This window comes from Brevibacterium mcbrellneri ATCC 49030, assembly GCF_000178455.1.
Classification (GTDB): Bacteria; Actinomycetota; Actinomycetes; order Actinomycetales; family Brevibacteriaceae; genus Brevibacterium; species Brevibacterium mcbrellneri.
In genome coordinates, this window is sequence record NZ_ADNU01000037.1 from 57672 (window position 1) to 109565 (window position 51894).

Consider the following 51894-nt stretch of genomic DNA (forward strand, 5'->3'; position numbering starts at 1 on the left):
GCGCACGCACCAACCCATCCAGCCGCCGCCCAGCTCGGACCGTGCACGCACCGCCTGGCCATAGGGGGTTGCAAAAGCTGCCGGGTGTTCAAGCGCCTCGACGACCTCAACATAGTGGCCACCCGTAAGAGGGAAAATCAGGTTGCGGGTTCCGAAGCGTGGATGCACTCCACCGTCGTAAAAGGACAAGCCGAGTTTCTCAGCCAGGCGTTCTGCTGTTGCCTGGTATCCATCTGGCTGTGCCGCAAACGAAAGATGATCCAAGTGCATGTGTGTACTGTGACACACGGCACTTGGATCATCTTGTTAGGTCAACCTAATTATGAGATTGCCCGTTGGCACTTCAGATCGCTGAAGCACAAACGATCAGCTCAGTGTCCTTCGGACTTGAAGCGCTCGATCGACTCGTTCACGATACGCTCGGCTTCTTCGCGGCCAGCCCATTCGGAACCCTTGACGTACTTGCCTGGCTCCAGGTCCTTATAGTGAACAAAGAAGTGCTCAATCGCATCGAGCTGGAACTTCGAAATGTCTTTCACATCAGTGATGTCGTCGAAGCGTGGGTCATCGGCGAGAACAGCCAGAACCTTGTCGTCACCACCAGCTTCGTCAACCATCTTGAAAACACCAATAGGGCGAGCGTCAAGCTGGCAACCAGGGAACACTGATTCGTGGAGCAGAACCAGAACGTCCAGTGGGTCACCGTCTTCACCCAAGGTGTCTTCGAAGTACCCGTAGTCGGTGGGGTAAGCCATCGAGGTGAACAGGTAGCGGTCCAGTTTGACGCGCCCGGTTTCGTGGTCCACTTCGTACTTGTTGCGCGAACCGGCAGGAATTTCGATTGTGGCCAAAAGCTCCATGAATGCTCCATTTCTGGCTAGTGCTGGCTAGTAGGCACGCGCGGAAAACGCGCCTGAGAGATACCTCCCTTAGCATAGAGAATAATAAGCGGAGTGCACTGGTGAAAGCACCACCCCTCACCCACAATCTCAATTGGAAGAGTATGACCAGTCGAAAAGCCCGTCGTCGTCAAGAACACAACCGAAAGAACGGTCTAGTGATCACCAGCGCAGGAGTGATCGTAGCGCTCGCAGGTTATGGAGCTCTTGACGTAGCGGACATCGCTCCTGGTTTCCTCACCACCAAGCCCCCCATCGAAGTGCAGGCACTTCCGCAGCCCGAGCCTGAATCGCACAGTTCTGTCGACATGCCCGCGCTGGCAGATGACGCGCCTGTGCCACACGATCTGAAACAGCGGCTCGACCCCATTTTTGACTCCGCAAAAGACCCTTCCGCGTTCTCTGCCGAAGTCCGGGACGCCAAAACAGGCGACACACTCTATGACAAGGACGCCAACCGAGCCCGGACACCCGCCTCGGTCACAAAAGTCCTCACCGCCACCGCAGCTCTGGATGCGCTGGGGCCTTCCAGCCGATTCACAACAGAAACCCTCCTTGACGGTGACACCCTGTTTCTTAAAGGTGGGGGAGACGTATTACTTGGCGCCGGCGAGTCCGACCCCAACTCAATCATTGGGCACGCAGGGCTGGGAACACTGGCAGAAACCACCTCGGCGTTCTTAAAGGACCGAGGTCGCACCTCCGTGACGTTGCGCGCGGACGTTTCCCGGTATGAGGGCGCCGACTTTCGCAAGAAATGGGACCGGGCAGACATTGGCAACGGCTATATCGCGCCCGTCAAACCGTTCATGGTGGACGCCGGGTTGGTGAAGCGCGCACGCTTTTCTTCGCGTGAACAAGACCCCGTGAACCGTGCCGTCAAAGACTTTGAAAAGGCGCTCAAAGACCGCGGGATCGACGTGAAGGTGGAAAAGCCCCAAGCGACGCCGGAGTCTGCTGAGAAAGCAGCTCAAGTGGAATCGGCCCCGGTCAGCAGCGTGATCCGATACATGCTCTTGCACTCCGACAACGTGGTCGCAGAAAACTTGGGTGTCGAAGTGGCCATCAAACGTGGCGACAAACCAGGGCTTGAGGCCTCCCCGCAAGCTGTGCTCAATCAGCTTAAGGACATGAAACTCGACACAGCGTCGATCACCTTGGGCGACACGTCAGGGCTTAACTACGACAACCGCATTTCGCCCAACGAACTTACCCAGATCATCACCAGTGTCGCCCAACGTGAAGAACTGGCTGAACTTCTCCCTAACATGCCGGTGGGAGGGCTGTCTGGCACGCTCGTCAAACGTTATGACGACCCAGAAACTGAGTCAGCTGCCGGAGTCGTCAGCGCCAAAACCGGAACCTTGGCAACTGTGACCAGCCTGTCCGGTGTAGTTACCACCAAGGACGGTCGCCTCCTCACCTTCACCATCATGGCCGACGGCCTAGAACGCGGCGGGGCAGGCGAAGCGCGTCAAATCGTAGACAAAGCAGTTACTGTGTTAGCAGAATGTGGGTGCTCAGGGTGACCGAACAACCTTTTCACGTGCCCACAGTTGTGCGCACCGGACGTGAACTCGTAGCCCCCGGACCCATTCCTGACGCGGACACTGCCCGCACCCTGGTGCAGGATCTGCGCGAAGCTGCGGACACCTCGGTCGATTTGGTCCTCCGCACCGTCAACCTGCCGCGGGAATGGGAAGACGCTGTTCGCAACACCGTCACCGGCGACACCGTGTTAGTGGTCGACCGGGTGGGGTGGCTCACCGCTAACGCCCAGACATTCGCAGAACTGGGCGCCAGTTTCATGACCCCGCCCAAACCCTCCATCTTCCGCATCAACCCAGTGGTTCGCGTGGGTTCCGCGCAACTGGGCACCGTGCTTGCCGTCCTGGCCGGGCGGGTCCTAGGGCAGTTCGATCCGCTGGGCTCCCACCGCAGGCTCATGCTGGTCGCACCCAATGTGTTAGAAACTGAGCGGCGGCTTGAAGTGAATCCCCGCGACTTCCGCCTGTGGGTGACCCTGCACGAAACAACCCACCGCGTGCAGTTCGCCATGGCCCCGTGGCTGCGGGACTACATGATTGAGCGGGTGAGCATCCTGGTACAAAAGTCCACGCAGGACGAAAACTGGATTGAAGCGCTCAAAGGTGGGTCCCTGCTCGACGCCATCACCACCCCCGACAAACGTCAAGCAGTCAACGAAATCACCGCGGTCATGAGCGTGCTCGAAGGCCACGCGGACGTCGTCATGGACTCGTGTGGGCCATCCGTGATCCCCACTGTTGCCAGAATCCGCAGGGCATTCGACCGCAGGCGAGCCACCAGCGTCAACGGGCTGGGGCGCCTGCTGGGGTTCCAAAACAAAATGGATCAGTACACCACTGGTGCCGCGTTCATCCGCGGAGTCGTGAAACACCGTGGCCACGCCGGACTGCACCCACTGTGGCAAGCGCCTGAAAACCTGCCAACTAAGGCGGAACTGGGCAACCCCGAACTCTGGCTGGAGCGCATCCGTGCCTAGACGACCCAGGCTGGATCCCGCCTCGGCGAAAATCCGCAAAGCTGTCGAAGACGCGCTGGAACCCGGTCACACCTACCTCATTGCGGTATCTGGGGGAGCGGACTCCATGAGCCTGGCCGCCGCGTGCGCGTTTCTCACCCGCAAGGACTATGAGTTTGTAGCGGTCACCGTTGACCACGGGTTACAGGAAGGAAGCGCCGAGGTCGCAGCCCGCACCCAGCGCGCGCTGACTGACCTGGGACTCACCGCAACTGTTGAAACAGCGGAGGTGACGGCGACCTCGGACGGCCTTGAAGCCGACGCACGCACTGCCCGGTACGCGGCCCTCGACCGGGTAGCCAAGGAGAGGGGAGCTGCGGGCGTTCTGCTGGCCCACACACAAAACGACCAGGCCGAAACCGTGCTGTTGGGGCTCCTACGGGGCTCCGGCGCGCGATCCCTTGCCGGCATGAGGCCCCGCGCCGGCCGGTACATCCGCCCACTGTTGGGCATTACCCGGGCCGAAACAGAATCCGCCACCACCGCGCAAAACATCCCCGTGTGGAACGACCCCATGAACTCAGACCCCAGCTTCACACGGGTCAAAGTGCGCACCCAGCTGATGCCCGCGCTCGCCGAGGTCGCAGGCTCCGGCGTTTACGCCAACCTGGCACGCACCGCCCACCTGCTAGCCATGGACTCCGACGAACTGGAATCCCAAACCGACGCCCAGGCGCACATCCGCGGCGACACACTTCTGCACACCGCCGCTGAGTTGCCCGCCGCGTTGCGCACGCGCGTGATCCGGGACTGGCTGTGGCAATTCTCGCCCACCAACGAAGCGGGCTTCCATCACGTCACCGCAATTGATGACCTGCTGACAGGAGCGCGGACAGGAGCGGTGTCATGCCCTCCCGCCGCCGAGGTGGTCCGCACCCGCGCAGGTGACGTCCAGTTCCGCAGGTGTGACGGGCAAGCACCCATTTACAGGTAAGCTAAAACGAGCAGCGAAAACAAGAAAGGACGCAACGTGGATCAGCGCGACCTGGGCGATGACATTGAAGAGATCTTGGTAACCGAAACACAGATCAAACACCGACTCACTGAACTCGCAGCCGACATCGACCGGGACTACGAAGGCAAAGACCTTCTGGTAGTGGGAGTCCTCAAGGGCGCTGTCATGGTGATGGCTGATCTGGCCCGTGCTCTGCACTCGCACGTTCGCATGGACTGGATGGCTGTATCTTCCTACGGCTCCGGCACCAAATCTTCTGGTGTTGTCCGTATTCTTAAAGACCTCGACACAGACCTCAAAGACCAACACGTCCTGATTGTGGAAGACATTATTGACTCCGGTCTGACTCTTTCGTGGCTCCTGTCTAACTTGAAGTCCCGTGGTGCAGCGTCAGTCGAAATTTGCACCATGTTGCGCAAACCCGAAGCTCTCAAAGTCGACATTGATGTGCGTTATGTAGGCTTTGACGTTCCTAACAAGTTTGTTGTGGGATACGGGCTAGACTACGCCGAGAAGTACCGTAACGTACCGTTTGTCGCGACGCTCGCGCCACACGTCTACAGTTAATAGACCTACACAACAGACCCGCAAGCACGTACAGAGAGAATTAATGGCCAACAACAACAACGATCTGAAACGTCGGGAACCTAAAGGGCCCGACAATAAGGATTCCAGCAAGTCCAGCGTGAAGAAGTTGACGCGTGGACCCGTCCTGTGGATCGTGCTCGCAATTGTCATCGTTTCTATTGGGATGATGTGGCTGTCCGGGGGTGGCTACCAGCGCATCGACACCAAACAGGGACTTGAACTGCTTAACGGCAAGACCGTGGAACAGATCAAGGTTGTTGACGGTGACCAGCGTGTAGACATGGTGTTGACCGAAGATTACAAGGTCGACGACCGGAACTACGGCAAGCGCGTGCAATTCTTCTACGTGGAGCCACGTGGAGATCAGGTCATTAAGGCAATCAACGACGCTGACATTAAAAAGGGCTACACGGACGAAGTTCCTAAGCGGTCGTTCCTCACCTCTCTGCTTCTCAACGTTATTCCGTTCGTCATCATCTTGGCTGTTTTCTGGTTCCTGCTCTCGCAGATGTCCGGGGGCGCCAAGGGGATCATGAACTTTGGTAAATCCAAAGCAAAAATGGTCAACAAAGAACACCCCGACGTCACGTTTAAAGACGTTGCGGGTGTAGACGAAGCGCTGGAAGAGCTCCAAGAAATTAAGGAGTTCTTGGCTGAACCAAAGAAGTTCACGGACTTGGGAGCCAAGATCCCTAAGGGTGTCATGCTCTACGGCCCTCCCGGAACCGGTAAAACCCTATTGGCCCGTGCTGTTGCTGGAGAAGCGGGCGTGCCGTTCTTCTCTATTTCTGGTTCCGACTTTGTTGAAATGTACGTGGGTGTGGGTGCTTCACGTGTCCGCGACCTGTTCGAACAGGCTAAGAACAACTCACCGGCCATCATCTTCATTGACGAAATCGACGCAGTTGGTCGTCAGCGCGGTGCCGGAATGGGGGGCGGTAACGACGAACGCGAACAGACACTCAACCAGTTGCTCGTTGAGATGGACGGTTTCGACGCCACCACCAACGTGATCCTCATCGCGGCAACCAACCGCCCCGATGTTCTGGACCCCGCTCTTTTGCGTCCTGGACGTTTCGACCGCCAGGTCAACGTGGAAGTCCCCGACATGAAGGGACGCCAACACATTCTGGGAGTCCACGCGCGCAACAAACCGCTTGCGCCTGAAGTGGACCTTGGGCAAATCGCTAAACGCACCCCAGGTTTCTCTGGTGCAGACTTGGCGAACGTCCTCAACGAAGCGGCCCTGCTCACGGCACGTTCGGGTCGCACGCAGATCGACAACCGAATCCTGGACGAAGCGATTGACCGCGTGATCGCCGGGCCACAGAAGCGTACTCGCCTCATGAACGACAAAGAACGTTTGGTCACCGCGTATCACGAAGGTGGGCACGCGCTTGTTGCCGCTGCCATGAACCACACCGACCCGGTGACAAAGGTGACCATCCTCCCGCGTGGTCGTGCACTGGGATACACCATGGTTCTTCCAAGCGAAGACAAGTACTCCACCACGCGCAATGAACTCTTAGACCAGCTTGCTTATGCGATGGGTGGGCGCGTTGCTGAAGAAATCGTGTTCCACGACCCCACAACAGGTGCCAGCAACGACATTGAAAAAGCCACCAGCACGGCCAAGAAGATGGTCACGCAGTACGGCATGACGCAAAGCGTTGGAATGGTCAAGATCGGTGACGTTTCCTCTGAACCGTTCGCCGGACGCGGACAAGGAGCAGAAGCCCACGCATCTGACGAAACCTACCGGCAGATCGACCTGGAGATTCGCGCACTCGTTGACGCGGCACACGCTGACGCCTACCGCGCGCTGAACGAAAACCGCGACATCCTGGACCGCCTGGCTCATGAACTCCTCGAAAAGGAAACCTTGGACCAGGCACAGTTGGCAGAAATTTTTGCCGAGGTTAAGAAGGCTCCGAAGCGTGATGTGTGGCTGGCTGACCCGTCGCGTCCTGTTTCCGACATTCCGCCTATCGCGGTTCCGGAACGTGTGCGTCCTGAAAACCCCGAGGTGTGGGAAGCGCCACTTGACGCGCCCCAAACACAACCGGGGGATTCGGGACAGCCGCCCATCGACACGCACCCAAACCCCGGTAACCAACCACCTCACACTGGTCCCGGCGCACCGGAGCCGGGCGCCGGTCCACAGCCTGGCCCAGGTGACCAACAACCACCGTGGACTGACCGCTAATGGTGGACCAGCCGCGCATTGAGGCAGCGGTCCGCGAAATCCTGTACGCGATTGGCGAAGACCCCAACCGCGACGGACTACAGGAAACACCCGGGCGAGTAGCCCGTGCGTATGCGGAACTGTTCGCCGGAATCGGACAAGACCCGGCAGAAGTGCTGTCAACCACGTTTGAGATTGGCCACGACGAAATGGTGTTGGTGCGCAACATCGAAATGTTCTCCACGTGTGAACATCACTTGTTGCCGTTCCACGGGGTTGCGCACGTGGGTTACATCCCCAACACCTCGGGACGTGTGACCGGGCTTTCGAAGCTGGCACGCTTAGTCGAACTGTACGCGCGCAGGCCACAGGTCCAGGAACGGCTCACTGGCCAGATCGCCGACGCACTCATGGAACACCTGGAACCTCGGGGCGCAATCGTGGTGATCGAAGCGGAACACCTGTGCATGTCCATGCGCGGTGTGGACAAGGCCGGCGCGTCAACAATTACGTCAGCTGTACGCGGTAGCCTGCGCAAACCAACATCGCGGGCTGAGGCCATGAGTCTGATCCGAGGCACAACATGAAAATCATGGGGATTTTGAACGTCACCCCAGATTCCTTTTCTGACGGTGGGCGCTACTTCGACACCACGAGTGCGCTCGACCACGCACACCAAATGGTTGAAGACGGTGCCCACATCATTGACGTGGGAGGCGAATCGACGCGCCCCGGTTCAGCCCGGGTGGGTGAAGAAGAGGAGCTACGCCGCGTGCTCCCCGTGGTCACAGAGCTTGCCAAACAGGGGATTGCGGTGAGCGTGGACTCCATGAACGCGTCCACCATGCGCGCGTGCCTAGAAGCAGGGGCACGCTACATCAATGACGTGTCAGCAGGGCAAATGGACCCCGACATGCTACGACTGGCGGCTGAAACACACAGCGAAATCATCCTCATGCACTGGCGCGGCCTGCTGTGTGACGCGGGCGCCGTATTCCACTACGAGAACGTAGTAGAAGAAGTGCGCGAAGAACTGAGCCAGCGAGTCGACGCCGCCGTAGACGCGGGTGTGAACCCCGGCCGCATCATCGTGGATCCTGGGCTGGGTTTTTCGAAGAACGCGCAACACAACTGGACACTCATGTCCCACCTGGACCGGCTGGCCAGTTTGGGTCCCCGGCTGCTGGTGGCAGGTTCGCGCAAAAGGTTCCTGTCCTCGCATCTGGAGGAAACCGGCGCCGAGGTGGACGAACGCAATTTGGATATTGCCACCTCGGCATTGACCGCCCTTGCCTGCCACGCGCGCGCCTGGGGCGTGCGCGTCCACGATGTGCGCACCTCGGCGGTGGTCGCCAGCGTCACCGAACGGGCCCTCCATGGGTGACGACCGGATCACTCTGACCGGGTTGAAAGCGCGTGGTTTTCACGGGGTTTTCGACTTTGAAAAGCGCGAGGGTCAAGATTTTGTGGTCGACGTGGTGCTCCACGCCGACCACGCGCAGGCTGGGGCGTCAGACCGGTTAGAAGACACCATCAACTATGCGGATGTCGCGCAGATTGTGGCGGACCGCGTCACGGGTGAGCCCTTTGACTTGATTGAAGCTCTGGCATGGGCAATTGCCGGTGACTTGTTGCGCGTGGCGGGTTCGGTGGAAGTCACAGTCCACAAGCCACAGGCGCCCATTGACCAGGACTTTCAGGATGTTTCGGTCACCGTGCGGAGGACTGGTGTTGAGCGCGAGCGGTTGCAACACGAGCGGCGGGCACGCGGCGGGCAAGCCGTGATCGGTGTGGGGGCCAACATGGGCAACCCCGCTGAAACGGTCCAGAGCGCCATGGACGCGCTTGACCTGCACCCGCATATCACGATTCTTCAGCGGTCCTCGCTGTATAGGTCCGCGCCTGTTGGTGGAGTCGAACAAGACGACTTCATCAACGCGGTGATGACGGTTGAGGCCACACTTTCTGCGTATGAACTGTTGGGCGTGTGCCAAGGTATTGAGCTGGCGCACGGTCGCACGCGCGACGTGCGGTGGGGGCCGCGCACGCTGGATCTGGACCTCATCCGGTTCACTCCGCATGAGGGGCTGGGCCGGGGCGAGGGCTTAGGAGATGCGGGCGCCGAACTGAAACTCACAGACCCGGTGCTTACTTTGCCTCACCCAGAAGCGGGTAACCGAGCGTTTGTGCTTACACCCTGGCATGAAATTGATCCCAGCGCGACAATAGACGTAGACGGCGCAACGCTGACGCTTCGTGAACGACTGGAAGAGCTTAGTGACCAGGGGGTTGAACGAGCATGAGCCAGACCAAACCCAAGACGCTTGCGATTGCAGGTTTACTTGGGCTGGCACTTGCCTACATGTTCAACTTCATGTGGGAAACTTACGGCCAAGTGTTGCCGGGAATCCCGTGGCTGGCAATCGTGGGAATGTTGATCCTTTCGGTTGTTCTTCTGGTGCTTGGCCTTCCCATCAAAAAGTGGAACGAAGGCGATCGCACCCGCGTCCTCGACCCACTTAAGGCTGCTCGCGTGGCCATCATGGCCAAAGCCGCCGCACTTGCCGGGTCAAGCCTCACAGGATGGTACGCGGGAAGTGCCGTGTATCTGCTCACAACGGCCGGTGGCGCGCGCAGTTCTACCGGTGCGGGCATGCTTTTGGCAGTAGCTGCCGCAGCGGTTTTGATGATCGTGGGCCTTATCGTAGAGTCATACTGCCAATTGCCGCCCGACGACCCAGAGGGGGCCGAGCCTGCATGAATGATCAGATCGTTCCAGTAAATAGCAAACTGTTCTACGTGTGGCTGGTGAACGGTCTGTGGTTTGTTGTCGTTGCTGTTGTGGCGTGCGTGATGGCAGCACTTTTTCTTCCCTGGTGGGCTCCAGTCACAGTTGGTGTTCTTGCTGTGATCGGAATTGTCTGGTGGGTTATCGTTGCCCACCGTCAGGTGAAGAATTTGGGGTACGCAATCCGGGAAAATGACTTGCTCATCCAGCGAGGGATCATGTTCCGCAGCACCACGGTCGTGCCCTTTGGACGCATGCAGTTCGTCGATGTTTCCTCCGGGCCTGTGAGCCGTTTCTTTGGGTTGGCAACAGTGGAACTGCACACTGCCTCGGCGTCCTCAGACGCAACCATTCCAGGGCTGCCCGCTCAAGACGCAGACCACCTGCGCGAACTTCTGGCGCAGCGCGGTGAAACTCACCTGGCCGGATTGTGAGGCCACCGGTGTCACAGGAAAACCCAGACGCGCAGAACACCCCGGAGGCAGAGCCAGACGCGCAGCCAGACCAGCTCGACTGGCACCGAGTCCATCCCGCCACCCCGTTCCTCGACGTGGGACTGGGGCTGATCGCGCTCGTCGTGGCGTTCGTGTCCTTCTCGTTCAACCAAGTCCAAGACCTTATTCAGCTTGTGGTCTTTGCCGTCGAACACGGAACGCTCGACTTTATTCTTAAGAACCTCGCCTGGTTGCTGGTAGGTGTGGCAGTTTTTGCTGGAGTTATTGCCCTCAACTGGTGGTCGTGGCGGGTGCGTGCATACGCGATTGACCACAACGCGGTGTACTCGCGCTGGGGGATCCTTAACAAACAGCTGCGTAAAGCGCGCTTGGACCGTGTGCAGTCGATCGACATCCGGCAGCGGTTCATGGCACGGATCTTCGGAATGGCGGAACTCACTTTCGACGTCGCCGGTGGCGAGGGCTCGGAAGTCACCATCAAGTTCCTCACCAAGAAACAGGCCGAAGACCTGCGCGAAGACATGCTCGCGCAAGTCCGTGCCGTGAAGAATGAGAAACGTGCGCCTGCGGAACCAACGGCCGAGGTCGCCCCGACTAGCCTCGCCCCTGAAGATATCCCCGCGCACAGTCCGCACACTGAGGCCCCGGGAACGACCTCGGCGGACCACGCAAAAGCCCACCGCCACGGTGCGCCTGCCGGAAGCCGCATCACCACAAGTCTGAGCACCGGGATTAGCACGGTCGCAGAAGACTTGACGGAAACCGTGGATTCCGTGCTCATGCCGTACCGCATTAAATCCAATGTGAGTGCCGACGGTCGGTTACTCATGGTTCCGGCACACCGCGTGATTCTTTCGCGACTGGTTTCCGGGACGACGCTTGCGTTGGTCCTGAGCGCGCTGGTAATCCTTGTGGCCATTGCTGTGGTTGCGCTACTGCCCAACTCGTCGTTCAGCTTTGGTGGGCTGGCCGGTTTCGTTGGTATCATCGCAGGTCTTGCCTCAGTGGTGAGGAAAGGTTTTGCCGAATCCAACTTCGCTGTGTCGATCACCGGTGACGGCCTGGCGATCACCTCCGGGCTACTGGATACGCGCCGGAGCGTGATCCCTTTGGACCGTATCCAGGCTGTCGAACTGACCCAGAGTATCTTGTGGCGACCATTTGGTTGGTGGCGTGCCACGTTCAACCTGGCCGGAACGTCCGACACTGACAAAGGCTCTGTTCTGCTTCCCGTGGGAACGCTCGATGAAGTGATGGTGCTTTTGGGGCTAGTGCTTCCCGACCCTGGAGTTCCTGAGGACATCCACGGTGGTGACCTGATTCGTGAAGCGGCACTGAAGAAGTCCAAGGGTGAGCCGGTGGGGCAGGCCGCACGCATGTTCACGCACCAACCCGCGTCGTCAAAGTGGCTAGACCCGATTTCGTGGAAATCCAACGTGTTTGCTTTCACCGACACCATGCTTGTGGTGCGCAGGGGAGTGCTGGAACGTAAAGTCCAGCTGGTGCCCCATGCCCGCGTGCAGTCCCTGGCGTTAGAGGAAGGGCCACTCCAGTCTGCCCTGGGGCTGAAATCGATCAGCATCCACTCCACCAGCGGCCCGGTCCACCCGCACATTTACCACTTCGATGGCGCTGATGGGCACGCTTTGCTGAACGACTACGCGGAACGTACCGTGCACGCACGCCGTGTGCTTGACGGAGTCGAAGCCTAGGAGGACAAATGGACCAGACTCGATTGGGTGTTGGCATCGTGGGGACCGGTCGCGTGGGTGCCGTGATGGGGCGCGCACTGCGTGAAGCTGGGCACGCGATTGTGGGATGCACTGCCAGTTCTGAAGCCAGCCGTGACCGTGCTTCAGCCATGTTGCCCGATGTCCCCATCCTGGACGTCGAAACGGTGGTGGAGCGTAGCGAATTAGTGCTGTTCACCGTCCCAGACGACATCCTTCCGGAATTGGTTTCTGGGCTGGCTAAGTTGGGGAAGTTTAACTCGGGTCAGATCGTGGCCCACTGCGCGGGCCGGTATGGGACCGAGGTGTTAGAACCTTCCGGAGCCATTCCCCTTGCGCTGCACCCGTCTTTGTCGTTTACCGGAACGAGCATCGACTTACCACGTCTGCGCCAGGCAACGATCGCGGTAACGGCCCCCAAACCTGTTTTGCCGATTGGGCAGGCTCTGGTGGTGGAAATTGGGGCCGAACCAGTGATCGTCGCCCCTGCGGACAGGCCGTTGTACCACGCGGCTATTTCACACGCGGCCAATCACACGGTGGTGATACTTAGCCAGGCGCTGGAACTGTTGGCCAGTGTGGGCATGGAGAACCCGGCTCAGGTGTTGCACTCGTTGGTTGATGCGAGCGTGAACAACACTCTGCAGTCCGGTCCCAGTGCGCTGACCGGTCCTGTCTCGCGTGGAGATATTGGAACTGTTGAAGCACACTTGGAGGCCCTGACTGAGTTCAGCCTTGCTTCCGAAGGCGTGGCTACCCGTGACACCTATGTGGCCTTGGCGCGCGCAACCGTTGCTCGTGCGCTCACCAACGGCACGATCACTGACGCGCAAGCCACCGCCCTGTTGGACGTGCTGCAGGCGTCGAGCACAGATCCCAAATAGGAGCTGAACATATAAACGCGGTAGCCTAAGACCATGCCTACCGATCACGAAGAACACCTCGACCCTGAACAGTTGCGCATCCGCAAAGAGAAGCGTCAGCGCATGCTCGACGCAGGCGGTGAAGCGTACCCCGTTTCCGTTCCGCGCACTCACACTTTGCAGGAAATCCGCGAGGCGTATCCGCACCTGGAAGCCGGAGAAGAAACTGACGACCGCGCTGGTGTCGTTGGTCGCGTTGTGTTCTTCCGCAACACCGGAAAGCTCTGCTTTGTGACCCTGCAGTCTGGTGACGGCACCCGCTTGCAGGGAATGTTGTCCCTCGCCGAGGTGGGACAAGAAGCGCTGGACGCGTGGAAAGCTGATGTCGACTTAGGTGACATTGTTTTCTTGGAAGGGCGCGTGATTTGCTCTAAGCGCGGCGAGCTGTCGATCTTTGCTTCCCGTTGGGAAATGGCAGCCAAAGCGATCCGTCCGTTGCCACCGCAACACACTGAGCTGGGCGACGAAGGCCGTATGCGTCAGCGGTATTTGGATCTGATCATGCGCGAGGACGCGCGCAAGACGGTCCACATTCGTTCGGACGTGATGAAGTCACTGCGCAAAACGTTCGACGAACGCGGGTTCCTTGAAATTGAAACCCCTATGTTGCAGACAATTCCATCTGGTGCTGCTGCACGCCCATTCTCTACGCACATGAATGCGTACGACATGGAACTGTATTTGCGTATTGCGCCTGAGCTTTTCCTCAAGCGTGCTGTTGTTGGCGGGTTGGAAAAAGTTTTTGAAATTAACCGCAACTTCCGAAACGAAGGTGCGGACTCTACACACTCTCCGGAATTCGCAATGCTTGAAGCATATGAAGCATATGGCGATTATTCGACAATCGGGGAATTGACGAAAAAGCTTATTCAAAATGCTGCGGAAGAAGCCACTGGCTCGCTGCACGTGACTCTGGCTGACGGAACCGAATACGATTTCGGTGGCGAGTGGGCCACGGTGAGCATGTACGAAACGCTTTCCGAGGAGTGCGGGGAAACCGTTACGCCTGAAACCACAGTTGATGAGCTTTTAGCAATTGCCAAGAAGTGCGACATCGACGTGGAAGGTGTTTTCCGCGGACACGGAAAGCTTGTGGAAGAAATGTGGGAGCACTTCTACCAAGACAAGCTGTGGGAGCCCACCTTTGTCACAGACTTCCCGGTTGACACCTCGCCCTTGGTCCGTGAACACCGCTCAAAGCCTGGGGTTGTTGAGAAATGGGACCTCTACGTGCGTGGGTTCGAGCTGGCTACTGGATATTCAGAGCTGGTAGACCCCGTTGTCCAGCGGGAACGCTTTGAAGCGCAGACGCGTAACGCCGCAAAGGGTGACGACGAAGCGATGCCTTTGGACGAAGACTTCCTCACCGCGATGGAGTTTGGAATGCCCCCATCAGGTGGAATGGGAATGGGAATCGACCGGCTTCTCATGGCTCTTACTGGATTGGGAATTCGTGAAACAATTCTTTTCCCGCTTGTGAAGCCAATTGAAAATTAATGATTACTGAAAGTAATGACATTAGCCCAAACGCTAGGATAGATAGTGGAATACGTTAAAGTATTGCTTCCTTCGATCGTTGTCGGATTGATTTTTTGGTACGTGATTCGTGCCATTATTCGATCAGACAGCATCGAACGTAAACAAATGGACAAGTATTACGCTCAGCTAGCTGAATCAGAAGGGGCTTCGACGGCGCGGCCGGGATCCCACAACGATCAGGTTGACCAAGCGGAAGGTAGCTCACATGGCACGCACGATGAAGGTCGTTCTCACTGACGACATCGACGGAACTCCCGCAGACGAAACCATCGAATTTTCGATTGACGGAAATCACTACGAAATTGAACTGAACAGCGACAACGCGGCTAAGTTCCGCGGTGCTTTTGAACCGTATGTTTCTAAGGCCCGTCGCGTCGCTGGTTCACGCACTCCTAAGAAGAAGGCATCGTCCAGCCGCGTCGATGCGACCAAGGTCAGGGACTGGGCACGCGACAACGGGTTCGAAGTTTCAGCCCGCGGACGTCTATCGAGTGAAGTGATCGAAGCATACGCGAAGTCACTGGCCCAATAACCTCATAAGCCGTCTAGGACTCACAGAATTTCGCCATCAGCCGAACTGTTTCGGCTGATGGCGAAACTGCAAATAAAACACTGGCCCGCATGGTTACAGTCTTAGAAATCCAGAAATAGGAGGGCAAATGTTTGAACGGTTTACAGATCGTGCCCGTCGAGTCATCGTGCTGGCACAGGAAGAAGCCAAGCTTCTAAAGCACAACTACATCGGAACCGAACACATTCTTTTGGGGCTCATCCACGAAGGTGAAGGAATCGCTGCCAAAGCGCTCGAAGGAATGGACATTTCCCTCGAGGGTGTACGTGAACAGGTAGTCGACATCATTGGTGAGGGGCAGCAGGCTCCTACCGGTCACATTCCTTTTACCCCGCGTGCAAAGAAGGTGTTGGAGCTCAGCCTGCGGGAAGCCCTGCAGCTGGGACACACCTACATCGGTACCGAGCACATTCTTTTAGGTCTCATTCGCGAAGGTGAAGGCGTTGCCGCTCAGGTACTCGTGAAGCTGGGCGCCGACCTCGGCCGTGTGCGCCAGGAAGTTATCAAGCTCATTTCCGGTTACCAGGGCAAAGAACCTGCTTCAACCGGTGCGCGTGAAGAAGGCACGCCGTCTGGTTCGCTGGTGCTTGACCAGTTTGGGCGCAACCTCACCGCTGCTGCACGGGAAGGCAAGCTGGACCCGGTCATTGGGCGTGAAGAGCAGATGGAACGCGTCATGCAGGTGCTGTCGCGTAGGACCAAGAACAACCCGGTTCTCATCGGTGAACCCGGTGTAGGTAAGACGGCGGTTGTCGAAGGTCTCGCGCAGGCGATCGTGGCCGGTGATGTTCCTGAAACGCTCAAAGACAAGCAGCTGTACACCTTGGACCTCGGTTCACTGGTGGCTGGTTCGCGTTACCGCGGTGACTTTGAAGAGCGCCTGAAGAAGGTCCTTAAGGAAATCCGTACTCGCGGGGACATCGTCCTGTTCATTGACGAAATCCACACCCTGGTGGGTGCGGGTGCAGCCGAAGGTGCGATTGACGCCGCCTCGATCCTGAAGCCCATGTTGGCCCGCGGGGAACTCCAAACAATTGGTGCCACCACGTTGGACGAGTACCGCAAGAACATCGAGAAGGACGCGGCTCTGGAACGTCGTTTCCAGCCTATCCAGGTGCCAGAACCTACGCTCGATATCGCTGTTCAGATTCTGCGCGGTCTGCGTGACCAGTACGAAAACCACCACAAGGTGACCATCACCGACGGTGCGTTGGAAGCTGCAGTCAACCTTTCTGACCGCTACATCAACGACCGTTACCTGCCGGACAAGGCGATTGACCTCATTGACGAAGCTGGTGCCAAACTGCGCATCACCCGTATGAGTGAACCGCAGGAAATCAAGGATCTCAACGAAAAGATCGCAGAAGCTCGTAAGCGTAAAGAAGTTGCAATCGACAAGCAGAACTTTGAGCTTGCAGCTGATGAGCGCAACACGGAGATGGAGCTCACCAAGGAACGTGACAAGGCCGAAAAGGCGTGGCGTTCAGGCGCTAAGGGTGGCGGCGCGATCGTTGACGAAGAGCTGGTCGCTGAAGTTCTGGCTAAGGCCACCGGCATCCCTGTGTTCAAGCTGACGGAAGAAGAGTCGTCGCGTCTTCTGCGCATGGAAGACGAACTGCACAAGCGCATTATTGGTCAGAACGATGCGATCAAGTCGGTGTCGCGGGCAATCCGTCGTACGCGTGCTGGGCTGAAAGACCCCAAGCGTCCGTCCGGTTCGTTCATCTTCGCCGGACCTACCGGTGTGGGTAAGACGGAGCTCGCTAAGGCACTTGCTGAGTTCTTGTTCGGTGACGAGTCTGCTCTCATCAGCCTGGACATGAGTGAGTTCTCTGAGAAGCACACTGTGTCGCGTCTGTTCGGTTCGCCTCCGGGATACGTGGGATACGAAGAAGGTGGGCAGCTCACAGAGAAGGTGCGCCGTCGTCCGTTCTCGATCGTGCTGTTCGATGAGGTTGAAAAGGCCCACGCGGACATCTTCAACTCGCTGCTACAGATCCTGGAAGACGGTCGTTTGACGGACTCGCAGGGTCGTGAGGTGGACTTCAAGAACACCATCATCATCATGACCACGAACTTGGGTACGCGCGACATCAACCGTGGAACCCCCATGGGCTTCCAGGCTGACAACGACACGTCAACCAGCTACGACCGTATGAAGCAAAAGGTCAACGAAGAGCTCAAGCAGCACTTCCGTCCTGAGTTCCTCAACCGTGTCGACGACACGATTGTGTTCCCACAGCTCCAGAAGGCAGAAATCGTCGAGATTGTGGACCTGTTCCTGACCCGTCTGGACACGCGTCTGGCTGATCAGGGCATGAGCATCGAGGTGTCTGACGACGCCAAGAACGCTCTTGCTGACCGTGGGTTCGACCCCGTTCTGGGTGCACGTCCTCTGCGTCGCACCATCCAGCAGGACATCGAAGATCCACTGTCGGAAAAGATCCTGTTCAACGAGTTGCACTCGGGACAGCGCATCTACGTGGACGTGGAAGGCGAAGGGCCGCTGGCCACGTTCACCTTCCGCGGAGAAATGGACGACCGTGTGCTCACACGTTCCAAGGACGAAAAAGACAACACGGGCGCGATCCCGGAAGCCGGTCTTGCGAACGAAGAGGCTGGCAAACCGGACGTCACGGACGACACTGACGGAGCAGGTGGAAAAGCGGTAGCACAGGCTAACCAAACCACCGAAGAGTAAGGCAGAGTTCTAGACTTGCTGTGTGAGTGAGAATCTTGTACCTGCGCAGCATGATCGAGAACCCCACGGCACGAACACCGGCCAGCGACTGAATTGGTTGCGGGCCGGTGTTCTTGGTGCCAATGACGGAATTGTGTCCACCGCCGGTGTAGTCATTGGTGTTGCCGGTGCGACTACGAGTATTCCTGCGATCGCAACCGCTGGTCTCGCGGCGGTAGCCGCCGGTGCCTTTTCCATGGCTGGTGGTGAGTATGTCTCTGTCAGCACCCAGCGTGATACGGAAAGAGCGCTGATCGAAAAAGAACGTCGCGAGCTTGCAGAAATGCCGGATGAGGAGCTCGCAGAGCTGGCTCACCTGTACGAGCAGCGAGGAATTTCATCCGAATTGGCGATGCAAGTAGCTAAAGAGCTGACGGAGAAAGACGCTTTACGAGCTCACGCAGAAGCTGAGCTGGGGATCGTGCCTGACGAGTACACCAGCCCTTGGGTTGCTGCTTTTTCTTCGTTTGTCGCGTTCACTGTTGGAGCGCTCATTCCTTTTGTTGTCATTCTTCTACCATTGGGCGACGCGCGAGTATGGGCTACTGCATTCTCAGTTGTTGTAGGTCTTGCGTTAACCGGCTGGTTGAGTGCCACACTGGGCCAAGCGCCTCGCGTACCTGCCGTGCTTCGTAACGTGATTATGGGTACTGTCACCATGGTGGCCACGTACGCAATCGGGGCCACTTTCGGAACAGTGGTGGGATAAATGAAGTCAACGAAACTGGAGTCCGGTTTGCTCATCAGGCCGGCCCGCACCTCGGACGTGGCCGCTATCCGGGCACTGTGCCAGCCGCTCATTGACGAGCGCATCCTGGTGCCCAAAGACCACGTGAACTACTTCGAGAACATTCAAGAGTTCATGGTGGTGACAGACCCCGACGGCACTTTGGCCGGCTGTGCCGCACTCCACGTGTTCTGGGAAGACTTGGCAGAGGTGAGGACAGTGGCAACCAGCGCACAGTTCCGCCGCCGAGGTGTGGGTCGCGCGCTCATTGAGAGTCTCCTTCAGCGGGCAAAAGACCTGGGCGTTGACCGGGTGTTTTGTTTAACGTTCGAACGCGATTTCTTTGCTTCCCTGGGGTTTGAGCAGATCACGGGAACCCCGGTGTCTCCTGAAGTGTTCGTTGAACTGTTGCGTTCACAGGACGAAGGTACGGCCGAGTTCCTGGACTTGGCCCGGGTGAAACCCAACACGTTGGGCAACTACCGGATGATGATTTCACTGGGGCAGGCTGAGAACGCCTGAGTTGCGGGTTGCGAGGCCGTCGCTCACCAGGTCATCGATGAGCCGGGCGATCCGGTCGTGTGTCCCCAAAGCCCGCACGCGGGTCAGGGACGATCCCACTGCTTCTGGAAGTCCCGTGATGACGGTGTCCTCAAAATCAGCGGCCGGAGCCGTAAAGTAATCTTCGCGCAAGGTGCTTCCCTGCACTGCGGACTCTTTAAGTACGGTCATGATGGCGCCGCGAAGCTGCCGGTCGGTGCCGTGCCACGCTTGGGTTTTGGGTCGGACACCGCTTTTTGGTTGCCCAGCTTTGAGCCACGCGCAGTGCTCCGCCAACGGGCACTCGTGACACGAGGGGTTGCGGGACGTGCACACCAAAGCACCCAACTCCATGGCCGTGGCGTTGAACTCAACGTGGTGGTCCTTAGGAACGAACTGCCTGGCCCATGCGTGTTCTTTTTTGCTCAAGGCTGGTTTGGGGTGGTCAACACCAGCGAACACGCGCGACAACACCCGCCGCACGTTCACGTCGAGCACAATCGTCCGCTCACCAAAAGCAAAGGACGCAACCGCGGCCGCCGTGTACGGTCCCACCCCGGGCAGGGCCAACAAACCTTCTTCGGTGCGCGGAACCTCGCCGTCCCCAATCGCTCGGGCGCATTCCTGCAACCGCAATGCGCGCCGGGGATAACCGAGCGAGCCCCAGGCGACTAACACCTCGGCGGTGGGGGCGTCAGCCAGCGCGCGGGGAGTGGGCCAGCGTTCCATCCAATCTCGCCACACTGGTTCCACGCGGCTCATGGGGGTCTGGTGGGACATGATTTCAGAGACAAGCACCGCCCAGGCCGAGGTGTCCGCGGCCCTCCACGGGAGGGGCCGCTGTGCGCTGGCGAACCAGTCAGTGAGCGCGCGAGCGACTTTTTGGTGTGTCAAGGTTTAACATCTCCGGCTGGGGGTCTAGGCTTCAAGGGATGTCTCAGAATAACAACTCTCGTGCTGGTCGACTTCCCGCGTCTGTGTACCGCAGGCGGCGCATTACTGTGCTGGGGTTGTCAGTTGTTGTTCTGGCCCTGTTTACCGTGGGTATTGTGCTGTTGGCGCAAGGGCTCACGAAGAACACGGCCGGGCCGGGAGAGCCGCAGGTGCAAGCTGGGTCTGGTAATGAGCAGGGCGGCGACGGTTCGCAGGGCGGCGCAGGTGAGTCTGATGGGTCCGATGGTGCTGGTGGGGAGTCGGCGGAACCTGGGCCTGATGAGGCGTCGGGTAAGTGCCCTACTGAAGCTGTTGAGATTTCAGCCAAGACCGACAAGCCCAGTTATAAACCCAACTCGGTGATCAAGCTGGAATTGGGCGTGACGAATAAGCACAACGCGTCGTGCGCAATCGACGTGGGGCCGCAGAAACAGACGTTCACCGTGAAGAAGGACAAGGACACCGTGTGGAGTTCCGCATTCTGTGTGAGTGGCAAGCAGAAGGACCAAACGCAGGTGTTTGTGGCTGGTGCAAACAAGAAATCGGTTTTGCCGTGGGACATGATTCCCACGGACGACAAGTGCAACCGCACAAAAGACACGCTTGACCCGGGCGAGTACACGCTAGTGACCAAGCTGGGCGACATCGAGAGTCAGCCGGCTAAGTTCGTGGTCGAAAAGCCAGAAGAGAAGAAGCCTGCAGGCGAGGACAAGCCTCAGGACAAGGAACAGAACTAAGGCCCGGAGTAAGGCCGAGGTTAGGGCTGTCCTGGCTAGAACGGCTGCGTATCGGGTGACCAGATTTAGCGCGGTCTTGGTTACCGTGGCCTGTTTCGAAAGACGCTGATCACAATGGCTGTGGTCAGAATGGTGGTGGTTCTTCGCTGGGTTGCCATGGGCGGGTGTCTCCGTTGAATACCTCCCCTGCGATCGCGTACTCGTCAGCGATCTCACGGGGGTACTCGTAGGCCTGTTCTGGACTTTCAGCAGTCCCGGGTGCAGGGCTGCGCATGTTGCTTGCTTTCTGCACGTACTCGCGTTCGGTTGCACACTGCCAGATCGCTTCACCATGCACAGTCTCGTGGCCTGATTCTTGAGTTGCTACATCCTCAGGGGTGGGAGCGGTTTGGTGTTCGGTTGCTTGGTATTCGTTGATGGTGTGGCTGATGTCTTGGTCGCCGGTGTCGAAGTACTCGAGTAACCGTTCGTACTGGAGTTGGTTAATCCGTGATTCTGGTGGGTAGACCAGCATGGCACCAATCCGTGGGAACACCCATGCCAGGGAACCGTCATCCATCTTGTCGACGCGTAAGCGTTTCTGGGTTTTCTCCTGATGATGCCGCTTACACAACGGGTGCAGGTTCTCCATCACAGTCAACCCACCCGACTCGGGGACCTGGTGGTTGAACGGTTCGATATGGTCTTTTTCGCACACCCTGGCAGGTGTAGCGCACCAGGGGGCACTGCAATCAGGATGCCTAGCTTCCACCATGCGTTTTAGAGCTGCTGGGATGTAATACTTCGTCGGTGTGGATTCTAGGACTACCCCGGTTTCGGGGTCTGTGAACATCCGGTACACCCACTTCGCCTGAGCGATCAGCTCATCAGCAGTCTTTGCGTCTAATGGCACCCGGCCATTCATCATCACCGGAACCCGCACATCTGGGTCCACCTTGATCGGCAACCCAAAATCAAGCTCACTACCCGAACCCACAGACGCACCAGCTATCTGGGGCTCGTCAGCGTTCAAGAACTCTTCCGGGTTTAAGGTTGCTCCACCACCCGGCGGCACATCAGTCCCTGGTGGCGCACTACTCCCTTGGTCCTCATATATTCGTTCGTCGGTTTGGTTTCTTCTGAAGCCTTGATCTGATTCGGGTCTGTGTTTGTCTGCCCCGGGGTCTTTTCCAGGGCGTTGTCTCTCAGGTCTTTGTTCCTCGGGTATTCTCTCCGTGCCTGGTGGCGGTAGGTGCGTGAGGAAGTGCAAGACTGGGATGGTGACGGTGATACCGGCTTGGGCTTTGAGCCATTCGTCTTTTTCAGGCATGGATACGCACAACTCAAGCTCGTACACGTCTTCCGCTTGTTTGACTTCACGTTTTTCAGCCCACACAGAACCAGACTCACCCGGGCCAGGGCCAGCCGCATCGCTACGGGTATCCATTCCGGGACCGCCAGCTTGGAAAACACCATCGGATTCCGCACCAGGAACACCTGGGCCGAAGGCGTCTTTGGTGTTGGTGACTGTGATGGGGGCGTGTTTACCTGTCGGGGTCACGCGGACACGCAACGTGGTTGAGGGTTTCGCCCCGGTAATCAAGTCCAGGGTGAGTTGGTCCATGAGCCGGTCATCATCAACCTCAACCCGACCCAGGTCACCAACCCGCACTTCAGTGGTTTCACCATTGCCCTCGGTAATGAACAGGGCTTGTTGTTCATCCGTTAACGTGGCAGTAAACGGTTCTATGTGGTTCGCGAGGATAGCCCTGGCTGTTCCACGCACCCGTTGATAAAACGCTTCCATCTCCAACACAGGCCCCGTCAGCGACAGTGTGGCTGTCCCGTCATCATTCACCCAATACGTCACTCCCCGGTTACGCCGAGCGTTCTCCACCTGGGTTTCAGGAGTCATAAGCATCGCAAGGATTTCATTGACGTGTCGTCTGTAGGTTTTCCAGGGCACGTTCACACGCTTATTGGTGAGCATGTCATCAAACACGGGGATACACACCCCAGCACGAACAACCCTGCCAGCTGTGTACAAAACCCTGTCGAAGCTGATCACGCCTTGTTTGGCTAGTGACCAGAGTTTGGGCATGAGTACGACTGCTGTCATGATTTTCCGCACCCGGGTTACCAACTGGGATCGTGTGCAATCCAACAGTTTCGCCAACACCCCCTCAGTCGGAGTCGGCAACTCATCAGCCACACGTTCAACACTGGCCACTGTGGCCACCTCACCCGTAGGCAACACCACACACGCCACCACATCATCCACACCAACAGACCCACCACGGGAAGCAATTGCTCCCGCATTTGAGCTTGCCCTCACGGTCTCGTTTGTTGCACCGCCTGTGACGAGTGGGCCAGCACCGGGATTAGAGGTAAACACCGCGTGTAGACCATGAGTGAAGTCATCTAACGGCACTATGTGGGCGCTAATGACTGCTGCTACGGCTTCGGCTTGTTTCACCTGCGCTTCGTCCAAGAGGCATGTTGTGTCCTTGACTGTTTCAAACAGTTCCACAGCCGGCCCGTCATATAAGTCGTTGCGCGTGTCCGCATGTGTTGTGGTCATGTGGGTTCACCTCCTTGTGTACCCCTATTCTATTTGCGTTCGAATGCGCAAGTCAAGGGTTTTGTTCGTTTTGTTTCTATTTGCGTTCGAACGAGCGTTCAGTCGCACCCACAAAGAAAGGGCTTTCAGAGGGAGGGTAGGACCGGGCTGTTCTGCACGCACGATCAGGCCGGACGAGTGAGGGTAAAGGTGTCTAGTTATACAGACTGCGGTCCGCTCCTACGCAGAGGTGACGGTGTTTAATAGGTGCAGCACGGAGTTCTACTTCACGCGCCAACATAGGCCTTGGCGGCGTCACTTAATTGGCGCGAGATTGCGCTTGGTGGCTAGGCAAGCTGGGCGCCTGGACAAGAAACAGCCCCAACCAGACGAAACCACCCAAAGCGAGCAAAACTGCGCAATATAATGCGCCGTATCGCTCGCTTGGCGCCGTTTGGGCCTGCCTACCTACCGTTTCAGCGTCAGCTCAATCGCTTGGGCCAGGTTGCTCACTTCCTTCACCCGAATACCCTGAGGCAAGGTCACATCTGCCAGCGACCCGCTGGCAACCACGGCAGTGTCGATCCCCATGCGCGTAGCCTCTGCTAACCGTTGCCCCACGTTGGGCACGCGCCTAATCTCACCGGACAGGCTCAACTCGCCAATCGCCACCAACCGCGAATACTGAGGCTTGTCCGCCGCAGCCGACGCCAACGCCAAAGCCACCGCCAGGTCAGCTGCCGGTTCTTGAATCTTCGCCCCGCCCACGGTCGACACAAAAACATCAGACCGCGCCAAATTCATGCTCTTCGAGGCTACCGCGATGAGCATGGCCACACGGTTAGAATCCATTCCACTCACGGTTCGTCGAGGATTCCCACCGGCCGCCTCCAGAGTGAGCGCCTGCACCTCGATCACCAACGGGCGCTTCCCGTCCAGCGTCACCGTCAAACACGTGCCCGGAGCGTTAATTTGCGACCGCGACAAGAACAACCCGGACGGGTCGGATTCACTAGTGATCCCTTCTTCCGTCATGGCAAAGCACCCCACCTCGTCGGTGGGACCAAAACGGTTTTTAATCGCCCGCAACATGCGCAAACGCGTGTGCTTATCGCCTTCGAACGAACACACCACATCCACCAAGTGCTCCAACAGCCTGGGGCCCGCGACCGTCCCGTCCTTGGTGATGTGACCCACCAGCACGGTGGGCAGGTTACGCGCTTTCGCTGCCCGGATCACTGCGGACGCAACTTCCCGCACCTGTGTGACCCCACCCGGCACACCTTCCACCCGGTCAGACGCCAAGGTCTGCACCGAATCCACAATGAGCAGCTCCGGGTCTTCCACCTCGATGAGCCCCAACACCGCCGCCAAGTCAGTTTCGTTTGCCAAGAGCAGATTGTCCGACAGCGCTCCCGTCCGTTCAGCTCGCAGGCGCACCTGCCCCTGCGATTCCTCACCGGTGACATACAAAACGCGCCTGCCAGCCTTCGCGGCTTTCGCAGACACATCGAGCAACAGCGTGGACTTACCCACCCCCGGTTCGCCGGCCAGCAGGATTACGGCACCTGGCACCAGTCCGCCTCCCAGCACGCGGTCAAGTTCGCTGACCCCGGTGGACGTCGCCGAGGCGGTGGTTGCGTCCACCTGTGTGACCGGGGTGGCGCGTTTGCCAGAAAAAGTAGCTTGGGTCTTGACGGACACACCTGGGCCGGCACTTTCTTCAAGGGTTCCCCACGACTGGCACTTGGGGCACTTTCCCATCCACTTAGGGGTTGAAGATCCACATTCGCTACACGTGTACGCCATAGATCTATGTTCCCATGACACCTACACTGGGGACTATGTACTTCATTGTTGTGAAATATGACGTCAAACCAGAATCCGTCGACCAGTGGCCTGAAATCGTTCGCGAGTTCACCGAGGCCACTCGTGCTGAAGAAGGAAACTTGTTCTTCGAATGGTCCAAGAGCCTCGAAAAAGACAACCAGTACGTGCTGGTTGAAGGTTTCACCGACGAAGGTGCTGAACCTCACGTCACCAGTGACCACTTTGCCAAGGGTATCGAAGCTATGCGCCCGCACCTACTTTCGACCCCGCAGATCGTTTCCCGCCAGGTTGAAGGCAACGGGTTCGAAGATATGGGCGAACTGAAGATCTAACGACACCCTGACCGGGCTGCCACCAGATCTAACTCAAAATAAAGTTCCAATTCCCGGTGGCCACCGATGCGGTGATGCAGGTTGCGGCCAGCACGCCTGCACACCCCATCGCCACCCAGTCGCGGGCTCCCAGGCTCACCCGACGAGTCCACGTGCGGCCCTTGGTACCAAACGCACGCCCCTCCATCGCCATCGCTAAGCGCACAGCTCGCCGAATAGCCTCGGTCAGCAACGCGAACGCGATAGGAAGAAAGTCGCGAAGGCCCCCAAAGAAACCTCCGTGGGCAACACCTCGGGCACGGCGGGCAAACCGGATCGTCTCCAACTGTTCTGACAAGAGCCCCGCCAAACGCGCGGCCCCCAAAGCCCCCAAAACGAACCGTTCAGGCATCTTTAACAGCTGGACCAGAGAATCAGCCAGCTCAGTCGAATCGATTGAAAACGCTAAAACCACGCACGGCAGCGACATCGCGAGCGAGCGCAAAAACAGCGCAAACCCCACCTCAACCGACCTGGCCGTCACCTCATACGGACCAAAGTTGAACAGGACCGGGCCAGCCCCTTCGGCCAACAGAACAGTTGCCCACCCCGTTGCAAACGCGGCCAGCGGAATGAACCACAAGTGGGTAAACAACCGCTTCACAGGAAACCCAGTCAGCGGGAAAAACACAATCACAAAAACCATCATGAGTGACGCGCTGACCACGTCAATCGACAGGACAACCCCCACCGTAATCAGCAACATAATGGCGATCTTGGTGAGCGGGTTAGTGCGGGTGAGCGGAGTAGAACGAACCTCAAATCCCATACTCGTCAGCCCCCACTGCGTGAATAAAATCCGGGTCGTGCGTCACTGTGAGCAGTGCAGCCCCGCCATCAACCGCCTCGTTGAGTAACCGGGCCAACTCCCGCCAGCTGTGCGCATCTTGCCCAAACGTGGGCTCGTCCACAATGAGAACTGGCGCGGCCAGCATGCACGCGACACTCAACCGCCGCTTTTCGCCACCGCTGAGCGTGGACGGGTGCGCCAACGCCACATGGTCAAGCCGCAACCGCTCCAACACCGAGTCCGGGTCCACCCCGCCCAAAACCAGCTCGTCACGCACCGTGCGAGTGACGAACTGGTGCTCAGGAGTCTGAAACACCTTCCCAATCCTGCGCGCCAACGTCCGGGCCTTCCACTTATGCGGGCTGGCGCTACGCACAGGAAACTCCGGCGCCCAGGCTTGTAGTTCCGGGCTTGCTGTGACCTGCCCCGCCCGAGGTCGCAAGAGCCCCGCTACCGTCAGCGCCGCCGTGGACTTTCCGGCCCCGTTGGCTCCCGTGATTGCCAACGCTTGACCTTGTGCCAGGGAAAACGCCACGTGGTTGACGTCTGCCTGGCGACCCACTGTGGCGTCGACCTGGAGCAGCTGCGGGCCGGTGGCCTCACGCATTATCCGACGCTTGGGCCGTACGTGGCTCAACCACAAGCCGGCGTCTTCCAACTCCTGCCGGTGCGTCTCCATGATGTGGTGTGGCGGGCCGTCCGCAATGACCCCGGTGGGGGAGAGGACCACCATGCGATCCACGTGTTGGGCCCATAGATCCAAACGGTGCTCAACAACCAGCAACGTCGCACCGGTCTCATCCGCAGACCGGATCACAGCATCCCGCAACCCAGGAGCCGACTGTGGGTCAATGTTTGCCGTGGGTTCGTCCAGCAAAATAATCGACGGACGCATCGCTAAAACCCCAGCAAGAGCAACCCGCTGCTTCTGCCCACCCGACAGCTTGGCTGTGGGCCACTCTGGCGGAAATGGCAACCCCACCGTCTCCATAGCCCACTGGACACGCTCAGCGATCTCCTCAACCGGAACCCGCAGATTCTCAGCCCCAAACGCAATGTCAGGGCCAATTCGTGACAACACCGCCTGCGAATCCGGGTCCTGCAAAACCAAGCCGGTACGACCTCGGGTAGGGTCCGGGGCCGTGCCGTCGATGAGCAACTGCCCAAATTGAGTCCCCGACTCACTGGGCAAAACCCCGGCCACAGCGTGCAAGAACGTGGACTTGCCAGCCCCAGACGCGCCCGCAATCAGGACGCGCTCGCCAGCCGCAATGTCCAGCGAAATTCCGGTGAGGGCAGGTCGCTTACGGCCGGCGTGCTTCCACCCAAAATCGGTCGCGCGGAGGTGGCTCACACCTCGCGCCCGGTGTTACCAGAAGCAAACGCGTTGAGCGCCCCAGCTGAAGCGAGCATGCGTGTGAGCAACCATGGGATCACCCCAGCCAAAACGGCTGATGACAGCACGGCAAGACCGGTGTAAGCAACCCGGAAGCCCAACGACCATTCCGCAAGGTAAATGATCGATTCGTGAACACCCATGAACAGTCCCGCAAGCATGGCTGCCAGAATGCTCACGGGGAGCGTGAACTTGCGGTACCTGAACGCGGCAAACACGAGCTCCGCACCCAGCCCCTGCAAGAACCCAGAGAACACCGCAACCACACCAAAGTGGGAGCCCAAAACAGCCTCGAAAATCGCGGCCAGCAGCTCACAGAACAGCGCGGCACCCGGCTTGCGGATGATCATTGCGGCCAGCGGGCCCGCGAGCACCCACACGCCACCAAACAGCGCCACGGCAGGCGGGAAAGTCGTGGCAAACAGCAACTCAAAGCCACTCCACAGAGCTGCCCACAAGGCAAACAAAAGGCCAACCGCAACCGCGATTACGGCGCACACAACAATGTCAACAACTCGCCACGTGTTTGTGTGAGTCTTTACTGCTTCTGTCGTCGATGACATGTATCCTCCCAAGGATTCAGGAGGGGTAAAGAGAAACTCGACTCCCTTCGGCGGTCCTAACCGCATCAGGTTCGAGGGTCTGCATCAGCACTCTCAGCGCCCCTTCTGGCGCTCCCCTGTCGCGGATCACACATTACAACACAAAAAGGGAGGGGAGAAACCTTGAGAAGAAACCGGCTACAGAACAGCCCGAGGTGTGCCCCGGCTTTCTATGGCAGGATCCCCAGGTGCGCAAGGGCTGCCTTCACGATGTGGTGCTGGCCGTGGCACATGTCGGCGATGATGTCGTCGCGCAGAAGCTCTTGGGGCGCAAACCAGTCAAAGCTCAACGCGTCTTGACGGGGCGTGCATTCGCCGCGCACCTGCAGGATGTAGCACAGGGCCACCGCGTGCTGGCGGGGGTCGTAGTGCTTGCTCACGCCTTGCGTGGGGAAGTATTCGGCCACGTGGAACGGGGTGAGCGAGGTGGGAAAAACCGGAAGTGCGAGGGGACCTAAGTCCTGTTCGCAGTGCCGGGCGAGCGCGTTCCGCAAGGTTTCGTGGAAGCGAACTCGGCCACCAACGATTTCGCGCCCTAAGGTCTGGTCTGGGAGGGTGCGCAGGAGGAGCCCAATCCGTTCAACCTCGCCACTGTCGCTCACTTGAACGGGCACTCCGTGCACATATGTAAGCGGCAATTTGCGCCGGAGGTTGTTGAGCTCTTCGGGTTCGAGCCAGTTTTCGTCGTAGTCCAAAGCGGTGCGCGTCATAAAGCGATTTTCGCACAGATTTCGCTCACAGCGTAATGGCCTCACGTGGCCTTAACCGAAGAAGTCCATGTGAGGGCAACCCGCAGGCTAAACGCAGTTAACCCAGAAAAGTCACCATGTTTGCCGTCGTACATACGCCTGCCCAGAGGAGTTTTCGAATGAAGATCACGTCGCTTGCCACCACGCTCGGACTCGTTGCACTACTGTCTGCCGGTGGTCTGAGCCCCGCCCTGGGTACGGACGCCGAGGTGACGAAAAAGGCTGACATCTACAACCTCGGCCTGCAGGTAGGCGACCGCAATACCGACCGCGCATTCACGTGGTACACCAAGAAGGTCGGTAAGCAGAGCGTCAAGATCGCGCCGGCAAAAGACCTCGTGCGTGGCAAAATTCCAGAAGACGCGCGCCGAGTCAATGAAGAAAAATCGGGTGTGTCGATTGACCGTGCCCGCCTCTTCCACCAAGCGCACGTGACCGGACTGAAAGAAAACACCACGTACGCATATCAAGTGGGTTCCGATAAAAACGGCTGGTCGGACGTGTACACGTTCTCAACCCCCAAGTCTTTCTCCACGAACAGCGGAGAGTTCCTAGCCGTGGGCGACCCTCAGATCGGATCAGGCAACGGTGAACCCAACGACGCTGAAGGCTGGAACCGGACCGTCACCTCGGCCGCAAAGGCACACCCGAACGCGCGCTTCCTCTTGAGCCTAGGCGACCAGATCGACACTGGCGCGGGCAAGCAATACGACGCTTTCTTCGCCCCAGAGGTCATGCGCACACTCCCGCACATGACGATCAAGGGCAACCACGAAATGCTGAACCCCGTCAGCCACAATCAGCATTTCCGCCAGCCCAACCAAAAGGGCACAGGCAACTACTGGTACAAAGACGCAGGTGTGCTGTTTATTGTCCTGGACAGCAACAACCCCAACTGGAAAAAACACGGCCAGTTCATCAAGGACGTCAAAGCTGACCAAGGGAGCGACGTGAACTGGACAGTGCTCGCCTTCCACCACGCGCCGTATTCGTCTGGACCTCACCGTGACGACGCTGACGTGAAACGGTTGCGCAAAGAGCTTCCAAAGTACATCGCCGAGGCCGATGTCGACTTGGTGATGAACGGACACGATCACGTGTACACCCGGAGCTACTTGACAAACGGGGACGGCCACAAGGTCGCTGGTGCCCGCGGTGGTAGCAAGCAGGTGAAGAAGAAGGGCGAAACGATCTATGTGACCGCGACGTCGTCCAGCGGTTCTAAGTTCTACAACAACAAGGAAGGTGCTGACTGGGCTGCTGTGGCCAAAGGCAACAAAGTGCCTGGCTATGTGGGGGTGAAGGCTCAGCGTTGCTCGTTGCGCGTTACTGCTTATGAAGTGGCAACGACGGGGAAGCGCGGAACGCTCGACAGCTTCACGCTCACTGACCCATCCAACCGGGGCTGCAAGTAGTACCCCACCTTCAACCTGCATTTGGGAAACGCCGATCACGTCGTTTATCTTGATATCGAGATACTTGTGAAGTGTCTCATTGGCTTCCGGGTCGCAATCCGGGGCCGAGTGCTCAGGCGCTTCTCATAGGTAATAGAGTGGTAGACACCACATACGAATGCGGACAAGCCCGCGCGAAGGAGACCTCGCATGATCAATCACGAAGTTCGTACGTACAAATCCTCAGAAAACCTGCCACGTGAAGAGCAGCTGGCATACAAAATCGCTCAGGTTGCTGCTGACCCGGTAGAAGTTGACGCCGATGTCACTGACATGGTGATCAACCGCGTTATCGACAACGCTGCTGTTGCCGCCGCATCCGTGTTCCGTTCGGCCCCTAAGCACGCACGCGAACAGTCCCTGGCCCACAAGCTGGAGCCAGGATCCACCGTGTTCGGTGTTTCCAACGACACCCACATCTCACCTGAATGGGCAGCATGGGCAAACGGTGTCGCCGTTCGCGAACTCGACTTCCACGACACGTTCCTGGCCAAGGAATACTCCCACCCAGGTGACAACATTCCTGCCATCTTGGCTGTTGCTCAGCACAAGGGAATCGGCGGTAAAGACCTGGTCAACGGTATTGCCACCGGTTACGAAATCCAGGTTGACCTGGTGAAGGGCATCTGCCTGCACGAACACAAGATTGACCACGTCGCTCACTTGGGCCCATCTGCAGCAGCTGGAATCGGTGCACTGCTCCACCTCCCAACTGACGTCATCTACCAGGCAGTTGGTCAGGCTCTGCACGTCACCACCGCAACCCGCCAGTCGCGTAAGGGTGAAATTTCCTCCTGGAAGGCTCACGCTCCTGCGTTCGCCGGCAAGATGGCTGTTGAAGCTGTTGACCGCGCTATGCGTGGCGAAGGCGCTCCAAGCCCCATCTACGAAGGTGAAGACGGCTTCATCGCATGGATCCTTTCCGGTCCTGAAGCCCGCTACACCGTTCCGCTGCCAGGCGCAGGCGAAGCAAAGCGCGCAATCCTGGACACCTACACCAAGGAACACTCCGCGGAATACCAGGCTCAGGCACTCATCGACTTGGCTCGCAGGATGGGCCGTGAAATCGACGACCTGTCCCAGATCGAAAAGATCACCATCCACACCTCACACCACACGCACAACGTGATTGGTACCGGTGCGAACGACCCGCAGAAGATGGACCCCAAGGCATCGCGTGAAACCCTTGACCACTCGATCATGTACATCTTCGCTGTGGCCATGGAAGACCAGGGCTGGCACCACGAAAAGTCCTACGCGCCAGAACGCGCGGGACGCCCAGAAACTGTGGAACTGTGGCACAAGATCGAAACCCGCGAAGACCCAGAGTGGACTCGCCGCTACCACTCCACCGACCCAGACGAACTGGCATTCGGTGGCCGCGTAGAAATCCTGTTCAAGGACGGCTCCACCAAGGTCGACGAAATCGCTGTTGCCGACGCTCACCCCAACGGTGCCCGTCCGTTCGTCCGCGAAAACTACGTTCAGAAGTTCCGCACGCTTGCAGAAGGCATCGTTTCGGAAGCAGAGCAGAACCGCTTCATCGAACTCGCCGAAAACCTGCCAAACCTCAGTGCCGACGAAATTCGCCAGCTCAACTTCGTGGTTGACGGGGCAGAAGAAATTACATCGAAGGGTATTTTCTAATGCTAGGTGCACAGACTCCCGCTCACGTTCGTCGTGAGAAGTTCCGGGAGCTGCTGGCCGGTGACAAACTGGTCCAGTTCCCCGGCGCAATCAACCCTATTAACGCGCAGCTCATTGAGCAGGCTGGTTTTGAAGGCGTCTACATTTCCGGTGGCGCGTTCTCGGCAGCCCAGGGTCTGCCTGACATTGGGTTGACTACGCTGACCGAGGTCGTTGACCACGGGCGTAACATCTCGCGGGTGACCAACCTGCCCACCTTCATCGACGCTGACACCGGATGGGGCGAAGCGATGAACGTCGCTCGCACCGTTCAGGAATTTGAAGATGCAGGCGTTGCAGGAATGCACCTGGAAGACCAGGTCAACCCCAAGCGTTGCGGCCACTTAGACGGGAAGGAAGTTGTTTCCACCGCCGAGATGGTCAAGCGTATCTCCGCTGCGGTCAAGGGTCGCCGTGACTCCAACTTCGTCCTGTGCGCGCGCACCGATTCGCGCGCAAAGGAAGGTTTGGACGCGGCAATTGACCGTGCGAAGGCCTACGTCGACGCTGGCGCTGACCTCATCTTCCCTGAAGCTATGAAGGACCTCGGCGAGTTTGAATCCATGGCAAACGCTTTGGACGTTCCGATCCTTGCGAACATGACTGAATTCGGGAAGAGCGAACTGTTCACCACCGAACAGCTCGCAAACGCTGGCGTGAAGCTGGTGATCTACCCGGTGACCACGTTGCGTATCGCTATGGGCGCCATTAAGCGTGGCCTCGAAGTGATCCGTCGTGAAGGAACACAGGAGTCGTTGGTCGACGGCATGCAGACACGTGCCGACCTCTACGACACGATTGACTACGCCGCTTACAACGAATTTGACGCCGCCGTATTCAACTTTTCACAGGAGAACCACTCATGACAGAAGACATTAAGAAGGGGCTCGCCGGCGTTGTCGTCGACAGCACCGCTGTTTCGAAAGTTGTTCAGGAAACCAACTCGCTGACCTACCGTGGCTACCCGGTTCAGGAACTCGCAGCGAACTGCTCGTTTGAAGAAGTTGCCTACCTGATCTGGAACGGAGAACTTCCTAACGCTGAGCAGCTCGAAGAGTTCGTTGCCCGTGAACGTGGTCAGCGCGCAATCGACCAGAAGCTCGTTGACATCATCTTGGGCCTGCCCAAGGACACCCACCCAATGCACGTTGTGCAGACGGCCGTGTCATACCTGGGTGCCGTTGACGAACAGGCTGAAGACAACTCGCCAGAGGCTAACCAGGCAAAGGCAGAGCGCCTCTACGCTCAGCTGCCAACCATCGTGGCAATCGACCACCGTCGTCGTCACGGCCTGGACCCGGTCGCACCTACCAGCGACCTGAGCTACGCGGCGAACTTCTTCAAGATGGTGTTTGACGAAGTTCCAGCCGACGAAGTTGTGCGCTGCTTCGACATCTCGATGATCCTGTACGCAGAGCACTCGTTCAACGCATCCACCTTTACTGCCCGCGTGATCGCTTCCACCACCTCGGACCTGCACTCTGCAGTTGCCGGTGCCGTGGGTGCCCTCAAGGGACCCCTGCACGGTGGTGCCAACGAAGCAGTTATGGCGATGCTCGAAGAAGTCGGAACCGCAGACAAGGCGTCCGCCTGGATCGACAACGCTCTTGCTAACAAAGAAAAGATCATGGGCTTCGGACACCGTGTCTACAAGAACGGTGACTCGCGCGTTCCAACCATGCGCGCAGCTTTCGAAGACATGGTCAAGGTCAAGGGCGCAAACGACCTTCTGGACCTGTACAACACGTTCGAAGAGGACTTTGTGGGACGCAAGGGTATCTACCCGAACCTGGACTACCCATCGGGTCCTGCTTACCACCTCATGGGCTTCGACACTCCACAGTTCACGCCCATCTTTGTGATGAGCCGTATCACCGGTTGGACCGCACACATCATGGAACAGCACGCAAACAACGCGCTGATCCGTCCGTTGAGTGCATACCACGGTGAAGCTCAGCGCGAAGTTCCAACACAGCGCTAAAACCCTAAACGCAGCGAGGCGGAGATCTACAGAGGTCTCCGCCTCGTCGCGTAAGTGCCACTTCCACTTTCCTGGCCGTAACCGGCCCTTGTCCGAGGAGACACCATGACGCACGATCTTCCGCTCGTCCCAGGTTTTGAGTACAGCGTGGAAAACGGAATCGCTGTTCTGACAATTTCGCGTGTTGAAAAGCGCAACGCACTGTCGCGGGAAATGTGGAAGGCGTTGCCCGGAATCGCGAAAGCCGTTGACACCGACCCGGACGTCAAGGTGCTCATCATTACAGGGGCTGGCGGGCACTTTTCTGCAGGCTCGGACATCAAAGACCTCAACGTGCCGCTGGAAGAGTTCTGGCAGACCAACTCTCAAGCCGAAGACGCCATCGCCAACATGGATATTCCCACGATCGCCGCGATCGAAGGTAACTGCGTGGGAGGTGGAACAGAAATCGCGGCCGCGTGCGATGTGCGTATTGCGAAGCCAGGCTCAATCTATGGTGTGACGGCCGCTCGTTTGGGCCTTGTGTACCCGCCCGGGCCCACCAAGCGGCTGGCAGAGATCCTGGGTACGTCGTGGGCTCGCTACATTCTTCTGTCAGCTGAGATCGTCGATTTCGATCAGATGAACCAGCTTGGGTTCTTCCACCAGGTTTCGGAAGATCCGTTGGCTACTGCCAAGGAGCGCGCCGAGGTGATCGCCAGTAGGTCTGCCCTGTCACAAACGGGTGCCAAGCGGATTTTGCGCGGTGACATGTTCGAACCGCAAGGTTGGGTGAAGGACGCGTATGCGGAGGAAATCGTGCGTGGGCAGGAAGCGTTCTTTGAACGTCGCTCACCTGACTTCGCGATCAACCGCACCGACTGGCCCACGGACTAAGGGGCTACAGGGCCGGTTCAAGATGACCACTCTACTGGGGGTAAACTTTCGCTTATGCGTTTAGCCGTCCTCGACATCGGATCCAACAGTATCCACCTCCTCGTTGTAGACGCAGGAGTTGGTGCACCGCCACTTCCCGCTACTTCTCACAAAGAAGTACTGCGACTTGCAGAACACTTAAAAGAAGACGGATCGATCACCACGTATGCGCGTGAACGTCTCATGCAGTTCTGCAAAGAAGCGATTGAAATCGCGGAAGTGCAAGGTGCCGAACAGATCCTGGCATTTGCCACCTCGGCCCTGCGGGATGCCCCCAACGGTGAAGCCACCATCGAAAAGATCTACAAAGAAACCGGGCTCACCCTCAACGTCATGAGCGGTGAAGACGAAGCCCGCGTGACATTCCTGGCAGCCCGTCGCTGGTTCGGCTGGTCGGCCGGAAAGTTACTCTTGCTCGACATTGGTGGCGGATCCTTAGAGATGGCAGCCGGCCAGGACGAATACCCAGACGCGGCCGTGTCCGTCCCGTTGGGAGCCGGGCGCATGTACTCCGAGTTTCTCAACGGGGGAGACGTCACAACTCCCGACCAAATTGCCGCGCTACGCCGACACGCTCGCCAACTCATCGGCCGCTACGCAGGCCTCATCAACCGCGTCGGTCAACCCGACAACGTCGTGGGATCATCCAAGACGTTCCGGTCTCTCGCTCGCTTAGGAGGAGCAGCTCCCAGCGGTAGCGGTATCTACGTTCCCCGCCAGCTCCGTCGCAAAGACCTTCCCGGGATCATTGACCAACTGGCTAGTCGCAACGCCGCTCAACGAGCTGAACTCCCAGGCGTTTCAGAGTCGCGTTCAGGGCAAGTGCTCGCAGGTGCTGTTTTGGCAGAAACCGCGTTCACGATCTTTAACATCGACACGATGCTCATTTCCCCATGGGCTCTGCGCGAAGGCATCATCATGCGGAAACTCGACCTGCTCGACTCGTCAGAAACTCTTTCGCGCCCCGCTGTAGCACTCCCACGATAAGCACGATCAACCATGCCCCACCGCAAGGCGTTTACACGCAAGAACTCAGCTAAGAAGAGTTCTGTTCGCCACCGCGAACACTTTGCGAAAAACCCCGTGTACGAACATGGGGTCCAACACGTATCGACTGAACGGATCAGGATCGCCTTATCCACGTCCTCGGTGTACCCCATGGACGTCCCCACGTGCTTCAACATGGCGCATGAACTGGGATACGACGGGGTAGAAATCATGATCACCCACAACCGCACCACCCAGAATGCGCAGTTGATCCAAAGCGAAATTCGCCGCTCCGGCCTACCGGTTGTGTCATTTCACGCACCCACACTGCTGTTCTTACCCGGAGTGCTGGATAAGGACCACTGGCGAAAGCTACGCAAGACCTGCGACCTCGCACTCGAATGCGGGGCAGAGTCCGTAGTTCTTCACCCGCCGTTTAGGTGGCAAGGTGACTACGCGACCGGATTCGTGGACGGCGTGCGTGAACTGGTGAAAGAAACTGGCCTGAAAATCGCAGTCGAAAACATGTACCCGTGGCGGGCAGGCCTGCGTGAAGTCCTGGTGTACTACCCGGACTGGAACCCATTAGACGAAGATTATGACCACATGACCTTCGACTTTTCCCACGCGTCAACCGCGGGTATGAACGCGTTAGAAACCGTTGCGGAAATCCAGGACAAACTCGCAATCGTCCACCTCACCGACGGGTCTGGCTCGCTGCGTGACGAACACCTAGTGCCCGGGCGTGGCAAAATGCCCGTGGCAGAAACCCTGCAATACTTAGCCAAACACAACTGGTCCGGCGACGTTGTTGTCGAAGTGAACACACGGCTCGTCGCCAAAAAATCCAAGCGCACCGCTATGCTCAAGGAGTCCCTCGACTTCGCCCGAAAACACTTAGGGCTCAACGAAGCAACGTAAGGAGCTAACGCGTGCGTATTGCCTTTGTCGGAACCGGTTCCATGGGATCAGCTCTCCTGGAAGGCGTACAAGCCTCCACCGATGCGCAGATCGTCGCAACGTGCGCATCCGCCGCCTCAGCAACCCGCCTTCACGAACGGCTCGGAATCGACACACTGGCAGTTGAAACGACCTCGGACGCTAACCTCCAAGCCGTCGCCGGGGCTCAATTTGTTTTCGTGGGTGTCAAACCGTGGATGCTGGCGCAGACACTCAAAGAAATCGCGCCACACCTGGAACCACAGACCGTAGTAGTGTCCATGGCCGCTGGGTTCTCGCTGGAACAGATGGCCACACACGTGCCCAACAACCCAGTTGTGCGCATCATGCCTAACACGCCTTCGCAGGTGGGCCGAGGTGTCATAGCTCTGTCCGCGGGTCAGAAAGTGAGTGACGAGCACGTTCAGGCGCTCACCGAACTGCTTTCTGGGGCTGGGCAGGTGTTCCCACTTGAAGAAGAACAGATCGGGGCGATGACCGCGATCTCTGGCTCCGGTGTTGCGTACTTCTTCCTGCTGGCCGAGGCACTGGCCAAAACCGGTGTGGAGCTGGGCCTGGATGAAGAAACCGCGAACCGCATGGTTGCCCAAACCGCACTGGGCGCCGGGCTGTTGTTGGACCGCACGCCTGAGCCTGCTGAGCTGCGCAAAGCCGTCACCAGCAAGGGCGGAACAACTCACGCGGCGATCGAAACCTTCCGCGCACACAATTTTGACGACATCGTGTTCAAGGCCGGCTCAGCTGCTGTTGAACGTGGCAAAGAAATGGAAAGCGAGAACGCTGAATGAGCAAAGGAACCAAGGCACAGCATCTTGGAGTCGCCGGCGCTGTCTGTGTGCTAGGTTTCGCTCTTTACTCCACCCTCTCAATCATGATGTGGCGTGGTTTCATCAGCCCGTCGTGGGACCTGGGTATCTTCACTCAACTTGCCGATCAGTACGCGCACTTCCGCGCCCCCGTGGTCAACATCAAAGGCGACGGGTACAACCTTTTAGGTGACCACTTCCACCCCATCCTGATCCTGTTAGGCCCTATTTTTCGGATCTTCCCTTCAGGGCTCACACTGCTGATTATCCAGTCAGCTCTATTTGCGGTTTCGGCATGGCCACTTACACGCTTGGCCCTGGAACGTTTTGGACTGACAGGCGGCTCGCTTTTGGGCGCGTCCTACATCCTGTCGTGGGGTTTCATTAACGCCGTGTGGTCGCAGTTCCACGAAATCGCCTTCGCAGTCCCACTCATCGCTTTTGGGCTGGTGTGGTGGATGCGTGGCAAACGCATCCACGCTGCCGTGGCGATTGGCCTGTTGGTGTTCGTGAAAGAAGACTTGGGCCTCATGGTTCTGATGTTCGGGCTGGCTGTGTTGCTCAAAGACCGCAAAGACTGGCAGTGGGCAACCGGGTTCGCAACATGGGGCATTCTGTGGTTCGTTCTCACTGTGCGGGTGATTCTTCCTGCACTGAACCCTCAGGGGCAGTACGACTACACCGACAACGTTTCTGTTGCGGAAACGCTCACACAGTCGGTGGACACCAAGTTCGCAGTCGTGAGCGTTCTGGTTCTGGCAGCTGGTGTGATTGGGCTCAAGAGCCCTTTTATGCTTCTGATGCTTCCCACTCTAGCCTGGCGCTTTGTCGGAAACGTCGAGTACTACTGGGGATTCGACTTCCACTACTCTGCAGTTCTCATCCCCATTGCGGCAGCGTCGATGATCGACGTAGCTCCACGCAGGTTTTTCAAACTGGCCCCTGCAGTAGCCTTTGTGGCCGCGTGTGCAATGCTCGCCCAATCACAGATCAACCTGCTGTGGAAGTATGACCAGTACGCATCACCCAGCGCGCAAAGCGCAATCGAGGCCGCTTCGGAATACGACACGGTAGCAACCGACATCTACTTGCTTGCCTACACGGTTCCCCACACCAACACGTACTGGTATGGAACCGTCGGCGACGTTCAACCGGACGCAGTGCTATTCAACACCGCGAAAACTGACTACTCGCCAGAGTCGTGGGCGCAAAGCAAATACGGTGGCGTGTGGACAGTGGTCTTTGACGACGGCACGTACAAGGTAGCCGCGCGCCAAGAGTGAGGCTCAAGAGCCCGGGTGGGGTTGAAAACGCTTAGACCTACGGCCGGTCAGCGAAACGAGCCAAAAGCTCCACGTGACCTGCCACGATGAGCACATCGTGCGGGCCAATGCGACTCGACGGTTCCGCATACGTGAAGTCCCTGCCCGGCCCCTTCACACCCACAACGGTGACGCCGTACTTCTGGCGAATATCGGACTCTGCCAGCGTGAAGTCCTGCACTTCTTTAGGCGGCCGCATCTTCACAACAGCAAACTGGCCGTCATCGAACTCAATGAAGTCCAACATGCGTGAGGACACCAGGTGCGCAACACGTGCGCCTGCCTCTGACTCCGGGTACAAAACGTGTTCAGCACCAATGCGCTTGAGGATCTTGCCGTGAGCCAAAGAAATCGCTTTCGCCCATATCTGCTCAACGCCCAAGTCCACCAAATTAGCCGTAGTGAGAACACTGGCCTCAATGGACGTTCCGATCCCCACAACGGCGGTGTTGAAATCCTGGGCACCCACCTGACGGAGCGCTTCAATGTTCGTCGAATCTGCCTCAACAACGTGAGTGAGCTTACCCATCCACTCACTTACCACCTCGGGATTGCGTTCCACCGCCATCACCTGCCGGCCCAGCTTCATCAGATTGGACGCAGTTGATGCACCAAAACGCCCCAGACCAATAACCAGGACAGAACTGTTGTCGCGGGAGTCTTGTTTAGCCAATGATCGGCCTCTCTTCTGGGTACCTGAACAAGCGCTTCGTGGATCGGCTGGACACTGCGGCTGCGAGGGTAATCGTACCTAAGCGACCTAACAGCATGAGGGCACTGAGAATGTACAGGCCAGAGTCCGGGGCCGTGCTGGTGACACCCACTGACAAGCCCACCGTGCCAAAAGCAGAAATGACTTCAAACAACACCATGTCCAGTGAGTTGTGTGTGACATGAAGAAGCGCAATCGTGCCAACCAGCACAAGACTTAGACCAGCGAAGACCACCGAAATCGCGACGCGCACCACGTTGTGCCCGATCCGTCGGCCAAAAGCAGTGACATCGTCATAACCGCGCGCCTCAGCCCAGGCCGCCAAAACCAGCACCGCGAGCGTCGTTACCTTGACACCACCAGCGGTTGAGGACGAACCGCCACCAATGAACATCAGAACGTCAGTGACCAAGTGGCTAGCAGGGCTCAGAAGAGCCATGTCGATTGTGTTGAACCCGCCTGACCGGGTCATCACCGACATGAACAGCGTTTCCCAGAAGGTGGCGCCGAAACCTTTGTTCCCAAGCGTGTCCGGGTTGTTGTATTCGAGTCCAAAGAAGAGGAAAAAGCCCACGACCACCAAGATCGCCGAGGTGGTGAGAGTGAGTTTGGTGTGCAAGTCCCACGACCGTGGCTTATTCCACAAAATAGTGACCACCAGAATGACCGGGAAACCTAACGAACCCACAAACACCGAAAGCATGAGCGTGAACAGGATCCACGGGTCATCGGCATAGTAGGCGATACCTCCCGGGTGGATAGAAAAACCCGCGTTATTAAACGACGAAACTGAGTAGAAGATTGAGTACCAGAGAGCCGTGCCCACTTCCTCACCTCGCATGAGGAAGCGCGGAAAAAGCATCGTAAAAATGACGCTTTCAACAGCCAGTGCGGTAATCACCACCGCGCGAAGAAGCGAACCAACTTGGCCAAGGGAGCCGGCGTTCGTTGCTTGCATAGCAATCAAGCGTTGGCGAACTCCAAGGCCTTTCGAAACAACCATTCCCAGAACTGACGCCAGGGTGAGAATCCCCAAGCCACCCAATTGAACCGCCAAAGTGATCGTGACGAGACCGAACCCAGTCCAGTAATCCTGAAAGTCCACCGGAGACAAACCCGTCACACACACCGCTGACACACTGACGAGGAGTGACCGCGCAAAAGAAATGTCGTTGGGGTTCTGATGCGAAATGGGCAAAAGTAGCAAAACAGTGAAAAGCGCTACGACTGCAACGAACGAAACGATCGCCAAACGCGCCGGCGACGTCTCGGCAACCCTGTCAATGAAGTCACGCGTACGTCGTCCCGGGGAAAATACAACCTCGAAAAAGGTCCGCTTGGGAGAACTCACGAATGACAGCATAGTGGGATCAACGCTGAGACGGGCTACAGTGGTGACATGAGCCACGATGTTTTTGTTGTCTGGGACGAATCAGTGACCGAATATAACTTTGGTCCTTCCCACCCTATGCATCCGCTGCGCTTAGATTTGACCGCCAAACTGGCGACCGACCTCGGCATATTCGATCACCCTCGCGTCCACCTCGGCGCAATTCCTCAGGTCGACGACGACGCACTGAAAAAACTGCACTCCGCTGATTTTATTGAAGCGGTGAAAGACGCCGGACGCACCAGTGAGCTGTCAAAAGAAACCATCGAAGCCTACGGGGTAGGAACCGAAGACGTTCCACGATTCGACGGCATCCACGAAGCCTCCGGGCGGCTCTACATGGGCTCGATTGCTGCAGCCCAAGCCGTCATCAACGGCTCATACGTGCGAGCGGTGAACTTCTGTGGCGGCATGCACCACGCGATGCCTGGAAAGGCTGCCGGTTTCTGCGTGTACAACGATGTCGCCGCGGCAGTTCAAGAGTTCTTAGACAACGGGTACGAACGAGTTGTGTACATTGACCTAGATGCCCACCACGGGGATGGGGTCGAGCACTTCTTCTGGGACGACCCGCGGGTGCTCACTATTTCCCTTCACGAAAACGGGCGCTTCCTATTCCCCGGCACTGGGTTCGCCGCTGATATTGGGGGCCTCCAGGCAGCCGCGAGCGCCATGAACATCGCGCTACCACCTCGGACGTCTGACGCAGACTGGCTGCGCGCACTCGATGCCACCGTTCCGCATGTACTCCGCGAATTTAAACCACAAGTGATCGTGTCCCAACATGGGTGCGACGGTCACCGCCTGGACCCCTTGACGCACTTGCGCCTCTCCGTTGACGCGATGCGCAGAGGAGCCGAATGGGTCCGGGACCTAGCCGACGAACTGTGCGACGGTAAATGGGTCGCAACCGGAGGCGGCGGATACGCCATCATCGACGTGGTGCCTCGCGCATGGTCCCAGATCGTTGCGATTTCAGCCGGCGTTGACATTGACCCTGGAACAGAAATCCCGCAACGCTGGCGTGACTACGTCATGACGCTCACCGGGAGGGAAGCACCGATTCGCATGACAGACGGTGGTACCAATGACTTTCAGCCGTGGACATACGGCTATGACCCGGAAGCCGACATTGACCGCGCTGTCATGGCAACGCGCAAAGCGATCTTCCCGTTCTACGGCCTGGACCCGTATTACGACTGACACCGTTAGCTTCAGCACACTCGTTTGAGATGAATAGCCACGAACCGATACACTTACGTGGTTATGTTCAGCTCGTGGGCACCAAAAGTTCACGAGAAATTGCCGAGTATTGAGGTACCTTATGGGTTCAGTCATTAAGAAGCGTCGCAAGCGGATGTCGAAGAAGAAGCACCGCAAGCTTCTGCGCAAGACGCGCCACCAGCGTCGCAACAAGAAGTAGTCTACAAATCACAAACCCCCGTCGATGAAGCGTCGACGGGGTTTCGTGCGTAAGCGAAGCCATGTCGGGAAACACTGGAAACACGGTAAACACAGTGACTTTTGTGGATCGCGTAGGTTGCCACCTGTGCGATGAAGCGAAAGAAACCGTCACTCACGTGATCGACAGCGTGGCCCAAGAAACGGGATACATGTGGACGCTCAACGTGGTCGACGTCGACAGTGACAGTGAACTGCTGGAACTCTACGACTGGGAAGTGCCGGTCGTTCTGATCAACGGACGGCAACACAGCTTCCACCGAGTAGACGAGCGCCGGTTAAAAGCCTCGCTCATCCGCGCAACCCGCACGAACACACACTAGCCAGATCCAGCCAGACCAGTCTGATCAGTCTGATTTAGGCCACAAAACTATTCACATCACTACGCTGCGTATGAGGGGTTCTCAGTGTCGTTGCTCGTCCTAGGTGTTTCACACCGCACCGCTCCCATGAGCGTGCTCGATGCATTCGCCTTTGACGCGACAGCAGTCGAACAGTTGCGCTCACGAGTCTGCTCAGGCGAATACGTGATGGGTGTCGTTGTTCTGGCGACGTGCAACCGAGTCGAAATCATCGCAGAGGTCTCCGGGTTCCACGGCGGACTCGCTGATCTGGGATCTGCTCTGGTCGACATGACTTCGTTCGACTGGAAAGAGCTAGCAGGGCACATGTTCGTTCGCTACGGAAAAGAAGCGTACGAACACCTGTTTGAACTCACCACCGGCCTGGACTCCATGGCCATTGGGGAAGCTCAAATTCTGGGCCAGGTGCGGACCGCTCTCAACGAAGCGCGCACCGCTGGAACCTTGACTGGCGACTTGGAACGTGCAGTGAGCCGGGCGCTCGAAGTTGGAAAACGCGCCCACTCGGAAACCGCGCTCGACACCGTATCGAATTCGCTCCTCGACACCGCGCTCTTTTCCGCCCGTGAACACTTAGGCGAAATTACTGGAGCCCGCGCACTCGTCGTAGGAGCCGGCGCCATGTCCGGTCTGGCCGTCGCCACCCTGGTGCGCTCAGGAGTTTCATCACTCACAGTGATTAACCGAACATCAGAGCGCGCCCTTCGCCTTATCGAGCACGCAGAAGAGCTCGCTCAAGAGCTTGGCACTGATCTCACTACCTCGTTTACTGAACTGTCAGAAGACACTCTGGTAGACGAAATCCGTCGTTCTAACTTGATCGTCAGTGTGACAGGTGCCCGCGGAATCGTGATCGGGACCGACACCGTGGTGAAAGCCATGAGTTCTACCCCCGAACCACACAAGCGGGCGTTCATCGACCTCGCAATGCCTTTTGACATTGAGCACGGCGTGGCAGACATTCCGCACGTGAGCCTCATGGGTCTTGAGCAGCTGTCCACGGAGTTCGCCCAGAGTAACCTCGCCGCTGACTCCCGCGCAGTTGACGCGCTGGCTCAAGTGCGTGCCTTGATTCGCCAGGCCATGCACCAAGTCGCGGCCGAAAAAGCGGCGTCCAAGATCAACCCCACCGTGGTCGCGTTGCGCAAACGCGCCAGCCAGATTATTGAATCTGAGTACAGCCGACTGGTGAACAAACTGGGCGATGACGTCAGCGACGACGTGCAGGCAGAAATCCGTAAATCCTTAAACCGCACGGTAGACAAGATTCTGCACAACCCCACTGTTCGGGTAAAGGAACTGGCGCTCACCGAAACCAGCACAGACTACGCTGCCGCACTGTCCACACTTTTCGACCTCACCGCGGCTCCTGAAACCTCAGAGCTGCCGATCGTGGATGCCAAAAACCGCACGGCGAAAAGCAACCCAGCCAAAACCGCCAAAACCGCAACCCCCGCGCCAGCTAAATCCACTACCACCGACGGAACCACGCCAGTGGGCGATCACACGCTTGACGTGGTGGAGCCAGAAGGATGGACGCGCACTGTGCGACTGGGCACCCGTAGGTCCAACCTTGCGCGCTCGCAGTCAGTGGGAGTTGCTCAAGACATCGCCGCACACACCGGTTGGCGTGTGGAGATCGTCGAGGTTGTTACAGAAGGTGACGTCAACATGACGCCCTTGGCCAACATGGGTGGCACAGGTGTTTTCGTGTCGGCGGTGCGCCAGGCTCTGCTGTCAGGCAAAATCGACATCGCCGTCCACTCGCTGAAGGACCTGCCCACAGCGCAAGCCCCGGGTATCACCTTGGCGGCGGTACCACCTCGGGTAGATCCGTCGGACGTCCTGGTTGCCCGCGATGGACTCACTTTTGACACGCTCCCTCAGGGCGCAGTCGTGGGCACTGGTTCGCCACGACGGGCCGCGCAAATGCGGGCAGCCCGCCCTGATCTGGACATTCGCGGTGTGCGCGGTAACGTGGACACCCGCATCAAGTACGTCACCGATGGGCGGCTCGACGCGGTTGTTTTGGCCGCCGCCGGTATGCGCCGGTTGGGGCGCCTTGCCGAGGTGTCCCAGACGTTGACGACCGAACTCATGTTGCCTGCCCCAGGGCAGGGTGCGTTGGCGATCGAATGCCGTGCGGAGAACGCGGACCGTGAGCCGTTCGACGCGAAGCTGCGGTCGGGTCTGTTGGCGATCCACGACGAAACCACGTACCGGGCAGTGGTTGCAGAACGCGCTATTTTGTCGCGTGCACAGGCAGGGTGCTCAGCCCCAATTGGTGCACTTGCGAATGTGACCGAACGGTCTATTGAACTGTCTGCCGTCATGGCTGACGATGCCGGTAAACTGGCGCGAATTACGCGGTCCGTGGCCAACACTGGTGTCAACGCGGCAATCGATGTGGGGACACAGATTGCCGATGAGCTTCTCGACACGCTAGGCGTTGTTCCAGATACGTTGACCGGTGCGAATGCTCCGAAGGCCCAACTTGAGGTAAAACCATGAGTGCTTCAACGGTGTTTCCACTGATCCCACAAAAACCGCTGGTTGTTTTTATGGGGACTGGTCCGGGTGATCCCGGGCTGTTGCCTGTGCGTTCGGCCGACATTCTGGCCAGCGCGCAGGTTGTTGTGTATGACCCGGATTTTCACACCGATATTGTCGATACGTACGCCCCGTCGCAGACCACCCGGGTTGAAGAGTCATCCCTGGGGCAAACACCGTCCACGCGTGGTCGCAAGATGGGTGAACTTGCCAAAGAACATGGCCTGGTCGTGCGGTTGTACGCCGGTGACGGTGTCCTGTTTTCGGCCTTGAACTCTGAAGGCGTTGCCGTGCGGCGCACGGGCACCGGGATCGAGGTGGTTCCCGGGGTAGGTCTGTCAGCAGCCGTGGCGTCGTTTACGGGAACTCCGATTACCACCAACCGTGTGCGGTCTCTGAGGTTTGTCGAAGCTGGTGAAATGACCCACACGGACGTGTCGAAGCACCGCAACACTGCCCACGTTTTGACCGGTGACAGCGAAAACACGGTCGCCGCGATCCGCTCGCTTCTCAACGACGGTTGGGATCCGGCTACGCGCGTTCTTTCGGTTGTGCGTGTGTCTCGCGTGCGCCAGGTTTCTGTGGATACAACTTTGGGTGCTTTGGAACAGCGTTTGGAAAGCCAGCCTGTTCCTCACGAAATGATTGTCACGATTTTGGGTGCGGGAATTGAGGACCGTGGCCCGCTTTCGTGGTTTGAGACCAAGCCGCTGTTCGGGTGGAATGTGCTTATCCCGCGCACGCGTGAGCAGGGCGAGATCACCGCTCAGGTGCTCCATGAGTACGGCGCGGAGTCCGAGGTCGTTCCCACGATCGCTATCCAACCACCTCGGACGCCGGGGCAGATGGAGCGCGCGATGCGCGGTCTTGTTGACGGGGACTACCAGTGGGTTGGCTTCACGTCGATTAACGCGGTGCGTGCCGTGCGGGTCCTGCTGGGTGACCTGGGGCTGGACGTGCGTTCTTTAGCTGGTGTGCGCGTGGCTGCTGTGGGTGCGCAGACTGCGGCTGCCCTGCGCGAGTGGGGGATCGAGCCTGAGTTGGTTGCTACGTCTGAAGAGTCTGCGCGCGGGCTTGCCGCTGACTGGCCGGTGTTCGACGACGTTGAAGGTTTTAACCGGGTGTTGCTGCCGCGTGCGGATATTGCGACCGAGGTGTTGGTCAACGGCCTGCAGGAAAAGGGTTGGAAGGTTGACGATGTGACGGCCTACCGGACTGTCCGGGCTGCCCCGCCACCGGCTCCGACCCGTGAGGCGATTAAGCGCGGCGATTTCGATGCCGTTTTGTTTACGTCGTCCTCAACTGTGCGCAATCTCGTGGGTATCGCGGGTAAACCGCCGGCGACCACTGTGGTTGCATGTATTGGACCGGCCACTGCGCAAACTGCGGAGTCTCACGGGCTGGTCGTCGACATTGTTTCTCAGGAAGCTAACGTCAAATCGTTAATTGAGGACCTCGCTGATTACGCGCGCGATCTGCGGGATCGCGCGGAAGCTCAAGGCGAACCCGCTCTTCGGCCCTCGGAGCGTCGCCGTACCAGGAGGAAGTCATAATGTACCGTCCACGTCGTCTTCGTAGCACGCCAGCGGTGCGCAGGCTCGTACAAGAGAACCGGCTTCATGCTGCCGACTTGATTGAAACGCTCTTCGTCAAGGAGTCGTTGACTGAGCCGGTGCCGTTGACGTCGATGCCGGGGGTTGTTCAGCACACGCTCGACTCCCTGGTTGACGCGTCCCGCAAGGCCGTTGACGCGGGCGTGGGTGGGATCATGCTGTTTGGGATTCCCAGCCACCGTGATGAGACGGGTAGTCAGGCGATAGCTGAAGACGGGGTTCTGAACCGTGCGATTCGTGCGGTCGTTGAGGCTGTTGGTGAGCAGACTGTGGTCATGGCAGATCTGTGCCTTGACGAGTTCACCTCCCACGGTCACTGTGGTGTTCTCACGGACACAGGCGAAGTGGACAACGACGCCACGGTTGAGCTGTACGCCCAGATGGCAGTGGCGCAAGCGCGCGCGGGTGTTCACGTGATTGGCCTGTCCGGGATGATGGACGGCCAGGTGGCGCGTGTGCGTGAAGCGCTTGACGAAGCTGGTTTCACCAACACAATTATTCTGGCCTACGCCGCTAAGTACGCTTCAGCGTTCTATGGCCCGTTCCGCGAAGCTGTCGACTCGCAGCTGAAGGGCGACCGCCGTACATATCAGCAGAACCCGGCTAACGGTCGTGAGGCGCTCACGGAAGTCGCCTTGGACGTTGACGAGGGCGCTGACATTGTCATGGTGAAGCCCGGTATGCCGTACTTGGACGTGCTTGCTCAGGTGAGCGAATCAGTGACCGTACCGGTGTGGGCGTATCAGGTGTCCGGCGAGTACGCGATGATCGAGTTCGCCGCCTCTGCTGGGGCTATCGACCGCGACGCTGCAATCATGGAAAGTCTAACCGCGTTTAAACGCGCGGGTGCTGACGCGATCTTGACGTACTGGGCGACCGAGGTTGCTTCCCGGTTGAACGGCCGATCATGACGGCTGAGCACAGCGTAGAGCCAGCCGATGACAAGTCGGTTCGGTGGCTTGACGAATCTGAGCAGCGCGCGTGGCGTCACATGGTTGAGTCGTGGCGGCTGTTGATGGCTGTTTTGGATAAGGACTTACGTGTTGACTTTGGGATTGGCATCCCGGAGTACGAGGTGCTGGTCCGTTTGTCGGAGTCCGAGGACTGGTCGTGCCGCATGTCGGAGTTGGCCTTTGAGATTGGTATGTCGCGGTCTCGTCTGACGCACATTGTGGCCAGGATGGAGAAGCGGGGCTTGGTAGAGCGGGCGTCCGCAGCGGGTGACGGCCGAGGTGTCAGCTGCTACATGACGGAAGCCGGCTGGGCGCTGTTGCACGAGGCCGCACCCACGCACGTGACAGGTGTGCGAGAGAATTTTGTTGACGTGTTACATCCGGTCGAGATTAAAGCATTGGGCGAAATTTACGAGAAGGTTCACTCTCACCTTCGCGAGTTAGCCTAGAGACGAGGAGGAGTTTGTATGTCCCGCGTAACTTCTGAGTCGGAACGTTTGTTTGCACGAGCCCGGGCCGTGATTCCTGGGGGAGTGAACTCGCCTGTTCGCGCGTTTAAAGCGGTAGGTGGTACTCCACGTTTCATTCGTAGCGCTAAAGGCGCGCTGTTGTACGACGCAGACGGCAATGAGTATGTGGACCTCATTGGTTCGTGGGGACCCATGATCTTGGGACACTCCCACCCGCAAGTTCTCGAAGCTGTTCATGCAGCAGCCGACCAGGGCTTCTCTTTTGGAACCCCGTCAGAAAACGAAGTTGCGTTGGCAGAAGAAATTGTCGCCCGGATGGACCCGGTTGAGCAGGTGCGCTTGGTGTCTTCGGGAACTGAAGCGACCATGAGCGCGATTCGGTTGGCTCGCGGTTTCACGGGTCGGTCTCGCGTGGTGAAGTTCGCCGGGTGCTACCACGGGCACGTGGATGCGCTGTTGGTCGCAGCCGGTTCGGGAGTTGCTACGTTTGGCCTTCCAGACACCCCTGGCGTGGTTGCCGGGGAAGCGTCGGAGACTTTGGTTGTTCCGTATAACGACGCCCAGGCCCTTACCGAGGTTTTTGAGAAGTACGGCGATTCGATCGCGTGTGTGATCACGGAAGCGTGCCCTGGAAACATGGGGATTGTGCCACCTCGTGACGGTTTCACTCAGCTCATTCGAAAGCTCACACGTGACCACGGTGCCCTCATGATCTCTGATGAAGTCATGACTGGTTTCCGCGTGTCAGAGGCCGGTTGGTACGGCTATGAGTCCGCTGTTGGTGACGGCTACCCGGATGGCCCTGCGGATCTCTTCACGTTCGGAAAAGTGATGGGTGGCGGTTTCCCAACTGCGGCCTTTGGTGGGCGTGCCGATGTCATGGCGCACCTCGCCCCAGCCGGTCCCGTGTACCAGGCGGGTACCTTGTCAGGAAACCCCGTGGCAACTGCCGCTGGTTTGGCCACCTTGAAGCTCACAAAGGAACTCGATGTGTACAGCCATATCGAATCCGTTGCTGACCAGTTGCGTGCTGCGGTGACCCAGGAGCTGACTCAGGCTGGTGTGCCTCACACGGTGCAGAGCGCGAACTCCATGTTTTCGGTGTTCTTTACTGACCGTCCTGTGGTCAACTACGCTGATGCACAGTCGCAGAATAGCGACGCATATGCGGCGTTCTTCCACGCGATGCTAGACCAGGGTGTGCACTTGCCACCAAGCGCGTATGAAGTGTGGTTCTTGTCTTTGGCGCACACTCCCGAGGTCGTTGACAGGATCGTGTCTGCGTTGCCTGTCGCCGCACGCGCCGCCGCTCAAGCGAAAGGCTAAAAATGATTATCCGTGTTCATTTGAACCGGCACGGCGAAGTTCACAACCCTGAAGGCATCTTGTACGGTCGCCTTCCGGGCTTTGGGCTGTCTGAGGTTGGTCATCAGATGGCTCAGAGAGTAGCCGAACACTACACGGGATCTGATTTTGTGGTTCGCGATCTGGTGCGTTCTCCGCTATTGCGAACCAAGGAGACAATCGCCCCACTTGCACAGGCCCTGGATATTGAACCTGTTGTTGACGAACGAGTCATTGAAGCGGAAAACCAGTTCGAAGGAACTAAAGTCGACCGCCATTCGCTCATGCAACCACAGAACTTGCAACGCTTGTACAACCCGTTAAAACCGTCATGGGGCGAACCGTATGTGAACCAAGTGCGTCGGATGCGCGCGGCAGTAGCGAGTGTGCACCGCCGTTTGGAGGACATCGCGCGCAGTGAGAACCTCAACGAGGTTGACGGTGTGATCGTGTCGCACCAGCTTCCTATTTGGGTGACGCGCTTAGACGCGGAAGAACGTCCGCTGGTGCACGACCCACGTCACCGCGAATGCGCATTGGCGTCCTCGACAACTCTCACATTTGAAAATGGTTCACTTGTCGACGTCGGCTACATCGACATTGCAGAAGATCTGCAACCGGCGAAGGGAGTTGCGGGAGCATGACCGTCAACCGTCGCAAAGCTCTCACAGCAGTGTTGGCAACGGCAGCGCTTGTCGCTACGAGCGCCTGTTCAACGAAATCTGATTCGCTTGCTGAGCAAGCTGGGTCAGGGCAGGGCTACGTGTCCGGTTCCGGTGTTGTGACACAGATCCCAGAAGCTGAACGGGGCGAACCCGTGAACTTCGACTTCACGCTTCTGGATGGAAAGCAGGGCTCGGTAAAGGACTACCAGCCCAAACTTGTTGTGGTGAACTTGTGGTACGCGGCGTGCCCACCGTGCCGAAAAGAAGCTCCAGCCCTGAACGAGGCCGCCACCAAGTTCGCTGACGACGTCGAATTCTTAGGTGTGAACGTCAGAGACGGAAAAGCCGCCGCAGAAGGATTCACTAAAACCTTCGACGTGAAATATGCGAACGCTCTGGACACTGACGGCTCAATTGTTGCTGCTCTGTCTGAAGTTCTGCCCCCACAGGCGACCCCATCAACGGTGATCCTTGACCAGGAAGGACGGCCAGCGGCGCGCGTTGTGGGCGCAGTAGAAGAATCGACGTTGCGAGGCTTGATCGAAGAAACTCTGGGCAATTGATGCCTGTAAGTTTGCTCGCCTCTGCTGGCCAGTCCTTTGCCGACACCGTTCTCAACGGCCCCATTCTGTTAGCGATGGCGGTCGCACTTCTTGCTGGACTCGTGTCGTTTCTTTCGCCCTGCATTCTTCCGCTGGTCCCCGGCTATGTGGGGTACGTGACTGGGCTTTCTGGAACCCACGTCAAAGACAAGAAAACCTGGACGGTACTCGCAGGCGTGGGGCTCTTCTTCTTGGGGTTCGCCACCGTTTTTGTGGCCATTGGGATCTTGTTTTCCGGATTAGGCGTTTTAGTCTCCCAGTGGATTGATATTGTCACCAGGATATTTGGGGTGATCGTCGTTATCCTGGGAATCGCTTTTCTGGGCGGTTTCCAGCGTCTGCAGAACGATGTGCGGATCTCCAAACGACCTCGGGCAGGGCTTTTAGGAGCGCCCCTTTTGGGCGCGACATTTGCCCTTGGCTGGACACCGTGCATTGGCCCTACTTTGGCAGCGGTGCTGGCCATGTCCACCAGCTTCGGCGGAACCGGGAACGTGGCGCGAGGGGCGGT

At 58.1% G+C, this 51894-nt stretch carries 51 protein-coding genes and 1 riboswitch (1 of these 52 cut by a window edge); of the genes, 40 read left to right on the forward strand and 11 right to left on the reverse strand.

What is annotated here, in order from left to right; all coding sequences use genetic code 11:
- Positions 1 to 270, reverse strand: partial view of a VOC family protein gene (locus HMPREF0183_RS06110; protein WP_005883988.1) — the beginning only. It extends 375 nt beyond the left edge of the window; the window shows 270 of its 645 coding nt (coding positions 1–270); its start codon is at positions 268 to 270; the stop codon falls past the left edge of the window.
- A gap of 101 nt (positions 271 to 371) precedes the next feature.
- Complete coding sequence (locus HMPREF0183_RS06115) at positions 372 to 860, reverse strand: inorganic diphosphatase (protein ID WP_005883990.1); 489 nt, start codon at positions 858 to 860, stop codon at positions 372 to 374.
- Positions 861 to 1003: 143 nt separating this feature from the next.
- Between HMPREF0183_RS06115 and dacB the strand changes: the two genes are divergently transcribed.
- From dacB to HMPREF0183_RS06205, 18 genes are all read left to right on the forward strand, one after another.
- On the forward strand, positions 1004 to 2428 hold the full coding sequence (dacB, locus tag HMPREF0183_RS06120) for a D-alanyl-D-alanine carboxypeptidase/D-alanyl-D-alanine endopeptidase (protein WP_040348309.1): 1425 nt from the start codon (positions 1004 to 1006) through the stop codon (positions 2426 to 2428).
- A 17-nt stretch (positions 2429 to 2445) separates the two neighbouring features.
- Entirely contained in the window at positions 2446 to 3423 is a 978-nt protein-coding gene (locus HMPREF0183_RS06125) for a zinc-dependent metalloprotease (RefSeq protein WP_040348367.1), read from the forward strand.
- Positions 3416 to 4396 carry a tRNA lysidine(34) synthetase TilS gene (tilS, locus tag HMPREF0183_RS06130; RefSeq protein ID WP_005883996.1) on the forward strand — a complete coding sequence of 327 codons (981 nt, stop codon included), beginning with the start codon at positions 3416 to 3418 and terminating at the stop codon, positions 4394 to 4396. Before HMPREF0183_RS06125 ends, tilS begins: the two co-directional genes overlap by 8 nt.
- Positions 4397 to 4432: 36 nt before the next feature.
- A complete protein-coding gene (gene hpt, locus HMPREF0183_RS06135; protein ID WP_005883997.1) occupies positions 4433 to 4984 on the forward strand; it encodes a hypoxanthine phosphoribosyltransferase in 552 nt (183 codons plus the stop codon).
- Between the two features lie 43 nt (positions 4985 to 5027).
- Positions 5028 to 7211 carry an ATP-dependent zinc metalloprotease FtsH gene (gene ftsH, locus HMPREF0183_RS06140; RefSeq protein WP_005883999.1) on the forward strand — a complete coding sequence of 728 codons (2184 nt, stop codon included), beginning with the start codon at positions 5028 to 5030 and terminating at the stop codon, positions 7209 to 7211.
- On the forward strand, positions 7211 to 7777 hold the full coding sequence (gene folE, locus HMPREF0183_RS06145) for a GTP cyclohydrolase I FolE (RefSeq protein WP_005884001.1): 567 nt from the start codon (positions 7211 to 7213) through the stop codon (positions 7775 to 7777). The genes ftsH and folE overlap by 1 nt, the downstream gene beginning before the upstream one ends.
- A 5-nt stretch (positions 7778 to 7782) precedes the next feature.
- Complete coding sequence (folP, locus tag HMPREF0183_RS06150; RefSeq protein WP_245527121.1) at positions 7783 to 8574, forward strand: dihydropteroate synthase; 792 nt, start codon at positions 7783 to 7785, stop codon at positions 8572 to 8574.
- Complete coding sequence (gene folK / locus HMPREF0183_RS06155; protein WP_005884006.1) at positions 8567 to 9493, forward strand: 2-amino-4-hydroxy-6-hydroxymethyldihydropteridine diphosphokinase; 927 nt, start codon at positions 8567 to 8569, stop codon at positions 9491 to 9493. Before folP ends, folK begins: the two co-directional genes overlap by 8 nt.
- Positions 9490 to 9951 (forward strand): DUF3180 domain-containing protein, encoded by a 462-nt coding sequence (locus HMPREF0183_RS06160; protein WP_005884008.1) that lies wholly within the window; start codon positions 9490 to 9492, stop codon positions 9949 to 9951. The genes folK and HMPREF0183_RS06160 overlap by 4 nt, the downstream gene beginning before the upstream one ends.
- The gene (locus HMPREF0183_RS06165) at positions 9948 to 10412 is read left to right on the forward strand and encodes a PH domain-containing protein (RefSeq protein WP_005884010.1); all 465 of its coding nucleotides are present in this window, start codon (positions 9948 to 9950) and stop codon (positions 10410 to 10412) included. The genes HMPREF0183_RS06160 and HMPREF0183_RS06165 overlap by 4 nt, the downstream gene beginning before the upstream one ends.
- 8 nt (positions 10413 to 10420) lie before the next feature.
- A complete protein-coding gene (locus HMPREF0183_RS06170) occupies positions 10421 to 12145 on the forward strand; it encodes a PH domain-containing protein (protein ID WP_005884011.1) in 1725 nt (574 codons plus the stop codon).
- 8 nt (positions 12146 to 12153) lie between these two features.
- The gene (locus tag HMPREF0183_RS06175; RefSeq protein ID WP_005884014.1) at positions 12154 to 13047 is read left to right on the forward strand and encodes a Rossmann-like and DUF2520 domain-containing protein; all 894 of its coding nucleotides are present in this window, start codon (positions 12154 to 12156) and stop codon (positions 13045 to 13047) included.
- A gap of 33 nt (positions 13048 to 13080) precedes the next feature.
- Positions 13081 to 14583, forward strand: coding sequence for a lysine--tRNA ligase (gene lysS / locus HMPREF0183_RS06180; RefSeq protein ID WP_005884016.1), 1503 nt, complete (start codon positions 13081 to 13083; stop codon positions 14581 to 14583).
- A gap of 45 nt (positions 14584 to 14628) precedes the next feature.
- Entirely contained in the window at positions 14629 to 14862 is a 234-nt protein-coding gene (locus tag HMPREF0183_RS06185; RefSeq protein WP_005884018.1) for a hypothetical protein, read from the forward strand.
- Complete coding sequence (locus HMPREF0183_RS06190; protein ID WP_005884020.1) at positions 14831 to 15157, forward strand: histone-like nucleoid-structuring protein Lsr2; 327 nt, start codon at positions 14831 to 14833, stop codon at positions 15155 to 15157. The genes HMPREF0183_RS06185 and HMPREF0183_RS06190 overlap by 32 nt, the downstream gene beginning before the upstream one ends.
- Positions 15158 to 15284: 127 nt before the next feature.
- Positions 15285 to 17897: an ATP-dependent Clp protease ATP-binding subunit gene (locus HMPREF0183_RS06195; protein WP_005884022.1), complete on the forward strand. Its 2613-nt coding sequence runs from the start codon at positions 15285 to 15287 to the stop codon at positions 17895 to 17897.
- 22 nt (positions 17898 to 17919) lie between these two features.
- Entirely contained in the window at positions 17920 to 18645 is a 726-nt protein-coding gene (locus HMPREF0183_RS06200) for a VIT1/CCC1 transporter family protein (RefSeq protein ID WP_005884024.1), read from the forward strand.
- Positions 18646 to 19185, forward strand: coding sequence for an amino-acid N-acetyltransferase (locus HMPREF0183_RS06205; RefSeq protein ID WP_005884026.1), 540 nt, complete (start codon positions 18646 to 18648; stop codon positions 19183 to 19185).
- On the opposite strand, the gene HMPREF0183_RS06210 is transcribed toward HMPREF0183_RS06205, so the two are convergent.
- Positions 19159 to 20097, reverse strand: coding sequence for an HhH-GPD family protein (locus HMPREF0183_RS06210; RefSeq protein WP_005884028.1), 939 nt, complete (start codon positions 20095 to 20097; stop codon positions 19159 to 19161). The genes HMPREF0183_RS06205 and HMPREF0183_RS06210 overlap by 27 nt on opposite strands.
- 38 nt (positions 20098 to 20135) lie before the next feature.
- On the opposite strand from HMPREF0183_RS06210, the gene HMPREF0183_RS06215 reads away from it, so the two are divergent.
- Positions 20136 to 20873, forward strand: coding sequence for a hypothetical protein (locus tag HMPREF0183_RS06215; RefSeq protein ID WP_040348311.1), 738 nt, complete (start codon positions 20136 to 20138; stop codon positions 20871 to 20873).
- A gap of 124 nt (positions 20874 to 20997) precedes the next feature.
- Here the strand turns inward: HMPREF0183_RS06215 and HMPREF0183_RS12100 are convergent, their stop codons facing one another.
- Together HMPREF0183_RS12100 and radA are read right to left on the reverse strand one after the other, a co-directional pair.
- Entirely contained in the window at positions 20998 to 23433 is a 2436-nt protein-coding gene (locus HMPREF0183_RS12100) for an HNH endonuclease signature motif containing protein (protein ID WP_005884030.1), read from the reverse strand.
- 447 nt (positions 23434 to 23880) lie between these two features.
- Positions 23881 to 25221 (reverse strand): DNA repair protein RadA, encoded by a 1341-nt coding sequence (radA, locus tag HMPREF0183_RS06225; RefSeq protein WP_040348314.1) that lies wholly within the window; start codon positions 25219 to 25221, stop codon positions 23881 to 23883.
- 35 nt (positions 25222 to 25256) lie between these two features.
- Between radA and HMPREF0183_RS06230 the strand changes: the two genes are divergently transcribed.
- On the forward strand, positions 25257 to 25574 hold the full coding sequence (locus HMPREF0183_RS06230; protein WP_005884033.1) for a putative quinol monooxygenase: 318 nt from the start codon (positions 25257 to 25259) through the stop codon (positions 25572 to 25574).
- A 28-nt stretch (positions 25575 to 25602) separates the two neighbouring features.
- On the opposite strand, the gene HMPREF0183_RS06235 is transcribed toward HMPREF0183_RS06230, so the two are convergent.
- The 4 genes from HMPREF0183_RS06235 to HMPREF0183_RS06250 form a co-directional block, all read right to left on the reverse strand.
- Positions 25603 to 26382, reverse strand: coding sequence for an energy-coupling factor transporter transmembrane component T family protein (locus HMPREF0183_RS06235; RefSeq protein ID WP_005884035.1), 780 nt, complete (start codon positions 26380 to 26382; stop codon positions 25603 to 25605).
- Positions 26372 to 27757, reverse strand: coding sequence for an ABC transporter ATP-binding protein (locus HMPREF0183_RS06240; RefSeq protein WP_005884037.1), 1386 nt, complete (start codon positions 27755 to 27757; stop codon positions 26372 to 26374). Before HMPREF0183_RS06240 ends, HMPREF0183_RS06235 begins: the two co-directional genes overlap by 11 nt.
- Positions 27754 to 28362, reverse strand: coding sequence for an ECF transporter S component (locus tag HMPREF0183_RS06245; protein WP_005884039.1), 609 nt, complete (start codon positions 28360 to 28362; stop codon positions 27754 to 27756). The genes HMPREF0183_RS06240 and HMPREF0183_RS06245 overlap by 4 nt, the downstream gene beginning before the upstream one ends.
- Positions 28363 to 28387: 25 nt before the next feature.
- Positions 28388 to 28490: riboswitch (TPP riboswitch) on the reverse strand.
- 81 nt (positions 28491 to 28571) lie between these two features.
- Complete coding sequence (locus HMPREF0183_RS06250; protein ID WP_005884041.1) at positions 28572 to 29111, reverse strand: DUF4916 domain-containing protein; 540 nt, start codon at positions 29109 to 29111, stop codon at positions 28572 to 28574.
- Positions 29112 to 29269: 158 nt separating this feature from the next.
- Here HMPREF0183_RS06250 and HMPREF0183_RS12105 point away from each other — a divergent pair, with 158 nt between their 5' ends.
- From HMPREF0183_RS12105 to HMPREF0183_RS06295, 9 genes are all read left to right on the forward strand, one after another.
- On the forward strand, positions 29270 to 30565 hold the full coding sequence (locus tag HMPREF0183_RS12105; RefSeq protein WP_005884043.1) for a purple acid phosphatase family protein: 1296 nt from the start codon (positions 29270 to 29272) through the stop codon (positions 30563 to 30565).
- 189 nt (positions 30566 to 30754) lie between these two features.
- The gene (locus HMPREF0183_RS06260) at positions 30755 to 32251 is read left to right on the forward strand and encodes an MmgE/PrpD family protein (protein ID WP_005884045.1); all 1497 of its coding nucleotides are present in this window, start codon (positions 30755 to 30757) and stop codon (positions 32249 to 32251) included.
- Entirely contained in the window at positions 32251 to 33156 is a 906-nt protein-coding gene (gene prpB, locus HMPREF0183_RS06265; protein WP_005884048.1) for a methylisocitrate lyase, read from the forward strand. Before HMPREF0183_RS06260 ends, prpB begins: the two co-directional genes overlap by 1 nt.
- Positions 33153 to 34271 (forward strand): bifunctional 2-methylcitrate synthase/citrate synthase, encoded by a 1119-nt coding sequence (locus HMPREF0183_RS06270; RefSeq protein WP_005884050.1) that lies wholly within the window; start codon positions 33153 to 33155, stop codon positions 34269 to 34271. The genes prpB and HMPREF0183_RS06270 overlap by 4 nt, the downstream gene beginning before the upstream one ends.
- A 105-nt stretch (positions 34272 to 34376) precedes the next feature.
- Positions 34377 to 35147 carry an enoyl-CoA hydratase/isomerase family protein gene (locus tag HMPREF0183_RS06275; RefSeq protein ID WP_005884052.1) on the forward strand — a complete coding sequence of 257 codons (771 nt, stop codon included), beginning with the start codon at positions 34377 to 34379 and terminating at the stop codon, positions 35145 to 35147.
- Positions 35148 to 35201: 54 nt separating this feature from the next.
- Positions 35202 to 36173, forward strand: coding sequence for a Ppx/GppA phosphatase family protein (locus HMPREF0183_RS06280; RefSeq protein ID WP_005884054.1), 972 nt, complete (start codon positions 35202 to 35204; stop codon positions 36171 to 36173).
- 12 nt (positions 36174 to 36185) lie between these two features.
- Positions 36186 to 37094: a sugar phosphate isomerase/epimerase family protein gene (locus HMPREF0183_RS06285; RefSeq protein ID WP_005884057.1), complete on the forward strand. Its 909-nt coding sequence runs from the start codon at positions 36186 to 36188 to the stop codon at positions 37092 to 37094.
- A gap of 11 nt (positions 37095 to 37105) precedes the next feature.
- Positions 37106 to 37921: a pyrroline-5-carboxylate reductase gene (proC, locus tag HMPREF0183_RS06290; RefSeq protein WP_005884059.1), complete on the forward strand. Its 816-nt coding sequence runs from the start codon at positions 37106 to 37108 to the stop codon at positions 37919 to 37921.
- Complete coding sequence (locus HMPREF0183_RS06295; protein WP_005884061.1) at positions 37918 to 39222, forward strand: DUF2079 domain-containing protein; 1305 nt, start codon at positions 37918 to 37920, stop codon at positions 39220 to 39222. Before proC ends, HMPREF0183_RS06295 begins: the two co-directional genes overlap by 4 nt.
- 37 nt (positions 39223 to 39259) lie before the next feature.
- Here the strand turns inward: HMPREF0183_RS06295 and HMPREF0183_RS06300 are convergent, their stop codons facing one another.
- Positions 39260 to 39934: a potassium channel family protein gene (locus HMPREF0183_RS06300; protein ID WP_005884063.1), complete on the reverse strand. Its 675-nt coding sequence runs from the start codon at positions 39932 to 39934 to the stop codon at positions 39260 to 39262.
- A complete protein-coding gene (locus HMPREF0183_RS06305; RefSeq protein ID WP_245527122.1) occupies positions 39927 to 41324 on the reverse strand; it encodes a TrkH family potassium uptake protein in 1398 nt (465 codons plus the stop codon). The genes HMPREF0183_RS06300 and HMPREF0183_RS06305 overlap by 8 nt, the downstream gene beginning before the upstream one ends.
- Before the next feature lie 48 nt (positions 41325 to 41372).
- Here HMPREF0183_RS06305 and HMPREF0183_RS06310 point away from each other — a divergent pair, with 48 nt between their 5' ends.
- From HMPREF0183_RS06310 to HMPREF0183_RS06355, 11 genes are all read left to right on the forward strand, one after another.
- The gene (locus HMPREF0183_RS06310; RefSeq protein ID WP_005884068.1) at positions 41373 to 42566 is read left to right on the forward strand and encodes an acetoin utilization protein AcuC; all 1194 of its coding nucleotides are present in this window, start codon (positions 41373 to 41375) and stop codon (positions 42564 to 42566) included.
- Positions 42567 to 42687: 121 nt separating this feature from the next.
- Positions 42688 to 42786, forward strand: a complete 99-nt coding sequence (locus HMPREF0183_RS12535; protein ID WP_005504750.1) for a 30S ribosomal protein bS22 — start codon at positions 42688 to 42690, stop codon at positions 42784 to 42786.
- Between the two features lie 103 nt (positions 42787 to 42889).
- Complete coding sequence (locus HMPREF0183_RS06315; RefSeq protein ID WP_245527123.1) at positions 42890 to 43147, forward strand: glutaredoxin family protein; 258 nt, start codon at positions 42890 to 42892, stop codon at positions 43145 to 43147.
- An 84-nt stretch (positions 43148 to 43231) separates the two neighbouring features.
- Entirely contained in the window at positions 43232 to 45697 is a 2466-nt protein-coding gene (hemC, locus tag HMPREF0183_RS13435) for a hydroxymethylbilane synthase (RefSeq protein ID WP_005884072.1), read from the forward strand.
- A complete protein-coding gene (locus tag HMPREF0183_RS06325) occupies positions 45694 to 47289 on the forward strand; it encodes a uroporphyrinogen-III synthase (protein WP_005884074.1) in 1596 nt (531 codons plus the stop codon). Before hemC ends, HMPREF0183_RS06325 begins: the two co-directional genes overlap by 4 nt.
- A complete protein-coding gene (hemB, locus tag HMPREF0183_RS06330) occupies positions 47289 to 48260 on the forward strand; it encodes a porphobilinogen synthase (RefSeq protein ID WP_005884076.1) in 972 nt (323 codons plus the stop codon). Before HMPREF0183_RS06325 ends, hemB begins: the two co-directional genes overlap by 1 nt.
- Entirely contained in the window at positions 48257 to 48751 is a 495-nt protein-coding gene (locus HMPREF0183_RS06335) for a MarR family winged helix-turn-helix transcriptional regulator (RefSeq protein WP_005884078.1), read from the forward strand. Before hemB ends, HMPREF0183_RS06335 begins: the two co-directional genes overlap by 4 nt.
- 18 nt (positions 48752 to 48769) lie before the next feature.
- Entirely contained in the window at positions 48770 to 50098 is a 1329-nt protein-coding gene (gene hemL, locus HMPREF0183_RS06340; RefSeq protein WP_005884080.1) for a glutamate-1-semialdehyde 2,1-aminomutase, read from the forward strand.
- A gap of 2 nt (positions 50099 to 50100) precedes the next feature.
- The gene (locus tag HMPREF0183_RS06345) at positions 50101 to 50760 is read left to right on the forward strand and encodes a histidine phosphatase family protein (protein WP_005884082.1); all 660 of its coding nucleotides are present in this window, start codon (positions 50101 to 50103) and stop codon (positions 50758 to 50760) included.
- Positions 50757 to 51344 (forward strand): TlpA family protein disulfide reductase, encoded by a 588-nt coding sequence (locus tag HMPREF0183_RS06350; RefSeq protein WP_005884084.1) that lies wholly within the window; start codon positions 50757 to 50759, stop codon positions 51342 to 51344. Before HMPREF0183_RS06345 ends, HMPREF0183_RS06350 begins: the two co-directional genes overlap by 4 nt.
- Positions 51344 to 51894, forward strand: a 551-nt coding sequence (locus HMPREF0183_RS06355) for a cytochrome c biogenesis CcdA family protein (protein ID WP_005884086.1), incomplete at its 3' end; no start/stop codon positions are given. The genes HMPREF0183_RS06350 and HMPREF0183_RS06355, both read left to right, overlap by 1 nt.

Coding starts and splice junctions, on each gene's coding strand:
- HMPREF0183_RS06115 (WP_005883990.1), bottom strand. CDS start 860: ATGGAGCTTTTGGCCACAATCGAAATTCCTGCCGGTTCGCGCAACAAG.
- dacB (WP_040348309.1), top strand. CDS start 1,004: ATGACCAGTCGAAAAGCCCGTCGTCGTCAAGAACACAACCGAAAGAAC.
- ftsH (WP_005883999.1), top strand. CDS start 5,028: ATGGCCAACAACAACAACGATCTGAAACGTCGGGAACCTAAAGGGCCC.
- folE (WP_005884001.1), top strand. CDS start 7,211: ATGGTGGACCAGCCGCGCATTGAGGCAGCGGTCCGCGAAATCCTGTAC.
- folP (WP_245527121.1), top strand. CDS start 7,783: ATGGGGATTTTGAACGTCACCCCAGATTCCTTTTCTGACGGTGGGCGC.
- folK (WP_005884006.1), top strand. CDS start 8,567: ATGGGTGACGACCGGATCACTCTGACCGGGTTGAAAGCGCGTGGTTTT.
- HMPREF0183_RS06160 (WP_005884008.1), top strand. CDS start 9,490: ATGAGCCAGACCAAACCCAAGACGCTTGCGATTGCAGGTTTACTTGGG.
- HMPREF0183_RS06165 (WP_005884010.1), top strand. CDS start 9,948: ATGAATGATCAGATCGTTCCAGTAAATAGCAAACTGTTCTACGTGTGG.
- HMPREF0183_RS06175 (WP_005884014.1), top strand. CDS start 12,154: ATGGACCAGACTCGATTGGGTGTTGGCATCGTGGGGACCGGTCGCGTG.
- lysS (WP_005884016.1), top strand. CDS start 13,081: ATGCCTACCGATCACGAAGAACACCTCGACCCTGAACAGTTGCGCATC.
- HMPREF0183_RS06190 (WP_005884020.1), top strand. CDS start 14,831: ATGGCACGCACGATGAAGGTCGTTCTCACTGACGACATCGACGGAACT.
- HMPREF0183_RS06195 (WP_005884022.1), top strand. CDS start 15,285: ATGTTTGAACGGTTTACAGATCGTGCCCGTCGAGTCATCGTGCTGGCA.
- HMPREF0183_RS06205 (WP_005884026.1), top strand. CDS start 18,646: ATGAAGTCAACGAAACTGGAGTCCGGTTTGCTCATCAGGCCGGCCCGC.
- HMPREF0183_RS06215 (WP_040348311.1), top strand. CDS start 20,136: ATGTCTCAGAATAACAACTCTCGTGCTGGTCGACTTCCCGCGTCTGTG.
- HMPREF0183_RS12100 (WP_005884030.1), bottom strand. CDS start 23,433: ATGACCACAACACATGCGGACACGCGCAACGACTTATATGACGGGCCG.
- radA (WP_040348314.1), bottom strand. CDS start 25,221: ATGGCGTACACGTGTAGCGAATGTGGATCTTCAACCCCTAAGTGGATG.
- HMPREF0183_RS06230 (WP_005884033.1), top strand. CDS start 25,257: ATGTACTTCATTGTTGTGAAATATGACGTCAAACCAGAATCCGTCGAC.
- HMPREF0183_RS06235 (WP_005884035.1), bottom strand. CDS start 26,382: ATGGGATTTGAGGTTCGTTCTACTCCGCTCACCCGCACTAACCCGCTC.
- HMPREF0183_RS06245 (WP_005884039.1), bottom strand. CDS start 28,362: ATGTCATCGACGACAGAAGCAGTAAAGACTCACACAAACACGTGGCGA.
- HMPREF0183_RS06250 (WP_005884041.1), bottom strand. CDS start 29,111: ATGACGCGCACCGCTTTGGACTACGACGAAAACTGGCTCGAACCCGAA.
- HMPREF0183_RS12105 (WP_005884043.1), top strand. CDS start 29,270: ATGAAGATCACGTCGCTTGCCACCACGCTCGGACTCGTTGCACTACTG.
- HMPREF0183_RS06260 (WP_005884045.1), top strand. CDS start 30,755: ATGATCAATCACGAAGTTCGTACGTACAAATCCTCAGAAAACCTGCCA.
- prpB (WP_005884048.1), top strand. CDS start 32,251: ATGCTAGGTGCACAGACTCCCGCTCACGTTCGTCGTGAGAAGTTCCGG.
- HMPREF0183_RS06270 (WP_005884050.1), top strand. CDS start 33,153: ATGACAGAAGACATTAAGAAGGGGCTCGCCGGCGTTGTCGTCGACAGC.
- HMPREF0183_RS06275 (WP_005884052.1), top strand. CDS start 34,377: ATGACGCACGATCTTCCGCTCGTCCCAGGTTTTGAGTACAGCGTGGAA.
- HMPREF0183_RS06280 (WP_005884054.1), top strand. CDS start 35,202: ATGCGTTTAGCCGTCCTCGACATCGGATCCAACAGTATCCACCTCCTC.
- HMPREF0183_RS06285 (WP_005884057.1), top strand. CDS start 36,186: ATGCCCCACCGCAAGGCGTTTACACGCAAGAACTCAGCTAAGAAGAGT.
- HMPREF0183_RS06295 (WP_005884061.1), top strand. CDS start 37,918: ATGAGCAAAGGAACCAAGGCACAGCATCTTGGAGTCGCCGGCGCTGTC.
- HMPREF0183_RS06310 (WP_005884068.1), top strand. CDS start 41,373: ATGAGCCACGATGTTTTTGTTGTCTGGGACGAATCAGTGACCGAATAT.
- HMPREF0183_RS12535 (WP_005504750.1), top strand. CDS start 42,688: ATGGGTTCAGTCATTAAGAAGCGTCGCAAGCGGATGTCGAAGAAGAAG.
- HMPREF0183_RS06325 (WP_005884074.1), top strand. CDS start 45,694: ATGAGTGCTTCAACGGTGTTTCCACTGATCCCACAAAAACCGCTGGTT.
- hemB (WP_005884076.1), top strand. CDS start 47,289: ATGTACCGTCCACGTCGTCTTCGTAGCACGCCAGCGGTGCGCAGGCTC.
- HMPREF0183_RS06335 (WP_005884078.1), top strand. CDS start 48,257: ATGACGGCTGAGCACAGCGTAGAGCCAGCCGATGACAAGTCGGTTCGG.
- hemL (WP_005884080.1), top strand. CDS start 48,770: ATGTCCCGCGTAACTTCTGAGTCGGAACGTTTGTTTGCACGAGCCCGG.
- HMPREF0183_RS06345 (WP_005884082.1), top strand. CDS start 50,101: ATGATTATCCGTGTTCATTTGAACCGGCACGGCGAAGTTCACAACCCT.
- HMPREF0183_RS06350 (WP_005884084.1), top strand. CDS start 50,757: ATGACCGTCAACCGTCGCAAAGCTCTCACAGCAGTGTTGGCAACGGCA.